52 protein-coding genes and 2 tRNA genes (1 of these 54 running past the window's edge) are annotated in these 57,671 nt (G+C 55.3%); 19 read left to right on the top strand and 35 right to left on the bottom strand.

What is annotated here, in order from left to right; genetic code table 11:
• Positions 1-452, top strand: the 3' end of a protein-coding gene (gene trpD, locus ACN08V_RS03055; RefSeq protein ID WP_419104501.1) for an anthranilate phosphoribosyltransferase. The gene continues 589 nt to the left of window position 1, outside the view; the window shows 452 of its 1,041 coding nt (coding positions 590-1,041); its start codon lies off the left edge, out of view; the stop codon is at positions 450-452.
• 75 nt (positions 453-527) lie between these two features.
• Here trpD and ACN08V_RS03050 read toward each other — a convergent pair whose 3' ends face one another.
• A complete protein-coding gene (locus ACN08V_RS03050; RefSeq protein WP_419104500.1) occupies positions 528-911 on the bottom strand; it encodes a DUF3054 domain-containing protein in 384 nt (127 codons plus the stop codon).
• 242 nt (positions 912-1,153) lie between these two features.
• Between ACN08V_RS03050 and ACN08V_RS03045 the strand changes: the two genes are divergently transcribed.
• The 3 genes from ACN08V_RS03045 (at position 1,154) to ACN08V_RS03035 (ending at position 3,223) form a co-directional block, all read left to right on the top strand.
• Positions 1,154-1,597, top strand: a complete 444-nt coding sequence (locus tag ACN08V_RS03045) for an NfeD family protein (RefSeq protein WP_419104499.1) — start codon at positions 1,154-1,156, stop codon at positions 1,595-1,597.
• Positions 1,598-1,651: 54 nt separating this feature from the next.
• On the top strand, positions 1,652-2,782 hold the full coding sequence (locus ACN08V_RS03040) for an SPFH domain-containing protein (RefSeq protein WP_419099704.1): 1,131 nt from the start codon (positions 1,652-1,654) through the stop codon (positions 2,780-2,782).
• Positions 2,783-2,884: 102 nt separating this feature from the next.
• Positions 2,885-3,223: an RNA polymerase-binding protein RbpA gene (locus ACN08V_RS03035; RefSeq protein WP_419099705.1), complete on the top strand. Its 339-nt coding sequence runs from the start codon at positions 2,885-2,887 to the stop codon at positions 3,221-3,223.
• An 86-nt stretch (positions 3,224-3,309) separates the two neighbouring features.
• Here ACN08V_RS03035 and ACN08V_RS03030 read toward each other — a convergent pair whose 3' ends face one another.
• The 15 genes from ACN08V_RS03030 to ACN08V_RS02960 form a co-directional block, all read right to left on the bottom strand.
• Positions 3,310-4,044, bottom strand: a complete 735-nt coding sequence (locus ACN08V_RS03030) for a polyprenol monophosphomannose synthase (RefSeq protein WP_419104498.1) — start codon at positions 4,042-4,044, stop codon at positions 3,310-3,312.
• A gap of 82 nt (positions 4,045-4,126) precedes the next feature.
• Positions 4,127-5,200 (bottom strand): hypothetical protein, encoded by a 1,074-nt coding sequence (locus tag ACN08V_RS03025; protein WP_419104497.1) that lies wholly within the window; start codon positions 5,198-5,200, stop codon positions 4,127-4,129.
• Positions 5,201-5,227: 27 nt separating this feature from the next.
• On the bottom strand, positions 5,228-8,041 hold the full coding sequence (locus tag ACN08V_RS03020; RefSeq protein ID WP_419104496.1) for a DEAD/DEAH box helicase: 2,814 nt from the start codon (positions 8,039-8,041) through the stop codon (positions 5,228-5,230).
• A 110-nt stretch (positions 8,042-8,151) separates the two neighbouring features.
• Positions 8,152-9,009 (bottom strand): twin-arginine translocase subunit TatC, encoded by an 858-nt coding sequence (gene tatC / locus ACN08V_RS03015; RefSeq protein WP_419104495.1) that lies wholly within the window; start codon positions 9,007-9,009, stop codon positions 8,152-8,154.
• Between the two features lie 107 nt (positions 9,010-9,116).
• Positions 9,117-9,377, bottom strand: coding sequence for a Sec-independent protein translocase subunit TatA (tatA, locus tag ACN08V_RS03010; protein ID WP_419099710.1), 261 nt, complete (start codon positions 9,375-9,377; stop codon positions 9,117-9,119).
• Between the two features lie 5 nt (positions 9,378-9,382).
• Positions 9,383-9,634 carry a hypothetical protein gene (locus ACN08V_RS03005; protein ID WP_419099711.1) on the bottom strand — a complete coding sequence of 84 codons (252 nt, stop codon included), beginning with the start codon at positions 9,632-9,634 and terminating at the stop codon, positions 9,383-9,385.
• Between the two features lie 189 nt (positions 9,635-9,823).
• Positions 9,824-11,770: a helix-turn-helix transcriptional regulator gene (locus ACN08V_RS03000; RefSeq protein ID WP_419104494.1), complete on the bottom strand. Its 1,947-nt coding sequence runs from the start codon at positions 11,768-11,770 to the stop codon at positions 9,824-9,826.
• A gap of 86 nt (positions 11,771-11,856) precedes the next feature.
• Complete coding sequence (locus ACN08V_RS02995) at positions 11,857-12,258, bottom strand: FKBP-type peptidyl-prolyl cis-trans isomerase (protein ID WP_419099713.1); 402 nt, start codon at positions 12,256-12,258, stop codon at positions 11,857-11,859.
• A gap of 23 nt (positions 12,259-12,281) precedes the next feature.
• A complete protein-coding gene (locus ACN08V_RS02990; protein WP_419104493.1) occupies positions 12,282-13,325 on the bottom strand; it encodes an FKBP-type peptidyl-prolyl cis-trans isomerase in 1,044 nt (347 codons plus the stop codon).
• A gap of 101 nt (positions 13,326-13,426) precedes the next feature.
• Entirely contained in the window at positions 13,427-14,860 is a 1,434-nt protein-coding gene (gene pafA, locus ACN08V_RS02985; protein WP_419104492.1) for a Pup--protein ligase, read from the bottom strand.
• Between the two features lie 47 nt (positions 14,861-14,907).
• On the bottom strand, positions 14,908-15,111 hold the full coding sequence (locus ACN08V_RS02980) for a ubiquitin-like protein Pup (protein WP_419104491.1): 204 nt from the start codon (positions 15,109-15,111) through the stop codon (positions 14,908-14,910).
• A gap of 24 nt (positions 15,112-15,135) precedes the next feature.
• A complete protein-coding gene (gene dop / locus ACN08V_RS02975) occupies positions 15,136-16,716 on the bottom strand; it encodes a depupylase/deamidase Dop (protein ID WP_419104555.1) in 1,581 nt (526 codons plus the stop codon).
• Positions 16,717-16,746: 30 nt separating this feature from the next.
• Positions 16,747-18,426 (bottom strand): proteasome ATPase, encoded by a 1,680-nt coding sequence (gene arc, locus ACN08V_RS02970; protein ID WP_419104490.1) that lies wholly within the window; start codon positions 18,424-18,426, stop codon positions 16,747-16,749.
• Between the two features lie 79 nt (positions 18,427-18,505).
• Positions 18,506-19,519: a tRNA (adenine-N1)-methyltransferase gene (locus ACN08V_RS02965; RefSeq protein WP_419099718.1), complete on the bottom strand. Its 1,014-nt coding sequence runs from the start codon at positions 19,517-19,519 to the stop codon at positions 18,506-18,508.
• Positions 19,520-19,594: 75 nt separating this feature from the next.
• The gene (locus ACN08V_RS02960) at positions 19,595-20,728 is read right to left on the bottom strand and encodes a site-2 protease family protein (protein ID WP_419104489.1); all 1,134 of its coding nucleotides are present in this window, start codon (positions 20,726-20,728) and stop codon (positions 19,595-19,597) included.
• A gap of 101 nt (positions 20,729-20,829) precedes the next feature.
• Here ACN08V_RS02960 and ACN08V_RS02955 point away from each other — a divergent pair, with 101 nt between their 5' ends.
• Entirely contained in the window at positions 20,830-21,735 is a 906-nt protein-coding gene (locus ACN08V_RS02955; RefSeq protein ID WP_419104488.1) for a PAC2 family protein, read from the top strand.
• Between the two features lie 112 nt (positions 21,736-21,847).
• Here the strand turns inward: ACN08V_RS02955 and mshC are convergent, their stop codons facing one another.
• From mshC to ACN08V_RS02935, 4 genes are all read right to left on the bottom strand, one after another.
• Positions 21,848-23,146 carry a cysteine--1-D-myo-inosityl 2-amino-2-deoxy-alpha-D-glucopyranoside ligase gene (gene mshC / locus ACN08V_RS02950; protein WP_419099721.1) on the bottom strand — a complete coding sequence of 433 codons (1,299 nt, stop codon included), beginning with the start codon at positions 23,144-23,146 and terminating at the stop codon, positions 21,848-21,850.
• Positions 23,147-23,281: 135 nt separating this feature from the next.
• Positions 23,282-24,112, bottom strand: coding sequence for an undecaprenyl-diphosphate phosphatase (locus tag ACN08V_RS02945; RefSeq protein WP_419104487.1), 831 nt, complete (start codon positions 24,110-24,112; stop codon positions 23,282-23,284).
• 96 nt (positions 24,113-24,208) lie between these two features.
• The gene (locus ACN08V_RS02940) at positions 24,209-24,484 is read right to left on the bottom strand and encodes a hypothetical protein (protein ID WP_419104486.1); all 276 of its coding nucleotides are present in this window, start codon (positions 24,482-24,484) and stop codon (positions 24,209-24,211) included.
• 196 nt (positions 24,485-24,680) lie between these two features.
• Positions 24,681-25,643 carry an L-lactate dehydrogenase gene (locus ACN08V_RS02935; RefSeq protein ID WP_419099724.1) on the bottom strand — a complete coding sequence of 321 codons (963 nt, stop codon included), beginning with the start codon at positions 25,641-25,643 and terminating at the stop codon, positions 24,681-24,683.
• A 346-nt stretch (positions 25,644-25,989) separates the two neighbouring features.
• Between ACN08V_RS02935 and ACN08V_RS02930 the strand changes: the two genes are divergently transcribed.
• A complete protein-coding gene (locus ACN08V_RS02930) occupies positions 25,990-28,020 on the top strand; it encodes a DHA2 family efflux MFS transporter permease subunit (RefSeq protein WP_419104554.1) in 2,031 nt (676 codons plus the stop codon).
• 114 nt (positions 28,021-28,134) lie between these two features.
• Here ACN08V_RS02930 and ACN08V_RS02925 read toward each other — a convergent pair whose 3' ends face one another.
• From ACN08V_RS02925 to ACN08V_RS02900, 6 genes are all read right to left on the bottom strand, one after another.
• Positions 28,135-29,655 (bottom strand): protein adenylyltransferase SelO family protein, encoded by a 1,521-nt coding sequence (locus ACN08V_RS02925; RefSeq protein ID WP_419104485.1) that lies wholly within the window; start codon positions 29,653-29,655, stop codon positions 28,135-28,137.
• Between the two features lie 116 nt (positions 29,656-29,771).
• Positions 29,772-29,857, bottom strand: a tRNA-Leu gene (locus ACN08V_RS02920).
• A 131-nt stretch (positions 29,858-29,988) separates the two neighbouring features.
• Positions 29,989-30,552: a hypothetical protein gene (locus ACN08V_RS02915; RefSeq protein ID WP_419104484.1), complete on the bottom strand. Its 564-nt coding sequence runs from the start codon at positions 30,550-30,552 to the stop codon at positions 29,989-29,991.
• Between the two features lie 122 nt (positions 30,553-30,674).
• Positions 30,675-31,124, bottom strand: a complete 450-nt coding sequence (locus ACN08V_RS02910; RefSeq protein ID WP_419099727.1) for a hypothetical protein — start codon at positions 31,122-31,124, stop codon at positions 30,675-30,677.
• 69 nt (positions 31,125-31,193) lie between these two features.
• Positions 31,194-32,297, bottom strand: a complete 1,104-nt coding sequence (locus ACN08V_RS02905; RefSeq protein WP_419104483.1) for a hypothetical protein — start codon at positions 32,295-32,297, stop codon at positions 31,194-31,196.
• 258 nt (positions 32,298-32,555) lie between these two features.
• A tRNA-Leu gene (locus ACN08V_RS02900) sits at positions 32,556-32,641 on the bottom strand.
• 180 nt (positions 32,642-32,821) lie between these two features.
• On the opposite strand from ACN08V_RS02900, the gene pepN reads away from it, so the two are divergent.
• Complete coding sequence (gene pepN, locus ACN08V_RS02895; RefSeq protein ID WP_419104482.1) at positions 32,822-35,467, top strand: aminopeptidase N; 2,646 nt, start codon at positions 32,822-32,824, stop codon at positions 35,465-35,467.
• Positions 35,468-35,618: 151 nt separating this feature from the next.
• Positions 35,619-36,797, top strand: coding sequence for a hypothetical protein (locus ACN08V_RS02890; protein WP_419104481.1), 1,179 nt, complete (start codon positions 35,619-35,621; stop codon positions 36,795-36,797).
• A gap of 81 nt (positions 36,798-36,878) precedes the next feature.
• Here ACN08V_RS02890 and ACN08V_RS02885 read toward each other — a convergent pair whose 3' ends face one another.
• From ACN08V_RS02885 to ACN08V_RS02870, 4 genes are all read right to left on the bottom strand, one after another.
• Complete coding sequence (locus tag ACN08V_RS02885; protein WP_419104480.1) at positions 36,879-38,039, bottom strand: LCP family protein; 1,161 nt, start codon at positions 38,037-38,039, stop codon at positions 36,879-36,881.
• A gap of 160 nt (positions 38,040-38,199) precedes the next feature.
• On the bottom strand, positions 38,200-38,457 hold the full coding sequence (locus ACN08V_RS02880) for a type B 50S ribosomal protein L31 (RefSeq protein WP_083091002.1): 258 nt from the start codon (positions 38,455-38,457) through the stop codon (positions 38,200-38,202).
• A gap of 155 nt (positions 38,458-38,612) precedes the next feature.
• Positions 38,613-39,497: a TrmH family RNA methyltransferase gene (locus ACN08V_RS02875; RefSeq protein WP_419104479.1), complete on the bottom strand. Its 885-nt coding sequence runs from the start codon at positions 39,495-39,497 to the stop codon at positions 38,613-38,615.
• A gap of 3 nt (positions 39,498-39,500) precedes the next feature.
• On the bottom strand, positions 39,501-40,286 hold the full coding sequence (locus tag ACN08V_RS02870; RefSeq protein ID WP_419104478.1) for an ABC transporter ATP-binding protein: 786 nt from the start codon (positions 40,284-40,286) through the stop codon (positions 39,501-39,503).
• Between the two features lie 133 nt (positions 40,287-40,419).
• Here ACN08V_RS02870 and serB point away from each other — a divergent pair, with 133 nt between their 5' ends.
• On the top strand, positions 40,420-41,358 hold the full coding sequence (serB, locus tag ACN08V_RS02865) for a phosphoserine phosphatase SerB (RefSeq protein ID WP_419104477.1): 939 nt from the start codon (positions 40,420-40,422) through the stop codon (positions 41,356-41,358).
• A gap of 86 nt (positions 41,359-41,444) precedes the next feature.
• Here the strand turns inward: serB and ACN08V_RS02860 are convergent, their stop codons facing one another.
• Positions 41,445-42,185 carry an SDR family oxidoreductase gene (locus ACN08V_RS02860; protein ID WP_419104476.1) on the bottom strand — a complete coding sequence of 247 codons (741 nt, stop codon included), beginning with the start codon at positions 42,183-42,185 and terminating at the stop codon, positions 41,445-41,447.
• 187 nt (positions 42,186-42,372) lie between these two features.
• On the bottom strand, positions 42,373-43,080 hold the full coding sequence (gene fabG / locus ACN08V_RS02855; protein WP_419099740.1) for a 3-oxoacyl-[acyl-carrier-protein] reductase: 708 nt from the start codon (positions 43,078-43,080) through the stop codon (positions 42,373-42,375).
• A gap of 169 nt (positions 43,081-43,249) precedes the next feature.
• On the opposite strand from fabG, the gene ACN08V_RS02850 reads away from it, so the two are divergent.
• From ACN08V_RS02850 to ACN08V_RS02840, 3 genes are all read left to right on the top strand, one after another.
• The gene (locus ACN08V_RS02850) at positions 43,250-43,738 is read left to right on the top strand and encodes a DUF3099 domain-containing protein (protein ID WP_419104475.1); all 489 of its coding nucleotides are present in this window, start codon (positions 43,250-43,252) and stop codon (positions 43,736-43,738) included.
• Between the two features lie 2 nt (positions 43,739-43,740).
• The gene (locus tag ACN08V_RS02845) at positions 43,741-43,989 is read left to right on the top strand and encodes an acetone carboxylase (protein WP_419104474.1); all 249 of its coding nucleotides are present in this window, start codon (positions 43,741-43,743) and stop codon (positions 43,987-43,989) included.
• Positions 43,990-44,061: 72 nt separating this feature from the next.
• Positions 44,062-45,024, top strand: coding sequence for an SURF1 family protein (locus ACN08V_RS02840; RefSeq protein WP_419099743.1), 963 nt, complete (start codon positions 44,062-44,064; stop codon positions 45,022-45,024).
• Positions 45,025-45,072: 48 nt separating this feature from the next.
• Here ACN08V_RS02840 and ACN08V_RS02835 read toward each other — a convergent pair whose 3' ends face one another.
• Both ACN08V_RS02835 and ACN08V_RS02830 read right to left on the bottom strand, forming a co-directional pair.
• Entirely contained in the window at positions 45,073-45,663 is a 591-nt protein-coding gene (locus tag ACN08V_RS02835) for a xanthine phosphoribosyltransferase (protein ID WP_419099744.1), read from the bottom strand.
• The gene (locus ACN08V_RS02830; RefSeq protein ID WP_419099745.1) at positions 45,660-47,006 is read right to left on the bottom strand and encodes a uracil-xanthine permease family protein; all 1,347 of its coding nucleotides are present in this window, start codon (positions 47,004-47,006) and stop codon (positions 45,660-45,662) included. The genes ACN08V_RS02835 and ACN08V_RS02830 overlap by 4 nt, the downstream gene beginning before the upstream one ends.
• A gap of 276 nt (positions 47,007-47,282) precedes the next feature.
• Here ACN08V_RS02830 and ACN08V_RS02825 point away from each other — a divergent pair, with 276 nt between their 5' ends.
• Positions 47,283-48,014 carry a metal-dependent hydrolase gene (locus ACN08V_RS02825; protein WP_419104473.1) on the top strand — a complete coding sequence of 244 codons (732 nt, stop codon included), beginning with the start codon at positions 47,283-47,285 and terminating at the stop codon, positions 48,012-48,014.
• Positions 48,015-48,593: 579 nt separating this feature from the next.
• Here the strand turns inward: ACN08V_RS02825 and abc-f are convergent.
• Complete coding sequence (gene abc-f, locus ACN08V_RS02820) at positions 48,594-50,144, bottom strand: ribosomal protection-like ABC-F family protein (protein WP_419099808.1); 1,551 nt, start codon at positions 50,142-50,144, stop codon at positions 48,594-48,596.
• 336 nt (positions 50,145-50,480) lie between these two features.
• On the opposite strand from abc-f, the gene ACN08V_RS02815 reads away from it, so the two are divergent.
• The 6 genes from ACN08V_RS02815 (at position 50,481) to ACN08V_RS02790 (ending at position 57,391) form a co-directional block, all read left to right on the top strand.
• Positions 50,481-51,074, top strand: a complete 594-nt coding sequence (locus tag ACN08V_RS02815; protein WP_419104472.1) for a biotin transporter BioY — start codon at positions 50,481-50,483, stop codon at positions 51,072-51,074.
• Between the two features lie 72 nt (positions 51,075-51,146).
• Positions 51,147-51,911, top strand: a complete 765-nt coding sequence (locus tag ACN08V_RS02810; RefSeq protein ID WP_419104471.1) for an energy-coupling factor ABC transporter ATP-binding protein — start codon at positions 51,147-51,149, stop codon at positions 51,909-51,911.
• On the top strand, positions 51,908-52,525 hold the full coding sequence (locus ACN08V_RS02805) for a CbiQ family ECF transporter T component (protein WP_419104470.1): 618 nt from the start codon (positions 51,908-51,910) through the stop codon (positions 52,523-52,525). The genes ACN08V_RS02810 and ACN08V_RS02805 overlap by 4 nt, the downstream gene beginning before the upstream one ends.
• A 107-nt stretch (positions 52,526-52,632) precedes the next feature.
• On the top strand, positions 52,633-53,568 hold the full coding sequence (locus ACN08V_RS02800; protein ID WP_419104469.1) for a neutral zinc metallopeptidase: 936 nt from the start codon (positions 52,633-52,635) through the stop codon (positions 53,566-53,568).
• Positions 53,569-53,705: 137 nt separating this feature from the next.
• Positions 53,706-55,460, top strand: a complete 1,755-nt coding sequence (locus ACN08V_RS02795; RefSeq protein ID WP_419104468.1) for an ABC transporter ATP-binding protein — start codon at positions 53,706-53,708, stop codon at positions 55,458-55,460.
• Positions 55,457-57,391: an ABC transporter ATP-binding protein gene (locus ACN08V_RS02790; RefSeq protein ID WP_419104467.1), complete on the top strand. Its 1,935-nt coding sequence runs from the start codon at positions 55,457-55,459 to the stop codon at positions 57,389-57,391. Before ACN08V_RS02795 ends, ACN08V_RS02790 begins: the two co-directional genes overlap by 4 nt.
• Positions 57,392-57,671 lie beyond the last annotated feature (280 nt).

The raw sequence follows: 57,671 nt of genomic DNA, 5'->3' as shown, positions 1-57,671 counted from the left end.
GTGTTTCCAACCAGGCTATGGCCCAGAAGATGGCCCAGGTCTTTGCCAATCGCGGCAATCATGCGCTTATTTTTAGGGGCGGAGACGGCCTCGATGAAATTACTATTACAGGTAAGTCCTACGGTTTTGAAGCCGTCGATGGGGGAGTGAAGCCCCTAGAAATCGATCCCACTGAATTTGGTTTCAAGCTTGGCAGACTGGAAGATCTACGAGGTGGTAACGCAAAATATAACGCTCAGGTAGTACGTGAGACACTGGGCGGACACCCCGGGCCAATCCTGGATGCCGTTATTCTCAATGCAGCAGCGGGAATCGTTGCCTTCCATAAAGTAGACGATCAACCCTTCAGCCAGCGATTCGAAGCTGCACTAGAGCAAGCCAGGGAGTCTATTGGATCAGGCAAAGCCACTGATACTCTCGATCGCTGGATTTCTTATAGCCAGGCCCAGTAGAGCAAGAGCCAGGCCCAGTAGAGCAAGAGCAAGGCCCCGAGTGTAACTCGGGGCCTTGCTGCTGTGCGCCTGAGTCTATTGCTTGCGGCGCAGAGCCAGCAAAACACAGCGCCAACCAACTAAAAATAGGAGAAGTGTAACCGCTGAAACGATGATAAAGGGTGTTGCGGCGGTGTCTCCAAACGAGAGGCGCAATCCAAGGCCCAAGACCAAGGTGGTTACCCAGAGCATGAAGCCTTCTAAAATAAGGGGCAGTTGCCTGCGGGTTTTGACAGCCCAAACACCAACATGACCAGCAAGCACGGCCAGCACAAAAGGCAGGGCGGTTACCGGGAGTTTACTCAGGGTTTCCTGATGGCTGGTCAAACCAATCGCAACGAAAATAAGAACCAAGACAAAATCAATTCCGAGCCGAGTTAGCTGAGAAAAATATTTACCTGAATTGACAGAACTTAACATGGTTACCACTGTAACCTATCAAGCTATCTCAAAGCTGAGGAAGTCGGTGCAGGGCAGGGTCTAGGTCACCCAGGGGAGCTTTTCAAGCTTTACTTTACATAATGTATATTATCGGCTCTATGAAAACATCAATTTGAACCCTAACTTCAGTCAATTTTCGGCGTCATGTTACGCACGACTGTTGGTATCCTTCCAGGTTTTGAGGAGAATAGAAGGACTATAGGTAACGCAGGAGAAAATACATGATCGAGTGGTTTGCTGAGCATCTATGGGCCTTCTGGCTCTTGGTTGCAATCCTTCTGGCTATCATTGAAATCCTCATGCTGGATTTCGTTTTTCTCATGATGGCTATTTCTGCACTTACTGCTGCAGGTCTTTCGCCTTTCCTTGATTCATTTGTAGGCCAAGTTGTCCTATTTGCCCTCGTGAGTATTGGCTTACTCCTTGGGCTTCGGCCTCCGCTGATTCGGAAGTTCCACCAGAGCTCACCAGATACGCCGATGAACACAGCAGGCTTGGTTGGCGCCCAGGCCCTAATAACCCAGACAGTCACTACCGACAGCGGGCTTGCAATGATTTATGGCGATATTTGGACCGCGCGCCCGGCTTCAGCAGAAAAGATTCTACCTGAGGGCTCTAAAGCAACTGTTACAGAAATTCGGGGCGCCACAGCATATTTATCTTAAGAAAGTTTCATTAAACACTAGCTAACAATTAAACCTTTACTGGAAGGTAAGAAATTGACTGCACCACTACTCACAACGGGCTTCATCCTGACGGCCCTCGTTGTCCTCGTACTCATTATTCTTCTTAAAGCTGTCCGCATTATTCCGCAGGCACGCGCTGGGATTGTTGAAAGGCTGGGCAAATATCACACGACCCTTACCCCCGGTTTCCATGTCACCGTCCCTTTTATCGATCGTGTCTTACCCCTGATCGACCTGCGTGAACAGGTTGTCTCTTTCCCCTCGCAGTCAGTCATTACCGAAGATAATCTGGTTGTAGGTATCGACACCGTTGTCTACTTCCAGGTAACCGACCCCAAGGCAGCAACCTACGAAATCACCAACTACATCCACGCTGTCGATGAGCTCACCAGCGCCACCCTCCGTAACGTCGTTGGCGGGCTCAACCTTGAACAAACACTGACTTCGCGAGACAAAATCAACGCTGAGCTCCGTGGAGTACTTGATAACACCACCGGACGCTGGGGCATCCGCGTCTCCCGTGTTGACATCAAAGAGATTCAGCCCCCTCACTCCATTCAGGACTCCATGGAAAAGCAGATGCGCGCTGAGCGTGATCGCCGCGCTGCAATTCTGACCGCTGAAGGTCAGAAGCAGTCACAGATTCTGACTGCTGAAGGTGATTCCCGCGCTGCAATTCTACGAGCCGAAGGCGCCAAGCAGTCACAGATTCTGACCGCCGAGGGCGATGCCAAGGCAGCTATTCTGCGTGCAGACGGTGAAGCCCAGGCTATTCAGAAGGTCTTCCGTGCAATTCATGCTTCAAACCCCAGCCAGAAACTCCTGACTTACCAGTACCTCCAGACCCTGCCCAAGCTAGCCGAGGGCGATGCAAACAAGCTGTGGTTTATCCCCACTGAGCTGGGGGATGCACTCCGTGGAATCGGTAAGGCATTCAACCCTGATGCCGGGAACGATCAAGACACTGCGACAGCTGAAGAAGAGGGAGCTACTCCCCCATCTTCACCATTGATTGACACCCCGGTTATTAAGGTCACCCCGGAGGATCTTAACCCCAATCTGGATAAGCTCGACAGCGGCCTGGACGATGTTATCGATGAGATTTCACAGGATGGAGCAGAATCATCTCTTGGCGCAACCGATATACCTAACGCTTCACACTAAACGGAAGCTATAATGGATACTCGGTCTGTTGGTTTCTAGCCGGTCTATAGGGGCGGTTAGAAACCAACAAACAATTAAGATCACCGTTCTTGGAGGAAAAAAATGAGCGATCGCAGCCTGCGCGGTATGCGCCTGGGTTCACAATCCATGGAAACCGAATCAGGTGTGGAGCCCGCTCCTCGCCAGCGCGTTGAGTACCGCACTGAAAACGGTGAGCGTGTTTTCGTTACTTTTTCACAGGAAGCCGAGATTCCCGCGACCTGGACTGCTAAGTCAGGCAAAGAAGCGCACCTAGTTTCTGGTGACGGCAAAGTTGAAGAAAGTGCTGATAAGCCCATTAGGACTCACTGGGATATGCTCCTTGAGCGTCGCAGCGTAGAAGAGTTAGAAGAAACTCTGCAACGGCGTCTTGACGTCTACAGAGAGCGTCACTCCCTATAAATAGATTTCTTCTCAAGATGAGGAAGGGCCCCACCGGGTAAGTTCGGTGGGGCCCTTCTCATCTTTATTCCGTGAAAAGCTCTTCCTTATTTCTTGATAAGTTTGCGGATACGCTCAGCCCTGGCAGTCAGACCCCAGCGGGTTACCTTAGTCATTGAGTCAAGGATGATGTTACCGTCCATCTTAGAGCTACCGATTTCTCGTTCCACGAAGGTGATAGGAACCTCAACAATTTTAAGCCCGGCTTGCTCGGAGCGCCAGGCCAGGTCAACCTGGAAAACATAACCTTTAGAGTCAATCCCCTCAAGGTTAAGACCTTTCAGAGCCCCGCTCTTATAGGCGCGATAACCTGCTGTGATGTCTTTGATTTTGGTACCCAGAATCAAACGGGTGTACATGTTTGCACCCCGTGAGAGAATCTGCCGGTGCGCCGGCCAGTTCTTGGTCTTTCCGCCGGGAACGTAGCGGGACCCAATAGCTAAATCTGCGCCCTGCTCAATGGCTCGCAGAAGGAGAGGAAGCTGTTCAGGCTGGTGGGAGCAATCAGCGTCCATTTCGATTAGGACGTCATACCCTGCTTCAAGGCCCCAGGCAAAACCGGCTAGGTATGCCCCACCCAGCCCGTCCTTTACTGTGCGGTGCAGGACCTTGATCTGGTGATCTTTCTCGGCCATGGAGTCAGCTAGGTCACCGGTGCCATCGGGGCTACTATCATCGACGACGAGGACATCGCAGGCAGGTACAGCAGCGCGAAGGCGCTCCACCACCATGGGAAGGTTTTCCTTCTCATTGTAGGTTGGGATAATAGTCAAAACTCGCATGCGGTCTCCTTATGCTGGCCTGCGGAACAGGTCGGTTACTTGAACCAGTCTCTCATTGTATCCTTTATTGAGTTCCACCGGGTTACAAAATACCTCTCATCGATTTGTTACCCTTATCCAATTTTTGTCCGGAGTTATACAGTGCTACGAGTTCAGGGCGAGAGACATCATCAGCTAATACAGGTAGCAGGGGTGTTCGCGCGCGGGGATCTGTGCTCCAGGCAGAAATTCTTGAGTCCGGGGTCTGCACCATCAGTTCAGTAACTTTCCACAGCGCACAGTGTGCGGGTGCCCCCGGCACTAACTGCCCACACCAAGGATTATTCTCTCCCTGCGCCCGATAGACCGCGCGAGTCATAGACTGAAAAGCCGCACGCGCAGACACAGCCGTGTCATCTTGCTCAGGGTTAACCGCACGGTTCATTAATTCCCAGCCCAGGGCAAAAGGTGGTCTTAGCGGGTCAGAGCCCAGCACAGCCGATGCTCCAGCCGACAGAGCATGGCTATAGGAATTATGGGATTGGTCAAAGTCTGATGAGAACCCAAGGCTGACATTGAGGTCTTTTGCACGCTCAATCAGGGACATATCCAATGACTGGAGCCCACCCAGGCAGGGGCTAATCCTCATACGGGCCAGCGAATCCATGCCAGCGAGCTTATCCAGAAATTCTTCGGCAACCGAGTCATCTGCGGGTACGGCAACCAGGTTGAGTCGGTGAGACGTAGCAAATTCGAGGGCCTGAGCCGTAGCTTCAGCTGAATCCAGGCAGTAGATACCCTTGACTGCAGGGTCTGGGTGCTGCCCGGTGTTGAGCTTACTAGCTGGTAGGTAATACCTCACCCTTGTTGCTGGGCTCTGTTCAAACCTGCCTGTTGAATCAGTTAGCATCACATTTGCTGAAATGTACCCGGCTTGAGTCAAGGTATCGAGCAAGTCAGCAACCTGATCAGGTTCTGCGCTCAAGGCCGCAAGGGCAAAAGCCGGGGCCAGCAGGTTACCGCTCAAATCAGTGCACCGCATGGAGGGGTCCAAAATAGAGCGAGCACCAGCATCTTGCCCAACCCATTCCACATTCCCTTGGGCCACAACCATGGCAGTAGCAAAAGGATCTGCCGGGCTGTAGACCGAACCGTTCAGAAATACCTGTGTGCTCATTGTGAGCGTTCCTTTCTGTTCGATGTCCTAGAACTGGGTTGCAACGACGCCTCGCCGCAAAAGGTTAATTGCAGCCTCGCATTGGGTGCGAAGCTGTGGATCTGTACTCGATACGTGGGCAATCTGGTCAAGACTATCAATAACCTGTTTAGTCCACCTGACAAAGTCACCCGCAGCGAGGTCCGACTGTGACAGGGTTCGATCCAGGTTGCGGCCGCGTGCCCACTGATAAATTGGCCAGACCATACCGAAATCGGGTGATGAGGTCTGTGGTAGTTGATGAAGTTTTTCTGCATCGTTGAGAGTGCTCCAATGTTTCAGGACCTTCATGAGGGCCTCTTCAACTCCCGAGGATGGATAGCGAGACAGTAGCCCGAATTCTTCTCGTTTAGCTTCGTAGACTAAGGATGACACAACAGCGGCAGTTGCTGCTGGGTCTAGCCCCTGCAAGAAACCGTCTTCAAGGCACAGAGAGGTCAGAAGGTCTTTCTCACCGTAGATGCGACGCAGTGATGCGCCACGAGAGGTCAGTGTATGCTCACCAGTATTGAAATCGACATAACCAAAGTCGGCAAGAAGCAGCGTGATGCGCTCAAAGACCTGGGCAATTGTATTGGTACGTCTTTGAATTTGGCGGCGGAGCCCATCTGTCTCCCGCGATAGCTTGTACCATCGTTCGGCCCACCGGGCGTGGTTTTCTCGCTCTGAACAACCGTGGCAGGGGTGATTACGCAATGAGCTACGCAAGCTATCGATTGCCTGTGACTCTCCGGTATCGCGTTCACTAAAGTATTTTTTCTGTGAGCCTTTACGCGCGGGTAATTCATGGTAGAGAGCCTCGCGAACTCTTGAGGCCATATCACGGCGTTCCTTGGGGGTCTTGCCCGTAAACTTCTTGGATACCTTGATCTTGGAGATAGGTAGGATAGGGCCATCGAGATCACGCGGATCAAGGCGCCTTAGCTGAGCTTTGAGGGTCAGGATTGAAGGCCTGGGGTTCTCCAAAGATTCTGCCCGCGAGAGTACCACAGCTGGTCCTGCGTTCCGGCCCTCGGGAATCTCGATGATATCGCCAGGAAGCAAATCAAGAATCGAGGCGATGGCCTGTGACTGCTGCAGGCGTGAGCGGCCCTTGGCAGCTTTCTTTTCACGCTCAGAAAGCTCCCGCCTCAACGATGCGTATTCGGTAAAATCACCCAGGTGGCATGTCATGGCTTCCTCAAAACCTGCAAGAGCTTTCTCGTTCTTGCGCACCCGCTGGGCAATACCTACAACTGACTTATCTGCCTGGTATTGGGCAAACGAACTTTCAAGAATCTTCTTTGTACGTTCCGCACCAAACTGGGCAAGCAGGTTAGCACTCATATTGTAGGTCGGTTTGAAGGACGAATTGAGAGGATAGGTGCGCTTTGAGGCCAGGCCAGCTACCTGTTGAGGTTCCAGACCAGGACGCCACAGGACAACAGCGTGACCCTCAATATCGATCCCTCGACGGCCTGCCCTTCCTGTCAGCTGGGTGTACTCCCCCGGCGTAATATCGACATGGGTTTCACCATTAAATTTGGTGAGCTTTTCTAAGACCACAGAGCGGGCAGGCATATTGATCCCCAAAGCCAAAGTCTCAGTTGCGAACACCATGCGGATGAGCCCCTGAGAAAAGAGCGTTTCCACGACTTCCTTGAAGACAGGTAGCAGGCCAGCATGGTGTGCAGCCACCCCTCGGGTAAGTCCCTCTCGCCACTCGTAGAAGCCAAGAACAGCAAGATCCGATGTATCAAGAGATGACGTTGCCTCTGCGATGTATGCGCGAATTGTTTGAGCTTCAGAATCGGTCGTCAGCCTAACATCGGCGTCAATGCACTGAGATACGGCCGCATCGCAACCGGCCCTTGAAAAAATAAAACAGATACCGGGTAGCAGACCGTCACGGTCCAAAGCCCGAATCATCTGCGGGCGAGAAACTCTCTGAGGCCTTATATCCTCAGCGCTGTGTCGTGTTTTTTCCCACCCTTCTTCATATTTACCCCGCCGTCCCCTGCCCAAGCGGGAAAAAGACTTTTCTTGCCGCCCGCTCCTAGAACGCGGCCTACGGCTCAGCTTCACCAGCTCAGGATTAACAGCCGGAATTTCAGCAGAGTTGGCAGCATCCTCAACTGTAGTCTCTCCGATGAACAAGTCCAGGAGCTGTTTGCCCACCATCACATGCTGCCACAGCGGCACTGGGCGGTGTTCGGACACAACGATATCGGTGCTCCCGCGCACCATGTCGAGCCAGGCCCCAAACTCTTCTGCGTTAGAGATAGTTGCCGAGAGAGCGATGACAGAGATGTGTTCCGGTAGGTGGATAATAACTTCTTCCCAGACAGCGCCCCGCGAGCGGTCAGCTAGGTAGTGAACCTCGTCCATAACGACATACCCGAGATTCTGAAGGGTCGCCGACCCAGCATAGAGCATGTTACGGAGAACCTCGGTGGTCATCACAAGGATGTCCGCCTCAGAATTGATGGAGGTGTCACCTGTCAGCAGGCCCACAGCCTCATGACCATAAAGGTCAACAAGGTCATGGTACTTCTGATTACTCAGTGCCTTAATGGGGGTTGTGTAAAAAGCCTTTTTGCCCTGTTTCAAGGCTAAATAGATAGCAAATTCGCCAACAATAGTCTTGCCGGCACCTGTTGGGGCTGCAACCAGCACTCCCCTACCATTTTCAACCGAGGTGCAGGCCTCACGCTGAAAACTATCGAGGGGGAATTCTAAGGTCTGTTCGAATCTGTGCAGGACCGTACGTGATTGAGCAGCGCGCTCCTGTGAGCGAAGATATTGTTCAGCATAGCTAGCCATACAGTCCATCTTAGAGGGACCGGAGGCCACTCAGGGTTCCTACGGCCAGTTTCGGCCTAAGGCGGATAAGCAAAAACCCCGGTAAACAAACTACCGGGGTCTACTTAAAACTAGAGATTTTCTCGACCAAGCCGCTCAAGTTCTTCAGCGCTAGTTGCTCGGCTAAGTTGATCGTGTGCCAGGCCCTCTGCAAGCTTGGCGTTCCTCCGATCCCTGCGCTTGTCATTGAGCATGGAAATGCCAATGGCCACAAAGAAGAAAAAGAGTAGAGGAAGCATTAGGTAGAGCATAGACATGATGTCGTTACCGGGAGCCGCAATAGCTGCCAGCAAGCCAACAACCACAACAACCCAACGCCAAGACTTGAGAATAGTTTTGCCCCGAATCAAGCCAATAAAGTTTAGACCAACCAAGACAACTGGAAGGACAAATGATAAACCGAAAACAAGCAGGAACTTAACCACAAAACCGACATAGACATCGGCTGTAAAAAAATTAGTAGCCCCATCTGGGCTGAACATGGTCAAGGTTTCAACCGCTGTAGGCAAAACCCACCAGGCCAGCGCCGTGCCTAGCAGAAACATCGGAATGGCTGTAAAGACAAAACTCAGGGTGTAGAGTTTTTCCTTGCGGTAGAGGGCCGGTGTGATGAAAGCCCACAGCTGATAAATCCAGACGGGGCTGGCAATAACTAGACCAATGTACAGCGATACCCTCACTAGCTGATCAAAAGGTGAGGTAGCAGTCGCGTAGTTGAGCGCAGCTGTCCGACCGCTTTCAATATTGATTGCATAGACAGGAGCACTAATAGCTTCCATGAAAGGCTGATAGAGGAAAAAACCTGCCACAGCACAGATAATGGTCGCGATGCCCGCTTTAATGAGCCGGGAACGGAACTCACGGAAGTGCTCACTCAGGGCCATGGTTGCCTGAGGGTTGTTCTTCCGGTTATGTTTTTTCGCCATCATAGCCTTCTGCTATTTCAGTGGAACCCCACAAACCCGCACCCACTAATCCTGGGTACGGGCTGTGATATTTACTCAAAAACGCTCAAAAGAACCAAGGAGTCTCTAACTTAGAGGCCCTTGTTCTGATCAGTGTTGGTGGGGTTATTGATAACTTCGCCCGAAACTACGTCATCAGTAGTAGATCCGGCAACTGTGGTGTTATCTTTCTTAGAATCCTTCTTGAGACCATCGACCTCTGACTTGAAGATGCGCATCGACTGACCCAGGCTACGAGCCATGCCGGGGAGCTTGGGAGCACCGAAAAGCAGAATAATGATGATAGCGAGAATAAGGAGGTGGCCAGGATGAGAAGCGAGATTACCAAACACGTTCGTCACCTTTCTTGGAGACGTTTAAGGTCTCCCATGAGTTGGGGCTGACCGAGTTCGCTGCGGCGTTGAGTGCGACGCTGGGCGCGGTCGAGCGTTCGAGTATTTTTGCCCTGGACATAATCCGAATATGCCGCTCTGACAGGTGTGAAGAAAGCCGGCGAAGTAGTTTTATCCACCGAACCGACAACCCTTGCCTGCCCTAGCTGGCTATTGATATCGTTCTCCCATTCCTGGGCCGCATCAATAGCCTGCATTGCCTTCTTGAAGACACGGTACAAAAGCCAGGCTAGTACACCAAGGGAGCACACAACCAGTGCACTCCATAGGACTATCCAAAACCACCAAGGCATACCCCTCATTATATATGCCAATCACCAAGAGAGAGCAGGACATTTAGCTCTAGGCTTGCAGTGATTCTTTGTACACTCATCTATGGCAGATACTCAGCTTTTACCCATACCCGTGGTTTCTATATGACTTACCAGTTCCTTTTGTATTTTCACTGGTGAGAGCACAAATACGGTTGGCCCAAGCTCAACCAGAAAATCAAAGAACCACGACATATAAACCACTGATAGGCGATAAAAAAGCCCTTGGGATGTTTCAGCGACTTCCCGCGAATATCTATTGAGCAAGGCAACAGATTTCTCCCGGTGGCCACCTGAGATATCTGAGGGAAGAACAAGTTCAATCTCTTGCCCAGCACCCTTACTACCCACGAGCTCTCTGAGCCACTCGCGTGGAGAGCTGCTATCACTTTCAGGCTGGTGTTCGTAGACTTGCCCCAAAGCTAAACGACTTTCAAGAATCGAGCCAAGAGAGAAATTTCTATATTCCCTGGCAGTTCGGCACCAGGCCTTAACATATTTTGGCCCGTTATCGATAACCAGGCTCACCGGCTCAATCGTTCTGCTACTTGTGCCCTTACGCGAGCGATAAGTGATATTTAAAGGAACACGGTGCTCCAGAGCATACGCCAGCTCAGCATCGATATCCGCCTGATAAACAGCAACACGATTCTGAAGGGACTTACTCCCCCTCTGATCATCATTGCCCAGCGCTGACCAGAGCTTAAACTTCAGGAGCGAATACACTTTGCTGGCTTCTGAACTCGCAATCAGCTCAAGCGCCAGGACTAGAACCAGAGATTCAGCTTCCGTGAGCCTTACACCTGAGGTAATCAACGGCCGCCCAGAAGCTGTAACAAACCCGTCGCTCCTGATCTCCACCTCCAGAGAATCATAGTTCAAACTGTAGGAGAGATTCTCAAGCTCTGTACGGATCTTTCGCTCCGGCATATCAAAGAAATCTGCGATCTCTGCAAGGTACATACCCTCTTTCTCAGACACCAGGTTCACCATCAGAAGCAATCTGACCAACTGCTCTGAAGCGCTTTCACGAGAACGCTGTGGCGCAATGGGCTTCCACTCTTTTGGGTTGGACGGCGAAGTAAGCTGCGGAGTCTGCCGGTGCCAAGCCAACAGCTCTGAACGCAACTGCTCTTCTGCTCGAGCTACCTCAGCCTGGTACCCGGTATCTATTGTTGCCCCAACAGAGTAGCTAGCTATCTCACCCACCATGTGGGTCCTGCCTTGTGCAAGAGCGCTACGTGCAGATTCAAGGACCCCAAACGACGGTGAGACAAGAACCTGCTGAACCTCTGAATCTGCGCCATCATCGCTGAGGGGCACCGTCAGGACATGTGGAGTTTCTGCCGAACTTAGCTGCTCCAGCACCTCTATCATGCTAAATCCTGCCGGTGGCAGCGGCCCTTCAAGAGCAAGAACCTTGACATCGCTCATACGATCAAGCCTAAAGAGGCGCCGCTCCCTACGATCAGCATCCCAACCTGTCACATACCAGTGCCCGAAACGCAAACCCAAGCCCCAGCAGAATAATTTTCGGCTCTCGGACGACGCCCCGTAGGAAAAACTAACGCCCTTGCCTTCTGCCAAGGACGTAAGGCACTCTGATAAACCAGGCCCCGCCGTAAAGCGTGCCACTTCCCCAGAATCCTCCTGGATACCATAGCCAGTTAAAGTCCCAAGTTTAAGCAAAGCTGAACGCACCTGACGTTCAAGGTCGGTTCCCTCCCAGGCACGAGCACAGCGATTCAAAACAGCACAATCAATCAAAGAGAAACTAACCGGCGCAGCAGGAACCCTCCGCTCAACACGGTAGATAAAACCCGACTCAACCGATGGATCACGCTCAGCGACCAAGCTGATACCCAAAGCACGTAAAACCTGTTTATCTCTCTCAAAAGTTCTTTCAAAAGCCGCGAGCGTTCCTAAACTACGATAGCCCGGTACACGCCACCTAATTTCTTCACGTTCAACACCCCGGGGCATAGCAGAAAGCACTTCTAAGAGCGCTAATGAACGTTCCACAGCTTTTGAAGTCACATATACAAAGATAGCCCCCGGACTGAGCTGTCCGGGGGCTAAACACAGATTTTTACTGAACCTGTTAGGCCTTACCGCTTGGTGACATCGACCAGATCAACAACAAAAATCAGTGACTCATTGGGGCCAATTGCAGCACCGGCACCGCGCTCGCCATAGGCCATATCGCTAGGAATCTCCAGACGACGGCGTCCACCAACCTTCATGCCAAGCAGGCCCTGGTCCCAACCGCGAATAACCATACCAACACCTACCTGAAAGCGGAGCGGTTCCCCTCGACCCCACGAGGCATCAAATTCTTCACCGGTGGAAAAGGCAACACCAACATAATGCGCAGAAACTGTGTCACCGGGTTCGACGATATCGCCGGCACCCTCAATTTCATCGATGATAACGAGCTCTTCGGGCACGCCACCTTCCGGAAAATCAATTTCTGGCTTAGTGCGATCAAGTTTGCGCTGACCAAAAGACATAAGATTATTACCCTTCTAAAGTATTATTCGCTCGCTGAGGCTGAAGCTTCAGCAGATTCGGATTCAGTGCTTGTTGCTTCAGCGGACGCGGGAGCAGATTCAGCGGTAGCGGAGGGAGAAGCTTCTGCACGAGAAGGAGCGCTACCGACAATATCAACGACAAAGACCAGGGCACCTTCAGGGGCACCCGAGCTAGCGGCATCTTCACCGTATGCCAGCTCGCTCGGAATAATGAGAAGCACACGGGAGCCAACGGTCTTGCCAGCTAGACCCTTCTTCCAGCCCTCAATAACCTGTGAAAGAGAGAGACCAGCGGGAGTCTTGCCGTAGTTTCCATCAAACTCAGCGCCGTCAGACCAGGTCGCACCGACATAGTTGACGTAAACAGTATCGGTTTCGGTAATAGCCGGGCCGTTACCGGTGATTAAGTCCTCGGTATAGAGCTCGGTGGGTGCATCCCCGCGATCCTCAGCAAGCTTGAGGGTAGCAGTACCGTCATCGGTGAGCGAGAAAGATTCAAGCGCGGTTGACTTCTTCTCCTTAGCCTGACCTTCAGCGCTCTTCAGTAGCTTGCCTGAAACCGTGTAGACCTCAACGTTGGTTGCTGTACCGGGTGAGACAGTCGGTGTAGCCGAAGCTGTTGCGGTGGATGTAGCGTCGATGTTAGTGGTGTATGAGAAAGATACACCCACTTTGGAGTCAACCAGAATCTCGTAGAGCTCGGGAGCCGCTGTTTTCAGGCTTTCGCCGACAGGGATAATCATGGGATTGCTAGCGTAAGTGCTATCAAGGGCACTCGTATCTGCACCGTTAAAGACAGTGGCATCAACGAGCAGGGTGTCGCCGTCCTTAATGGTTTCACCCTCACCATCAGAAATCTTGTAGGCTTCAGCATCAGAAGCCGCAAAGGGGGTAGCAAAAGAGACTGATGGCTGAGCTGTTGCACCGTTCATGGAGTAGTTGACATCTGAGAGCTTCGAGCTGTTGCTTGAGCCAGTGCCGCAGGCCGACAGCGCCAAAGCGAGCGCGGCTGCACTTGAAAGGATGAGGGTTGACTTTTTCTTCACGGGGGTTCACTTTCTAGGGTCTGCCAAATATGACGGGATTCTTAACCGGGTTCATACTATCTGATAGACCTGGTTGAGTTCTGAAAAATTGCTAATATCCACTAAATAAACGGGGTCTGCCAGGTCTGTTTTTCCTTGTGCCCTAGAGAACTGAGCAGTTCATCTAGCTGGCTATTTTGAGTTTCAAACGGGTCTTTGCACATGATGGTGTGCTGGGGTCTGTTGTTGAGCTTCAGGTGAACCCAGTCAACGGTAAAGGGCTCCCCCGCGGCTCTGGCGGCGCTAATAAAGCGGCCACGAAGTGCAGCGCGTGTTGCTGGTGGGTTGACTGCCGCATGGGCTATGTCGGTTTGCTCGACCAAGTTCTTGATAAGGCCCTTACGGCTGAGCAACCCAAAGATGCCGCGCTCCGGGTCAATATCATGATAGGCAAGATCAAGCTGTTGAATCTTGGGGTCGTCATACCCCTGAGCGCCCCGCGCAATATAGGTGTCCAGAAGTTTTTTCTTGATGGCCCAGTCGATTTCAGTGTCGATGAGGGATGTGTCGCCTGTTTCAACCGCGTCAAGGGCCCGCCCCCAGAGGTCGAGTACATAGGGGACATCGGGGTGGTGGGGGCCTTTGTGCTCAATGTATTGGGTGGCCGCTTGGTGGTAGTGGCGTTGTAGGGTGAGTGCGTTGGCCTGGGTGCCGTTGGACAGATCGAAGATGGCGGTGCCGGTGAGGTCGTGGGAGATGACGCGCAGGGCGGTTGCGGTGTCTTTGATGTCGTAGGTATTCAGGGGGTAGTAGTCTTCGAGCATGCGCAGGACAAGCTCGGTGGCTCCGAGTTTGAGCAGGGTTGTTGCCTGTGACATGTTGGAGTCGCCGTTGATGACGTGCATGCGGCGGTAGAGAGAGGCATCGGCGTGGGGTTCATCGCGGGTGTTGATGATAGGGCGGGCTCGGGTGGTGGCGGTTGATGAGCCTTCCCAGATGTAGTCGGCCCGTTGGGAGAAGGAGTAGCTGGGGTGCCCTGGGGTTCCGAGGGTGCATCCGCCCCATTGGGGTGGGCCTTGGGGGTGGGTTTTGCCAGCGCCTACGATGATTTGGCGTGTGATGAGGAAGGGTATGAGCGATCGCATGAGCCGGGAGAATTCTACTTTGCGTTCGAGCATGTAGTTTTCGTGGGAGCCAAAGGAGTTGCCGGCCGAATCTACGTTGTTCTTGAAGAGAAAGATTTGGCCCTTGTAGCCCTCTGCTTCGAGATGGTCTTGTGCTTGGTTGACCAGGTCATTGAGCAGGTACTCCCCCGCTTTGTCTTGGGTAAGGGCGTCGCGGATTGAGGCGGTTTCTGCGGTGGCGTATTCGGGGTGGGAGCCTACGTCGAGGTAGAGTCGTCCCCCGTTGGGAAGAAAGACATTCGATGAGCGCCAGGTGTCGACCACGGGTTTGAAGAGCTTTCGGGCTGCTTCTTCGGGTGAGAGGGGGCCGAGCCCACGGGGTATGTAGCGGATACCGAATTCTGTTTCGATTCCGAATATTCTGCGTTCCATCTGTGTCCTTGCCGCTGGTTGAGGGGTGTGGGTGGGGCCTGGGGCTCTTATTGGCCGCCCTTTTGGACGAATCCTTTGACGAAGTCTTCTGCGTTTTCCTCGAGGACACCATCGATTTCGGCTAGGAGGTCATCGATTTCGGAGACAGCCTGGTGGTTGATGTCGGTTGTGGTGGTTGCCAGTTGGATTTCGTCGGTTCCCTGGCTGGTGGCCTGCTTCTGGTTCTGTGCTTGGCTTTGGATGCGTTCCATGGTGTTTTCCTTTGCTGGGGTTGGTTAGTTTTCGGTCTTGTTCAATAGAGCGAAGAGTTGGTCAGCGTGGGCAAGACCGAGGTGGGGTTCTACTGTTTCTGCGGTGAAGCCGGTGGGGTCGTCCATGTGCAGACGGTGCAGGTCAATTGAGAGCGGGTTGCGGGCTGAGAGGGTATCCCAGTTAGCTCCTAGGACTTCATCGGGCCAGGTGGTGATGAATTTGCCGCGAAGGTAGGCGCGAGTGTCACGAGGCGGTTCGTGGGCGGCGCGGGCAATCTCTTGTGGGGTGAAGAGGGTCTTCATGCGCCCCAGGGCTACCAGCTTGTGGTAGAGGCCTTTGGTGGTTCTGACATCGGAGTATTGCAGATCGATGGCTGCCAGTTTGGGGTCGGCCCAGGTATGTCCCTTGGCAATGTAGGAGCTCATGAGGGCGTATTTGGCAACCCAGTCCAGTCGGTCTGCCAGGGAGAGCAGATCATGTTCTAGTGCCTGGAGTGTGTCTGCCCAAAGATCCAGAATCTCTTGGGTTTCGGGATCGGGGTTGGCTTCGAGGTTTCGGGCGGCTTGGAGGTAGGCATCTTGAATCTCCAGGGCGGTCATTTCGCCGCCGCTAGCCAGTGCTAGGGGCTGTTTGAGGCTAAGATCATGGCTGACAGCGTGCATGGCTTGCACCGGGTCAGCCAGCTTAATGGCTGGGATCTGCTGAGCCTCTACCAGGTTGAGTACCAAGGACATGGTGCCAAACTTCAGCAGGTTTGAGTAGTGTGAGAGGTTAGCATCGCCGGTGATCACGTGGAGCCTGCGGTATTTACTGCTCTCCGCGTGCGGTTCGTCCCGAGTATTAACCAGAGGCCTGCGAACTGTGGTTTCTAAGCCAACGGTGCGTTCAAAGAAATCGGCGCGCTGTGAGATTTGGAAGCCGGCTCTCTCCGCTGCTATTCCCAGCCCTACGCGTCCAGCACCCACCATAATCTGGCGAGTGGCGAAGAAGGGCAGTAGGGCCGCTGTCAGGTACTCAAAATCTACTGAGCGCGGGAGCAGGTAGTTCTCGTGAGACCCGTAGGACTGCCCCTTGCCGTCAGTGTTGTTCTTATAGAGGTTAACAGCAGGCATGGCGCTCTGCTCCCCCTGAACCATACGCTCAATGGTTGCTACGCTCTGGGCTGCTATATGGTCCCCGGCGGCATCCCACAGAACCGCATGGCGCGGGTTGGTGACTTCGGGAGATGAGTACTCGGGGTGGGCATGATCTACGTAGAGGCGAGCGCCGTTGGGCAGTATGGAGTTCATGGTGACCGCGTCCCAGTCGATGCGTTCGGCAAAGTGACCCGCTTCGCTGAGTGCTTCGGCGGCGATGTCTTCGCTGGTCAGGATTTGAGCTGTGTCGGTGAGTTGGCTGGGGTGGGCCTTTTCGCGCGTAACGGTGAAGCCTCGGGCATCGGTGAGCGGGGTTTCTGAGCTGTATTCCCAGGTGCTGTTGAGCTCGGCCGTGAGCTTCTCTTTAAAGAGGGTGTCATAGGTGTTGACGACAAAGGCCGAGAGAACGGTGGGGTTAGCATGGGGCTTAGCTGGGGCATGGACCCCGTATTCGGTTTCGGCTCCCATGATGCGGCGAACGGTCACGGTATCCTCCTCTTATTCAGCTTCGACCGAGCGTGCTGGTGCTACTCGGAGGACGCGTAAACGGATGTTCAGGGTGGAGAGGACGTCTTCAATTTCTGCGGCCTGGGGTACTTCGACCTGGTCTTCGAACTCTGCGCGGACCGCTTCAAGCAGGTGCTCTGTGGTGATGCCGTCTGCGCCGGTGGAAAGGTAGGACTTAATGGCCAGTTTTTTGGCCTGGTCTACGATGTTGCGGATAACGGCACCGGAGAGGAAGTCGCCGCGGAAAAGCCAGCGGCTGACCCCGTTCTCTAGGTCGATGAGGATGTAGCGGTTGGCCGGATCGGTGGAGAAGAGCTGGCTAACCACGGTTTCAATCATGGTGCTAACGGCGGCTTCTTTTGAGCCGGCCCGGTCGATTTCGCTCTGACTAATGGGGAGTTGACCGGTGAGGTAGAGGCCAAAGATTTCGGCGGCTCCTGCCCGGTTGGGGCGGTTGACGCGGATTTTGACGTCCAGACGGCCAGGTCGTAGCACAGCCGGGTCGATCATGTCTTCACGGTTGGTTGCGCCGATGACAATGACGTTATCTAGGCGCTCAACGCCATCAATTTCGGAAAGCAGCTGGGGAACGATCGTGGTTTCTACATCCGAGGATCGTCCGGAGCCGCGAGTGCGGAAAAGGGATTCCATCTCGTCAAAGAAAACGACTACAGGGTGACCGGCGCGGGCCTTGTCGCGGGCGGCGGTGAAGATCTCGCGAATCTGGCGCTCGGTCTCCCCCACATACTTATCGAGAAGCTCTGGGCCCTTGATGTTGAGGAAGTAACCGGTCTTGCGGATGCCGTCGTCTGCTTTCTCTGCTGCGCGGGCTGCCAGTGAGTTGGCTACGGCCTTGGCTATGAGCGTCTTGCCGTTACCCGGAGGGCCGTAGAGCAGGATTCCCTTGGGCGGGGTCAGCTCGTACTGGCGATAGATTTCGGGGTGTAGGAAGGGCAGCTCAACGGCATCACGAATGAGGTCAATCTGTGAACTGAGGCCACCGATCTGGTCATAGGTGATATCGGGGACTTCTTCAAGGACTAATTCTTGGGCATCGGTATGCGGAACCAGGGAGGTAATCATCTGGATCCGCGAATCGTAGGTGACGGTATCGCCCAGCCTCAGGTCAGCGGGGTTCAGTGCGCCCGAGATTCGGGCGACAGCCTTTGACTGGTTGGGCATATCAATGACCGCATGAGTGTCATCGAGGAGCTCTCGAACCACGACCAGCTCCCCGTAGCCTTCAAAGCCCAGGCAGAGGACAGCTTGACTGTGCTCATTGAGCAAGACCGTCATGCCGGGTTTAAGTGTAGAGAGGGGAAGAAGCGGAGAACAGGTAATGCGCACCAGACGCCCACCTAAGAATACGTCCAGGTGCTCTTCTATCTCAGCGGGGGTCTTACCCTTAGCCAAGTCCTGGTAGGTCGTGCTGGCACCGTGTACTGCTAGAACAATAGCCGAGTTCAGCGGCGGCGCTACCTCCTGAGAAAGCGCTAAGCGCAAGTGCTCAATCTCGTTTTTAGTTTTAGTGAGTGCGGTGACCAGCTTTTGGTTTCTCTCACCAGCAGCACGGAGCTGGCGGTCAAGGTTCCGGCGGTTATCGTTGGCTATATTGAGTTGCCTCAAAATACGTTCGTAGTCGGTTGCCGAAACATTCATCTGTTCACTCATCACTGATCATCTCTTCTGTTGCCCGTCCCCTGGTGCCCTCAGTAGATGCCCGCGGGCACCGGGGAGATTCACGGCTTTTCTACTCTGTTTCTTGAGCGTGCTGGCTAGCTGATGTTGCCTTTTCGGCCAGACTCAAGGCGTCACGGCCCGCCCGGCGGAGCTTACGGTCCGATACCTTGCGCTCACCCAGGGCAGCCGGGGTCCAGGCATTCATATCCTCTTCGGAAAAGTCGGTCTTAGAGGCGCGGCGCTTGGGTGCCAGACGCTCTGCACCGTCTGCCAGACGGCGGGCGGTAATCAGGAAGCCGGTGTGAGCTACCATGCGGTGATCGGGGCGTACAGCTAGGCCCTCAACATGCCAGCCGCGCACCATGGTCTCGTGTGACTCGGGTTCGGTGAACCGGCCATCAGCGCGCAGGGCTTCTGCCACGCGGGAGAGCTGGGTAACGGTTGCTACATAGCAGATAATAACGCCGCCGGGTGCCAGTGCCTGGGCAACAGCGTCCAGGCATTCCCAGGGTGCCAGCATATCCAAAACAGCCCGGTCAACGCTGCCGGGTTCTTCGACATCGCCCAGGGCCTCAGCCAGGTCGCCCAGGGTTAGGGTCCAGGCAGGGTGGGCACCGCCAAAGAAGGTCTCGATGTTACCGCGAGCGATATCAGCGAACTCTTCACGCCGCTCAAAGGAACGCAGGTGCCCCTGATCGCCCACAGCACGCAAGAGGGCAATTGAGAGTGCCCCAGAACCCACACCCGCTTCAATGACGCGAGCGCCGGGGAAGATATCGGCCATTGCAACGATTTGCCCTGCATCCTTGGGGTATACAACAGCTGCCCCGCGCGGCATGGAGAGAACAAAGTCCTTGTAGAGGGGGCGCAGGGCCTGGAACTTAAAGCCTTCGGAGTTCTCAATCACGGTACCCTCAGGGTGGCCAATCAGTTCACTGTGTTGGAAGAAGCCACGGTGGGAGTGGTACTGGCCCCCTTCGGTGAGGGTAATGGTGGTCATGCGTCCGCGTTCGTCGGTGAGTTGTACGCGCTCGCCAGGTCGGAAGGGACCGCGACGGTTAATGCTACCGGTGGGGGTGCTCATAAGGTCAGAAATCTCTTTCGTTAAAGTGTTTTTTCCATTGTCTCAGATAAAGCACCGGTGAGCACACCTGCCGTCTCAGGGTGAGGGCGGTGTGATGCTGCTGAGCGCTCCGGCTATGTCCTGGGCGGTTACGGTTCCGGCGGGGCCAGCGGTGCCTGTCACTAGCCAGATTCTGTCGAGGGCGTTCTCGGCGGGCGGTTCTGTGTAGCTGGCAAAGCCCTGGTACTCGTCTATGATATCGGTGGGCCCTGAGCTTAGGGTGAGATGCCGTCTTTGCAGGGGCTGGGCAATAGCGGCTAGGGGCTGGTAGGCCAGGCTCTGGTAGGAGGCTCTTAGGGTACTTGCTGGTACCACTGCGCGAAATTCGGGTTTTCCTTGGCCCTGGCTGATAAGAACGATGTCGCTCCGGCCGTCCCAGCCTTGTGCGGCAAGACCGATAAGTTCACTGTCAAATTCACAGCTAGCAGGTCCTATGAGTTGCTGAACGTGCAGAGGGTGGCCTGTATCGGAGTTCATTCCAAGTTTCTGAACAGCTGGTAGGAGCCCGGCCCCGATATATACGATAAGGAGCGCCCCAACGATTAAGGTGATGGGGCTCTGCCAAAAACCGGTCATCAGGAGAAAACCAATCAACAGTGCTAGGAGCAGAAAGCCGGTGTAGGTGACCAAGGCGTGAGCCTTTGAGCGGCTCCGCAGCACCAGGAAGATCAAAGCTTCAACCGCATACCCGCCGTCTAAAGGAAAGGTAGGTAAGAGGTTGAAAAGCCCTATGGCTAGGTTGACCTGCACAGCCAGGTGGAAGCCGTAAAACTCAGCGGTGCCAGTAAGTGCCCAGATGATCTGGCAGGCTAAAGCGACCACAAAATTCATTAGCGGCCCAGCTAAGGCCACCCACAGAGCGGTTGAAGCAGACATAGTGTGCAGGAGGGTCTGCCCGCCCCACATATTGAGCGTGATAGAAGAGACTCGGGCCTTGCGTGCTCTGCCGACCGTCGCGTGTGCAAGTTCATGTAAGAAGACACCCAGTGCAAGAGTGATAGCGACAACGGCCGCTGCCAAATACCCCTGAAAGGTGCTCAAGCTCTGCCAAGAGGCAAGCCGCATACCGTAGCCGGCAATAACGAGCCCCATCAGTGGAAACCATGACCTTTGCAGGTATATGGGCGCACCGGCGAAGCGGCCAATCATGAGCCCGGGTGTTTTCCTCATGCTTTCGCTCCTGCTTCCTAGGGTCACATCAAGACAGGGTTATCCTCAAGCTAGTGTATTACCCAACCAGCGCCCGGCACATATCGGGTAGAATACGGGGAGTGTTTACTCAGCCGCTACCTCACCATCTCTTGACCCACTACGCCCAGAAAGCCGGCAAACAAGGCCAGGTGCCACCTACCCTCCTGCTGGTGGCCTTTGAGGGCTGGAACGATGCCGGTGAAGCCGCCAGTCAGGCAGTCCAGCTGGTGGCAAAACACTACCAGGCCAAGCCTTTTGCTGGTTTTGAAAGCGAGTCTTTCTACTCCTACACAGAGAGCAGACCCCACCTGGTACCCGAAGCTCAGGGCCAAGCCACGGGGATTAGCTGGCCCCAAACGCGTTTTGTCGAAGCGTGGAGCACCAAGGGCACACGGATTCTAATCATCACCGGTCAAGAACCCTCCCTCTCCTGGAAGAACTACTGCCAGTACCTACTGGAACTCATAGACCGGGAAAAAGTTGATCTGGTCATCTTCTGCGGTGCCCTGCTCGATGAGGTTCCGCACACCCAACCAGCACCTGTAGGCATCACAAGTTTTAGCCCCACCATGCTGGTGCACCCGGGCGTTGCCCCCAGCACCTATACCGGGCCTACCGGCATCATAGGGGTTCTGGCGCATGCCGCTGGTGCACGCGACATTCCGGCGCTCTCGCTCTGGGCATCTCTGCCCCACTATCTGGCGCATCCGCCCCACCCCAAGGCAACCTTTTCCCTGCTCAGCGTCATCGAAGCCATCACGGGCCTGCCCATGCCGCTTGAAAAACTAGCAGATGAAATTATGGCCTGGGAACGGGGTGCCAAAGAGCTACTTGAAGACGAACCTGAGCTCCTAGCCTATGTCCAGCAACTGGAATCAACTTACGAAAGAGCAGACAGCATCGGGGATATCAGCAAGGTCGATATCGCCGCTGAATTTGAGCAGTACCTCAAAGAGCAGGATAGTGAGGGCGGCTCTCCCTCCTAGTTACTCATGGCTAGGGGCCCGCTCCAGGGGACTTCTGGTAAAAGAGACCGGTGGCGGCTCCCGCTCAGTAGCAGAACCGCCACCTGTCTAAGGGGTGCAGGGAATACTGGCCTTAGGCTCCCAGGAGCACACCCAACCGAGCAGACAAAAGATCGGCTACCAGCTGGCCACCCCTACCACCGTGTTCCACAACTGACAGTGCCCACTGGTCAATCGCAACCAAAGCGGCTGGAGCATTCAGATCATCGGCAAGCGCATCACGAACAGACGCTAAGAGAGCTAAGGCCGCTTCATCAGCCTCTCCTTCGGCGCTCGCAAGAGCTGAACGGTAGAGCTCCAAACGTCCCTTAGCCTTATCTAGCAGGTCATCGTGCCAGAACCAGTCGGTACGGTAGTGGTTATCCATGATGGCAAGACGGATTGCAGCCGGCTCAACCCCAGCCTGGCGCAGCTTAGATACCAAAACAAGATTACCCAGGGACTTACTCATTTTTTCGCCGTCTAGGCCCACCATTCCAGTGTGCATGTAGTGCCGGGCCATAGGCTGGCCGGTCAGGGCGTACGAATGGCTGGCACCCAAATCATGATGCGGGAAGATGAGGTCAGACCCACCGCCCTGCACCGAGAAGGGCGCCCCCAGATGGCTACCCGAAATAACGCTACATTCAATGTGCCAACCTGGGCGGCCAGCGCCCAGTCCCTCAGCAGGCCAGGACGGTTCACCAGCTCGCGCTACCCGCCACAGAAGCGGATCTAAGGCCTTGCGCTTACCGGGGCGGAGCGGGTCGCCACCACGCTGACTAAAAATAGTTAGCATCTCTTCGGGAGTGTAGTGGGCTATCTGGCCCAGTTTCCAGCCATGCTTACTCCCCTCACCCAGCTTCTGGGCCGCATCAAGGTCAAAGTAGATATCGCCCTCAGGCTGCTGGTTACCCTGCTCATCGGTAAAACCGGGCAGGCGATAGGCCAGGCCGCTTTCTAATAGCTCTAGCACCGCCTGAGCAACAGCAGGAATAGAGTCCACTACGCTCACATAGTTATCGGGCGCGATAACATTCAGGGCAACCATATCGGTGCGGAACAACTCGATCTGTTCCTCAGCGAGTTCCTGCCAGTCAACACCCGTTGCCGCGGCACGCTCTAAGAGAGGGTCATCTACATCGGTAACATTCTGCGCAAACTTTACCGGCACCCCGGCATCGCGCCAGGCCCGATTCAGCAAGTCAAAAGCTACATAGGTAGCCGCATGCCCCATGTGCGTAGCATCGTAGGGTGTGATACCGCAGACATAAAGTCCGGCCTGCTCTTGGCGCTCCAGGGTTGCGCGCGCCCCCAGAGCCGTATCAAAAATGGTAGGAAGGGGTGCCTGCCCCGGCAGGGACGGGATAGGGGGTTGTTCCCAAGCTCGCATGAATACCTCACGTTTGGTGGACTTTCTTGGCTCAGCCCCAGCCTATTTGGCCAGGTGCCCGAGTCTAAAACTCTCTAGATAAAACAATACCCGCCCGGTTTATATTTCCGGGCGGGCTGTGCAGTCCAACTAAGTTTAGGCGACGAGGATGCCTGTCCCCAGAAGGATGTAAAGTACTATGCCCAGCGCAATGCGGTACCAGATAAAGATGCTGTAGCTCTTATGCGAAACGTACTTGAGGAACCAGCCGATGATCAGGTAACCCACTACAAAAGCAACCAGAGTCGCCACGACGGTTGAGCCTAGACCGTAGTAGCCGTTGAAGCCCTCAGAGAGGCTACCGGCGAGCTTGTACAAGCCCGATGCGAATACTGCGGGAACCGCCAATAAGAATGAGTAACGAGCGGCGGCTTCGCGGGTATAACCCATCAGCAAACCTGCCATGATAGTGCCACCTGAGCGGGATACGCCGGGGACTAAGGCCAGTGCCTGCGCGAAGCCGTAAATCACGCCGTGCTTGATATTCAGGTCGGTCAGATCGCGCTGTTCCTTACCAATTCGGTCAGCAATTGCCAGGAAAAGGGCAAAGACAATCAGCATGGTTGCTGTAATCCAAAGACTACGGAAGGTTGAATCGATGGCATCTTCAAGAAGCAGGCCAAGGATGCTGATCGGCAGCGAGCCAATAATAATGAACCAGCCCATACGAGCATCGGGGTCCTTCTTATCAACTCGACCGATCAGAGAACCAAACCAATTTTTGATGATCCGAACAATGTCCTTCCAAAAGAACACCAGAACTGCTGTTTCGGTACCCAGCTGGGTAATAGCCGTAAAAGCGGCTCCAGGGTCCTCACCGTTGGGCAGGAACTGCCCAATGATGCGAATGTGCCCCGAAGACGAAATTGGCAAAAACTCTGTTAGACCCTGGACTAGACCCAGGATGACTGCTTGTATCCATTCCACAGCTAGAACTTTACGCGAGTCAAAACAAAAGCACAGCACCGCTCGCGGTGCTGTGCTTGGAATAACAGGCTACAAAATCTTCTCTAGCCCCTAAGGTTACTCGGCCTGATCAGAATCTTCTGCGTCGTCAGCCTCAAATTCGTAATCGAATTCATCGGTGTCATCGTCTTCATCCAGGAAAACTTCCAGAGGAGTGACCTCTTCATAAGCGTCAAAAAGAGCCTCTTCGTAACGCTCAAAGGCATTGGCAATGGCAACGTAGGCGTTGTCTACAGCCGCATCGTGTTCACCTCGGCTGTTAACGATTGCGTTGAGGTGCTCTTCAAGAGCGGATATCAGATAAGCCAGTTCGGCACGAGGATTTGTACTCATACAGTAGACGTTACAGCCTTTCTCCCAAAGTGGGAAATACCCGTCAGGAAAATTTTGGCTAAACCACCTTTCCGCTTCCCCCAGAAGTCCACCCCGTCTTAGGGGGTATAGGTTGGGGCCCGGTTCTGTCTACCGGGCCCCTATCGGCGCTCCTTAGGCCTCTTCCCTTGCGAGAGTGGCGATGACTCGGCCTTGATTAGAAACCTAGAGTAGCCAATGATGCGTTGATTGCGTTGGCTGAAGCGCGCAGACGCTCAATCTCCTCATCGGTCATAGGGACATCGAGTACACGCTTGACACCATCGCGAGAAACGACTGAAGGCAGCGAGAGGGCAGCTTCGCCTTCGATGCCGTAGCGGCCACGGATCTGGGTAGCAACGTTCAGAACGGCGTCCTGGCCCTGCAGGATAGCCTCTGCGATACGGGTTGCTGAGATGCCGATAGCATAGTTGGTGGAACCTTTGCCTTCAATGACCTTGTAGGCTGCGCGCATAGCCTCTTCAGCAAGTTCAGCCTTAACCTGGTCGGTAAAGACCTTTTCGCCGGCTTCGTTGGTCCATTCGTTGAGAGGAACCATACCAATGTTGGCAGCTGACCATACGGGGAACTCGGAGTCGCCGTGCTCGCCCACGATGTTTGCGTGGACGGAGCGGATGGAAACGCCAGCCTTCTGGGCAATGAGCCAGCGCAGGCGGGAAGAGTCAAGAACGGTACCCGATGCGAAGCAACGCTCGCTGGGCAGGCCGGTAATCTTCTGGGCGACAACGGCCAGAACGTCACAGGGGTTGGTGACGATCATGAGGATTGCGTTGGGTGCTACTGCCATAACCTGGGGCAGCATTGCCTTGAAGATGTTGACGTTTGCTTCTGCCAGTTCCAGGCGAGGCTGGCCGGGCTTCTGGCGAGCGCCTGCGGTGACGATAATCAGGTCAGCATCGCGCAGGATTTCAATATCGCCGCTACCTGCAACCTCAGCTTCGTGGGCGAACATGGTGCCGTGAGCAATATCCAGGCCTTCAGCAACAGCACGGTCGGCGGCAATATCGTAGATCACGATTTCATCGGCTGCGCCGCGGAGGGTTGCTGCGTATGCGGTTGCTGAGCCAACGCCGCCTGCGCCGATAACGCCGAGCTTGGTGTGCTTCTTTTCCAGGGCCATGGTATTAGGTTCCTTTCACAGAATCCGTGGTGGATGTTTTCTGGTGGCAGTTCAATTATGCCACGATTCGATGTGTTTTAGTGTGGTTTTACCTGTAGTTTGTGTGGGGTTTACCCGGCCCAGCCCCCTAAAAAACCAACAAAAACAAATATGTGCATCCTGACCTTTTGTTGAAGCTCACATGCTCTAGTGAGCTAGGGAATGTGTGGGAAAGAACATGAACTTTTAGAAGTTTTTGCAGAACTGCAAACTAGAATAAATCTGAGCAAATATCCCATGCACCGAAAGACCAACAGTGACATCACCAGATAAGAAAGTGTCGCCCAGCACGGGTGAAAAACCTATCATGACCCACCGGCAAATCATGCTGGTTATTCTCGGGCTCATGGCGGGCATGTTCCTCTCATCACTCGATCAGACCATCGTCTCAACAGCGATCCGCACCATCGGCGATGACCTACACGGGCTAGAACAGCAGGCCTGGGTAACCACCGCCTACATGATTACCTCCACCATCACCACCCCTATCTACGGCAAGCTCTCCGATGTCTTCGGCCGCCGCCCCCTCTACCTCTTGGGCATCCTGGTCTTCATTCTGGGCTCCTTACTCTCTAGCTTCTCGACCAGCATGATGATGCTTGCCCTCTTCCGTGCCTTCCAGGGTATTGGTGCGGGCGCGCTGATGTCCCTACCCATGGCGATTATGGGCGACATGCTAGCTCCCCGCGAACGGGCAAAGTATCAGGGCTACTTTTTGGCGGTCTTCGGTATCTCATCGGTACTCGGGCCCCTCATCGGTGGGATGTTCGCCGGTGCCCCCGAAATTTTCTGGGTTACTGGCTGGCGCTGGGTCTTCCTCATCAACGTACCTGTCGGCCTTGTTGCTCTAGCCATGGTCTGGAAGTTCCTGCATCTGCCCGCTATCGCTGATAAGAGCAAAGCTCCCCGCGTTGACTGGTGGGGCGCAACCAGCGTCATTGTTGCCCTACTGCCCCTGCTCCTGGTGGCTGAGCAGGGCCGTGAGTGGGGCTGGACCTCAGCCTCTGCAATTACCTGCTACCTTATTTCTGCTGTGGGTCTAGTAGCCTTCCTTAGCATTGAAGCTAAGATGGGCCAGGATGCCATTATCCCGCTAGCGCTCTTTAAGTCCGGTGCTTTCTCGATGTCTGCGATTCTGGGCTTCCTCGTAGGCTTTGGCATGTTCGGTGCCATGATGACCATCCCCCTCTACCTACAGATTGTTGTGGGCCTCACTCCCACTGAGTCCGGTTTTGCAACCCTGCCTATGATGGGTGGCATCATGATAGCCTCCATTGTTTCTGGCCGTATGGTTGCCCGTACCGGGAAATACCGCATCTTCCCGATTCTGGGTACAGCGCTCATGACCCTTGCCTACTTCTATCTGACCTTTATGACGGTTGACCGCCCCCTCTGGTTCCTGATGATCGGTATGTTCATCATGGGTCTTGGCTTGGGCCAGCTCATGCAGTCACTCACCCTCGCCGCCCAGAACGCTGTGGCACCGACCTACATGGGGGTTGCCTCATCAGGGTCCACCTTCTTCCGCCAGATTGGTGGCACAATGGGCACCGCCGTTCTGCTCTCTGTTCTCTTCTCTGCGATGTCCGCCAACATTGTTAAAGCTATGGGTAACGACGATGACCTGCGCGCAGGGCTCGATGCCGCGCTGACACCGGCAGTTGCTCAGGCACTTGAAAATCAGGGCGTCATGGATCAGATCTGGAACAAGATTCTTACTCCTGCGCAAGCGGGTATCGCCACGCAACTCCAGCAGGCAGCCGAGAGCGCCAAATCAACCGCAGATACTCAGGTCAAGGAGCAGGTCACCCAGGCTGTTCAGAAGCAGGTAGAGGCTGGCCTTCTTGCGGCAGACCAGGCTCAGACAGTCATCGATGCCCAGATTGAGCAGGCTAGCCCGCAGGCAGAGACTGCCGCACTGGAACAGGTTGCCAGCCAACTCCATGCCACCGCCGATAAGGGAACTCTAACCGTTAACTGGTCCGACCAGGCCCAGCGCACCTACTGGGTAGATCAGCTAGTGCCGCAGATAGCTCAGAAAATCGAAGAAAACTCCGGGGAAACTCAGGGCGCTGAAGTGTCAACCTCCGATACCTCGTATCTGAACGGCGCAGATGCCCGCCTGACCCGCCCCTTCATGGAGGGTTTCACCGCCTCAGCGGTCTCGGTCTACTGGGTGGGCTTCTTCGTTACGGTATTGGCTTTTATTCTTGCTCTCTTCTTTAGGGTGCCCCCGCTACGCACTAGCTCCGGTCTACAGGAAAGCGCGCGCGTGAAGCAGGCTGATAAGCAGTTAGCCACTGCCCAAGAAACTGAGCAGAGTAAAGAATCTGTCTAGCGCGCTTGTGGTGTGGGTATATTCCCGCCGCAACCGCTAGTCCCAGCAAGGGGCTGATGACCTGTGTAGGGTCATCGGCCCTTTCTCTTACCCTCACTACCCGGTGTAGGGGTTCTAGGTCCCGCAGAAGCTGACAAAGAAACGTGACTGGGCGGGTGCTGTCTGTAAAAATTTGGCCCCCTCTTGAGGGGTGAAAGGCCTGCTGATGATGTCAATGAGGCCCAGTACCGGCTCTAGGTTTCCTCGCTCCACCTGACGCAGGGCAGTCTCCAGGGCAAGGTTGCGAGGAATGTAGAGGGGATTTGCCCGCTTCATCAACTGCTCTGCGCGCTCAGGGGTGGTCTGCGTCAGCTCTTGCAGGTGCTGTTGTTCTGCCAGCCAGTCGGCCTGTTCCTGCCCTTTGAGCAGGCAGCTGCCTCCGGTGAGAGAACTGAAAAAGCCGGTGAAATCGAGGGACTGTTCTTCGAGTAAGTTCAGCGTCCGGTCAATAAAGGCAGCCACCTGTGCCCGGTGTTCTACGGGTGTTGATGAAAGGTCACAGCCGATTTTCTGCGCAAACAAACTAACCTGCCGGTCGCGGATAGTCTCTTCAAACTCGGCCAGGACCTCTGTTGCCAGGTGAATAGCCCGGTTGGGGTTCTCACCGTCGATGAGGTCAAGCAGGGTTTCAGCAAAGCGCGCAAGGTTCCACAGGGTGACAGCGGGTTGCTGGTCGTAGGCGTAGCGCCCGTTCTGGTCAATTGAGCTGTACACGGCACCGCGTCTAAAGGTGTCAATGAGGGCGCAGGGCCCGAAGTCTATGGCCTGACCGGAGATAGTCACGTTATCGGTGTTCAGTACCCCGTGCACGAAGCCCAGTGCCTGCCATTGAGCCACCAGCTCGGCCTGTCTCTGTGCTACCGCGCGCAGGAGGGCCAGGGCCTCTTGACCGCTGGTTGCTGGGAGTTCTACCTCCGGGTAGTGGCGGTGTAGGGCGTAGCTGACTAGCTCCCGGCGGGTGTCCGTATCTGCCCGGTACTGGGCGTACTGGAAGGTCCCCACCCGTATGTGGCTGTTAGCCACACGCACCCCGATGCCGGCAGGCTCAGGTTGGGGCGAACGCCGTCTGATGCGTTGCCCGGTTTCGATAATGGCCAGGACCCTGCTGGTCGGCACGTTCATTGCGTGCAGGAATTCCCCGATGACCGCTTCGCGCCAGATTGCTGACAGCGGTGCCTTGCCGTCTGAGCCGGGGCGCGAAAAGGGCGTCCTGCCGCTGCCCTTGAGGTGCAGGTCTAGGCGGTGAGCTCTGGCCCCAGGAGTATCACCAGCTTTTGGGCTGGGGGTTAGTTCCCCGGTCAGGTGGGCCCGGCCGTCCCCTAAGACGGGTGAGAGCTGGCCGAACTGGTAGCCGGAGTAGGCAAGGGCGTAGGGGCTTTTGCTTGCCCCGCCGGTGAGCCGGGTGAGTCCTTGGGCGCTGGCGAGGCGCTCGCTGTCTAGTCCGAGTTCGCGGGCCAGGCTGTGGTTGACCCAGGCTACTTTTGACCCTGCGGGTATCTCTGGCTGCGCGGGGTGGGCCAGGGATGGGAAGGCCTGGACGTAGGTGTGTTCGAGCTTGGGTAGATGGGATGACGGGGTGGGGCTGGTGGCTGTCATGTTCCCAGTCTATCGGCCCTCTACGGTTGGGGGTTGGTGCCGGGTTCGGCCTTGGTCTGGGTGGTTGGGTGGGCATAGAAAAATCCCCGGCTCTCAAAGAACCGGGGATTGCTCTGTGCGCGAGGGGGGACTTGAACCCCCACCCTCTAATACGAGGACTAGCACCTCAAGCTAGCGCGTCTGCCTATTCCGCCACCCGCGCAAGGTGTCTTTGCTGAGCCTTTGGGCTGAGCTGGCAACGAGTAATAACTATACGCAGAAGAATCAAGGTCTGCAAGTTTTCAGCCCCGAAAAGCGGGTGACGTGCCACACCCTAGAAATGTATTCGTGCACCTAAACTGCCCCAAGGCCCTGTACACACAAACCCCACACATAGTGAATCAACATATTCAATGACAAAGAATCCTCAGCTTGCAACACCAATCTATTCCGCGCCCCCTCAGCCTCAGCGACCCCCTTGAGCCGCCATAATGCACCGTGGCGATAGAAAATATTCACGTCCCCAGGCAGGGCACTACTGCTAACTCTCCACCCTCGGGAGTCAATAGAAAACACCGGAGCAGCCAAATCTTCTGCATCAGCACTCACAAGAGCATCATCAGGCACAGCAACCACCGGCATGTCCACCCACGCCAACACATGTTGCAAGGCATTCTCAGCAGTAGTACGCGAGAGAATACACTCACCACTAGCAACACCCTGAGCATTAATAATTCGCGCCCACACGACACATTCTGCTCTGCCAAAGAACACATGAATCGCATTCTCTTCAAGAGCATGAACCTGTCTAACTACCAGCTGTTGGACAGGATCACTGACAATACCGACAAGGCGCTGCCCAGCTACAGTTAGTCCACCCTCGGGAGCCATAATCCCAGCGTCCTTTAAAGACCCCATGACGCTTGCCGCCAGAGGAGCTTGAGGCTCTCTACCAGAACCGCTCTGCCTCAAATAGCTTATTGTCTGAGCAGGAAGTTTCAATGTCTGTTCAAAATCAGTATTAGCTAACAACATAGTTCTTATTTCTCATAGAACGAGTATTGGTAAAGACGCGCTGCAGGCGAAAAAGATTCGATCAGGTGGTGGCTCAGGGCAAGCCCAGTGTCAAGTAAAGCAAGAGGCGCTGTCACCGTGATCACGGTGGCTACCCCTTGGTTGATGGTGTATAACTGAAAACTAGCAACCACAGAATCTTTACCACTCATAGTGTGTACGGCCAACACCACTGTTTCAGACTCAGTTGCGTAAGTGCGTTGCCCCAAAAATACTACAGTGTGCGGCGCATAGGCTTGCTCAAGAGCCTCGATTTGACATGAAACGTACGTTTCTAGTTCTTGTAGCTGATCCGGTGGGCTTTCCACCGTCACCACAATGTTCAGGCCCTTGAGGTGTTCTTCGGTGGCGTGCGCAATCATTACCGCATATTCATGCGGGGCAAAATCGACCTCCCAGTTCCCGGGCAGATTCATGCTCACCCCGCTAGTGGGTTCTATATATAGATTCATCCTATTTTTTGCTCCTACTCGACATCAGAAACCTCATCTAGTCCCCACCGACGAAAAATACTCCCCCTGCCCCCGCACCGACACCACAGAACCCTCCACCACAGACCCCTCACCCACAAAACTCCTACGAACCACCTGCAACGACGACAAAGGCAACAACCTCCTCCGATCCAAAGCCCTCACCAAACCACCAGAACGCACCTTCACCCGAGTCCACCACCCCACCTCAGAAACAAACACAAAACACTCACCACCCACCGGCTCACCAATCACCACCTCCAAAGCACCAGAATCCAACACCCGCAACCGCACATCACCAGAACACACATTCGCAAAAGACGCCACCCACGAATGCCTACGCACATAATCCTCCCCCGGCACCTGCACCGCAGTCAGACGATGATAATCCACAAAAAGCTCCACCACACGCGAACGCGTCTGCTCCAAATTCGGCTCCTGCGGAAAATACATCGACTTACGATAAACCAAATCCTCCTGACCCAAATACTGGGCAGGAACCTCACCAGTAAAGGTAAAAGGACCCCTTATCGTCCCCCGCAACACAAAACGATGAGTCGGATTCGAAGGAATCTGCTGCTGATACAACCTGAAACTAGTATGCGTATTCGTAAAAGCAGCAATCTCTGTAACATAAGGCTGATTCGTAGTACGCAGGTTAGTAATGGGCTCCTCAGCAGGGGCCGTCTTGGTCGGGATACGGTAGCTACGAGCAGCATGAATATGATGCTTATCTTTCTGCCGGTACCAGGCATAAAGAGTGTGCTGGGTTTCTCGCCACCAGCGGGGACGGTAGCCGATGAAAGGAGCCGGAGAAAAGAAAGTTCCCGCCCAGGTAAGGGTTAACCACGCCATAGAGCCGATTCCTAGCAAACCAATTGCCAAAGCAATCACATTTTTATTCCCCCAGTGCTCTATCATGAGGGAGGAAATTAATGTCCCAAGAAAAAAGAGCCCAGAACCCCCTAAAATAAAAAGGTAGAGGTCCATCCAGAAAGGGTCTTGTGTGAGGGCGTAGGAGCGGTTTTTACCTGCTCCCAGTAAAGCCCACCCTCCAAGGCCGATAACGGTTAAAACTATCCACAAGAGATAGGCAGGAGTTACGTCAAAAAGATTCATCTGATATGTTCACCCTTTTAGTCCGTTATAGATATTCCCGAATAAATTGGCCATTCCATCATCAAATCCAACTTTCTTAGCGGCTTCCTCACCGGCCCAACCGCCAACAACACCACCAACGGCCGTGCCCAACCCAGGCACCACAGAACACACCATACCCACCCCCAGAGCATCTCCTCTTCACAGCCGCACAAAAAACCCGGGCTCAAGAGAAAACTCTCGAACCCGGGCTCATAGTCTTAGAACAAAGACTCTTTGTGCGCGAGGGGGGACTTGAACCCCCACCCTCTAATACGAGGACTAGCACCTCAAGCTAGCGCGTCTGCCTATTCCGCCACCCGCGCAAGGTGACTTCCTGGCCTGCTGGGGCCAGAAAAGCAACAAAAAACAAGATACACCGTTTGGTCGGCGAACTGCAAATCGGCTCCCCAAAAACAGTGACCCCGCACGGCTACCGCTTCACTCTAAGGACAGCCTGCCCTAGGTATTAGACCTCCGGTAGCCCGCGACCTACCATAGGTGATGTGAAGAACGAAAACTTAAGCCAGCAAGAAGCCGCCACCCGCGCCGACCTGATCACTGTTGATACCTACGACATCCACATCGACCTGACCCACGCAGCGGCAGGTTTTGAGACCTTCCCGGTTGCTACCACCGTCCGTTTCACCGCTGCTGCCGGCCAATCAACCTTCATCGACTACATTCACCAGGCGGTAGATTCCGTCAAGCTCAACGGTAAAACCCTCCCCCTGGACGACGTAGTCCAAGGTTCCCGCATTACACTACCCAACCTTGAAAAAGAGAACACCCTCACCATCAAGGGCCGCTCCTACTACAGCCGCTCGGGTGAAGGCCTCCACCGCTACACCGACCCGGCCGATAACCGCACCTATCTCTACACCCAGTACGAACCGGCAGACTGTCGCAGAGTCTTCCCCTGCTTTGAACAGCCCGACCTCAAAGCAGTCTTCAACTTCCGTGTAACAGCACCCAAAACCTGGGTTGTCTCCTCCAACGCAGAACTAGATAGGGAACTAGAAGACCCCTCAGACTCAACCATCAGCAAACGAGTGTTCAAGCCGACTGCCAGGATTTCCACCTACATCACCGCAATCCTTGCCGGCGAGTATTTTGTCGCCCGTGATACCTACTCCCCCAAGTCCTCGGTCAACTCTGGCAAGATCCCTCTGGTCGCCTACTGCCGCCAGTCCCTGGCAGAACACTTTGACCACGACAACATCTTCGCGGTCACCAAGCAGGGCCTTAACTTCTTCCAAGAGCTCTTCGATTACCCCTACCCCTACCCCAAGTACGAGCAGGCCTTTGTGCCCGAATACAACCTGGGTGCCATGGAAAACCCCGGGCTGGTGACCTTTACCGAAAACTACATTTTTGTCTCCGGTGCCGACCAGTCCCAGCTAGAGAGCAGGGCCAACGTCATCTGCCACGAGATGAGCCACATGTGGTTTGGTGACCTGGTCACCATGAAGTGGTGGAAGGACCTCTGGCTCAAAGAATCATTCGCTGACTTTATGGGCCACCTGGGCGCGGCAGAAGCCAACGGCTACAAAGAATCATGGGTCACCTTCGCCAATTCACGCAAGGCCTGGGCCTACCGGCAGGACCAGCTACCAACCACCCACCCCATCGTGGCAGAGATACCCCACCTCGAAGCGGCCCGCCAAAACTTTGACGGTATCACCTACGCCAAGGGCGCATCGGCTCTCAAACAGCTCGTAGCCTACGTCGGCTTTGATGAGTTTATTGCCGCCGCCCGTCTCTACTTCAAGCGTCATGCGTGGGGTAACACCACCCTGGACGACTTCCTGGCGGCACTCGATGAGGTCTCCGACCGCGATGTACGATCCTGGGCCGATGCCTGGCTGCTGACCAGCGGGCTATCCGAGCTTTCCTGCCGTCTGGTACGCGATGAACAGGGCAACCCAGCTACGCTTACAGTTCAGCAGGCTCTACCGCCCCAGGTGCCCGCATCTATCGGTCGCCCCCACAGGCTCCAGCTTGCAACACTGGCTCTCGCCCATGGGCGGCTTACCCAGACTGCCAGCATCCCCCTTGAGATGCCCGCAGGAACAGAAGAAGCACAGGTAAAACTTTCAGCCGACGAGCTTGCCCAGGTAGCCGATGCCGCCGTGCTGCTTCTCAACGCGGAAGACCTCACCTACGCCAAGGTCGCTCTGACCGAGCAGACCGGACTGTCCACTGCTCTTAGACACGTTTCTACCCTTGAGGACCCACTTAGCCGTGGCCTGCTCTGGGGCAGCTTCTGGAACATGACCAGAGACAGCAAGCTCGAGGCCAACCGCTTCGTCACCGCTGTCTGCCAGGCTCTCCCCCAGGAAAAGTCTGCAACGCTCCTCTCCAATATTGTGGCTCAGGCTCAATCAGCTATCTCCCTTTACACACCGCAGGATCAGCGGAGCCTACTATGGGACGCCCTCTTCCGGGCCCTGCTCTCAGCCCTTGAAACAGCGACCCCCGGGAGCGATGAACAGCTCATCATGGTTCGTACCGCTCTCAGTCTTACAAGCCACACGAGGCTGGGCTCCGACTTTGCACGCGATGTTGCCCGGGGTGCCTACGGCCCGGTAGATGGACATATCCCCCAGGCCCCCGGTGTGCGCTACAACCAGACTCTGGGCTGGAAGGCACTAAACGCGCTTGCTGTGAACCAGCAGGTGACGGAGCAGGAGCTGGACCAGGCCCGTAGCTACTGCCCCTCAGCCACCGCCGAACGTGGTTACGCTTTTGCCCTGGCAGCGTTGCCCACTGCAGAAGCCAAGGCAAAGGCTTGGCAAGCTGTCACCGGCAACCCCGATCTTTCTAACGACCTTCTCTCTGCTACAGCCGCAGGTTTCCAGCAGGGCCCAGAAAGCCTGCGCACAGAATACCGTTCCCCTTATTTTGAGCTTCTGGCTCAGACCTGGAGTGAACGTTCTGGCGGAATGGCAACCCGGATTATTCGTGGGCTTTACCCCGCGGTGGAACTTGCTGAGGGAAGGTTAGATAACCACCCGGTTATCACCGCCACCAAGGACTGGCTATCTCAGAACCAAGACGCGCCAACAGCACTGGTGCGCCTCATCCGAGAACTACTCGATGATGCCCAACGCATTTTAGCGGCCCAGGAATTCAACACAGCGAGCAGCTAAAAAGTCTTGCGAGAGTTGCCTCACTCCAGCCGCGTTCAAGGCTGAGAATATCGAAAGAAAGCCGGTTTTGGTGGGCGAGATTGCGAACCAAAACCGGCGCTTTCGTGAGAAGCTATAGAGAGTAAGTTTTGCAGGGAAATAGGAGCTGGCAGTGACGGAATATACGCTGGGAGATCGTGGCACCGTACATATCATCACCGATGACTATTACGACGCCGAAATTCTTCATATTTTTGAAGAATTATTGATTGACCGGGAGCAGGTTTGGAACGGCGATGTTCGCCTGGTCCCTGAGCCGGATAACCCCTACCAGCCTTACGCTATCGCGGTCTACGTCGACGATCTCAAAGTAGGTCGCATGAGCCCAGAAGACTCCGAAGCCTACTGGAACCCCATCTGCCGCGTTGTTGCCTCAGGCTACGATGCCACTGCGCGGCTTCAGCTCACCGCTGTTCTGCGTGGAGTCACCGGCGACACCTATATCGAAAGTGCCGGTCTGCTTTCGCTGAGCGCACCGGGCTCGCTCTTCCCCCTCAACCAGGCGCCCACCCAGGCAGCGCTCCTGCCCCAGGGAGCCTCCATGAAGGTTCTCGACGAAAAAGACTACTCCGAGTACCTCCATGAGATCCTCCCTCCCTCCGGCGAGGGCCGCGTCATTCTCTCCCTTGAGAACAACCAGATCAAACTTGCCGACGGCCGTACCGTTGACTCAGTTGATGTGCTCCATGACCGTAAGGTTGTTGGTCGGCTCTCAACACAGATTTCGGAGCAGCTAGCACCCGTTATCCGCCATGCCTATGAACACAACAAGCTCACCAGCGCCTGGGGAACTATTCGCGGTAACGCTTTTGAACTCTCGCTCACCGTTCAGGCTGTGCGCCCCTCCGAGATTACTCAGGAGTGGTTCAATGAGCTACCCAACTTCCTGCCCGAGCTTCTTCCCGAGGCTGACGAGTACGATGTACCCGATGCTTTCGTGCCCTCCGAGGGCGAATCCAACCGTGAAAGTGCACCCAAGAAAAAGCGCTCCCTGATTCCCGGTCGTTCAGCCTCAGTTGCCGACACGGCCAACCACGAATCGGTTATCTGGAAGGATCAGGACGAATCCGACTACCCGGCACCCCCATTGGGCCTCCAGAGGATTTCAGTGCTCATGGGAATCCTGGGCGGCCTGATTCTGACTGCCGGCCTGGTCATGATTTTCTTCAAGCCCATGCTTGGTATCCTGGGCCTTGTTCTGGGGGCCTCTATCGCATTCCTTGCGCTCTTCTACGGTCGCGACAATAGCTACGACGAAGAAGAAGTCTCCGAGGACCCGCTCGAACACTAAGCTTTTTTGTTGAGACAAAAATATTGAGGGCCCCAGTAAGGGGCCCTCAATATTTTTTAATCAGTTGCCGCGCCCTACTGTTTAGTCTGCACCGTAGGTAGCGATGTAGTTTGGCATAGTATCGGTCTGTAGTGCGTGGGATAGAGCGCTGGTAGCTGCCGCATCAAGCACAACAATTGACTGTCCGTCCCATGACCAGCCGGTGCCAGCGTTGGGAAGAGTCAATGAGACAAGCTGGGTGTTGCCGTTGGACAGAACCGGCTGAGCAATTCCAACAATAGCTGCGGGTGAAAGCCCCGAGTCAACCTTCATGTAGGGCGAAACGGACTCGATAACCGGAAGTAGCTTGGCAGCAGAGCTCAAAGCGCCCTCAGAACGCAGCTGATTGTAGACACCTCGCAGGAAGGCGCGCTGGTTACGAACACGCTGGTAGTCACCGTCGCTGAAGTTGTAACGTTCCCTGACATAAACAAGGGCTTGTCCGCCAGTCATGGTCTGGGGTCCAGCAGCGAAGGAGTAGCCTGGAGCGCTAGCCTTAAAAGCCAGGGGAACATCAACGGTGACGCCACCTAAAGTGTCGACAAGCGCCTTGAAACCCTCGAAATCAATCTCTGCTACGTGGTCCATCTGCATGCCCAGGAGCTGTTCGATGGTTGCTACCTGTAGGTCAACGCCACCGTAGTTCAGGCCAGCATTCACCTTGTGGGAACCATAGCCGGGGATGTTAACCCAGGTATCGCGCATGATTGAGATCAGGTAGGCGGCTGAGCCGTCTTCGGGGATGTGGAGCACCATGATGCTGTCTGCACGGGCACCGGTCACGTACTGAGCTTCCGCTCCGCTTCTCTGATCGGAGCCCAGTAGGAGGATGTCGGTGGAGTTGGTGTTGGCGGGACGGCTGGTAACAGCACCGCCCTCCACCTTATCGAGAATGCCATCGCCATCGGAGTCGCCCTCAGAGATATTATCTTTCAGGCTAGCCCCTGACTCATTAGTAATTTCTTCTGGGGCTTTGGTTGCTTTATCAACCATCTCTTGAAGCTGGTCGTTGTGCACGGTGTTCACCGAGCCATCTTCATTGGGCATAGCGTTCTCAATAGTTTCGGCTTTATTCCAAGCCTTGTTAATCATGAGTAAATACCCACCGGCAGCCAAGGCCGGAACCAGAATAAGGCACAGCAGAATAATCCACAGTGCTTTTTTACGTTTTTTCTGAGGTTGACCCTCAACCGCCTTGGACACGGTACCTCCCTATAGTTATTTCACAGTTAGCGCCTTTGGGGGTTGGCGCAAAGCGAATCGACCCTAATTCTACGCAGTGAACCTACAAAAACACCCCGCAAGGAGTGAAAAATCGCCGTTGCGGGGTGTGATGTTAAGCGAGAAAGCCTGTGGCCTGCGCTTAGGCCTTCTTGCCGAAGTTTGCGAAGCGAGCGTTGAAGCGCTCAACACGACCAGCGGCGTCCATGATGCGCTGCTTACCGGTGTAGAAGGGGTGTGAAGCCGATGAGATTTCAACTTCTACGAGGGGGTATTCGTTGCCGTCTTCCCACTTTTCTGTCTTCTGAGAAGTCATGGTGGACTTGGTCAGGAAGGTCTCGCCAGAAGCGAGGTCGCGGAACAGAACGTAGTTGTATTCAGGGTGGATGCCAGCCTGCATGATATATACCTTCTTCGTGCCCTGGATTTTGCCAGTGCATATCTTGTAGCTACCGGGGCGGGTGCCTACCGGTGGTTGCGGTTTACAACCGAGGCACCACTCTACCACTCTTTGGGCAAACTAGAGCCCCAGGAGGGCCGGTTGTTCATCACTCTTTAGGAGTTCAGGTGAGACTGGGGCCGGGTTTCCCAGAAAGCCACCGCACTAGCTGCGGCGACATTGAGTGAATCAACGCCGTGGCTCATGGGAATAATGACGGTGTGCTGGGTCTTAGCCAGCGTTGAGGCGGCAAGGCCGTGCCCTTCTGATCCCAGAATCAGGGCAAGTTTCTCTGGCCGTTTTTCCGCCAGTTGGGTAAGGGTCAGGGAGTCTTCTTTGAGAGCCAGCGCGGCTGTCACGAACCCGGCCTTGTGTAAGGTTTCTAGCGCATGGGGCCAGGACTCAAGTCGAGCCCAGGGAACCTGGAATACAGTTCCCATAGAGACCCTGATAGACCGCCGGTAAAGAGGATCAGCGCAGCGGGGCGTTACCAGCACAAGGTCGACGTTGAGGGCGGCGGCAGAGCGGAAAATAGCCCCCACATTGGTGTGATCAACGATGTCTTCAAGAACAGCGACCCGCTGGACGTTCTCAAGCAGGTCTGCCAAGGCGGTCGGTTTGGGGCGTGCCATAGCTGCCAGAGCGCCCCGGTGTAGAGCGAAGCCAGTCACCGCTTCCAGTTCAGCTTCTGTTCCAAGATAAGCAGGTACCTCGGGGTGGGCGCTGAGAACATCATAGAGGTCAGCAGCCCACTTCTCACTCAGTATGAGCGAAAGAGGGCGGTGCCCAGCGGCTAGGGCACGGCGAATTACCTTAGACGATTCAGCAATATAGATACCCCACTCAGGTTCTTTCTGGGAGCGCAGCTTCACGTCGGTGAGCGAGGTGTAGTAGCGTGTCTCAGCTTCAGGGGCCTCAGCCAGCGCGCGAGCGTTAGGCAGAGCCCATACTCGCTCGGCGCGCTCAGCAAGCTGCTCCGGGCTCAGTTGCTTGGGTTTCATGCTTTAGCGAGCAAAGGCTGAGTAGCGACCACCGGGGTGAACTGTGAGGTCAAGATCCATTCCGTAGGTAGCTGAGACGTTCTCCTGCGTCAGAGTGCTCTCGATAGGCCCAGCGGCAACAACTTGGCCGTCGCGGAGCAGGAGGGCGTGCGTGAAGCCCGCAGGGATTTCTTCAAGATGGTGAGTTACCAGAATAGTTGCGGGGGCATAAGGGTTCTGAGCGAGATGGGTCAGACGCTTAACGAGGTCCTCCCGCCCAGCAATATCCATGCCCGCACCGGGTTCATCGAGAATCAGCATTTCGGGGTCGGTCATCAGCGCACGAGCAATCAGAACGCGCTTCTTCTCACCCTCAGAAAGTGACCCGAAAGTTCGGTCAGCCAGGTGAGCCACTCCCCAGTCCTCAAGCAGAGCAAGCCCCTGATTATCGTCAAAGGAATCGTACTCTTCATTCCAACGGCCTGATACACCGTAAGCTGCAGTAATAACGACGTTTAGGGCTGTTTCGTTGCCGGGAATCTGAGCAGCTACCGGAGCAGATGAAAGCCCAATCCGTGGGCGCAGTTCAAAGACATCAACCGCACCAAGAATTTCGTCCAAAATATCTACCTCACCATGCGTGGGGTGCAGACGCGCTGCTGCAATGGAGAGCAAGGTAGTTTTGCCAGCGCCGTTAGGGCCGAGGACGACCCAGCGCTCGCCCTCATCTACCTGCCAGGTGATTTTGTCAATAAGGTTTTTGCCGTTTCGAGTGACGGTGACGTGCTTGAGATCCAGAACTGATGCCATAGCACCCAACTTTAGTACCTTTTGGGTTCACCTGCCTAGTTTGTTGCAAGGGGAGCCAAAGGGTTATATCCGTATCGCGTGTCAGAGCACTAGCTGGCAACATGGCTTAGCTGAAACTTTTAGAATGGGAGCCATGAGTGTTTCTATGCGCCTTGTAGCCTTTGCCCCCGCCACTAGTAGCACGCCACCTTTTGATCAGGGTTGGTTCTTACAGGTTCTCGGTGAGGTTGAAGGCCTACAGCTGACCAACGGCAAGTCTGACTATATGCAGGAATGCGCGGTTGCAGGTGAGCTCTCCGGGCCTGCGTATTGGGTCTACACCGCCGATGCGGAATATTCTGCCGGTGAGATTGACGGGCTCAGGCAAGAGGTCGCAGCTTTAGATACGCTCTGCGAGCGGGGGTATCATGTGAACTTTGTTCCATGTTCCCTGACCGGTTCCGAGAAGAAACTCCTCGTTATGGACGTTGATTCGACTCTCATTGGCCAGGAGGTTATTGACGAGTTGGCGGTAGCGGCGGGCCGTGGTGCTGAGGTTGCTGCGGTGACCGAGCGGGCTATGCGCGGTGAGCTTGATTTTGAGCAGTCCCTGCGCGAGCGTGTCTGCGCGCTTGCCGGTCTTAGCGAGGATGTTATTGCGCAAGTTGCTGGGAGTGTGAAATTCTCTGCGGGGGCTCATGAGCTAGTTAGCCTGTTTTTGGAGGCAGGGCATGCCGTGTGTGTTGTTTCTGGTGGGTTTATGCAGGTCTTGGCTCCCCTGGCCGGTGAGCTCAGCCTCACCAGGTACCGGGCAAATAGGCTGGAGGTTGACGATGGGGCACTAACGGGGAAGGTTACCGGGCAGGTTGTTACCGCTGAGGTCAAGCGTGAGTCCTTGCTGGAATGGGCTCAGGAGTTTGGGGTTGATCTCTCGCAGGTGCTTGCGGTGGGTGATGGAGCCAACGATATTTTGATGCTAGGTCAGGCTGAGTTGGGTGTTGCCTACTGCGCGAAAGAAGCCCTGCGCGAGGTTGCCGATGCACAGGTCCCTTTCCCCCGCCTGGATGCTGTGCGCCATTTCGTGGGATTCTAGGGTTGCAATACTTTTTCTGAGGATACAAGGGAGTCACCTGTGGAAGTTCCGCAGGCGCCCCCTTGTATCTGCTGGGGTCATGCTTCCTATTTGATGAAGCCGCCTGCTCCGCCGACCAGCTCGATATGGCCGGTTTCAACGTCGGCGGTAACCATCTTTGAGATTTCTTGAGCGAACTCATTGACGGTGTAGAGCTTGCCGGCTTCTTCGCGGCGGGCTTCGATAGCGCCGGGGTGCAGGCGGTTGAGCAGGGCCGCCGTGACGGTGCCTTCAATCATGTCGGCAGAGACAACGACCAGCGATAGACCGCGCTCAGTCAGGGCAGGAACCTCAGCCAGCAGAGCGTCTTCACCGGCCCGCTTGGACTCTGCTACCGGCTGGTACTCGGGCATGGTTTCTACCTCACGAATGAAGTGCGCCTGGTGGCTGGTCACGAAGACGATGCGGCCGCCTTGGGTCATTTTTTCGGCGGCTAGTCGTGCCAGACGGAGCTGTGAGTCGCGGTTGAGGGTCATGGCATAGTCCTCGGGCATACCGGATTCCATACCGCCGGAGGCGTTGAGAATCAGGTAGTCCAAGGAACCGTAGGCTTCAAGGGCGGCGTCGATGAGGGCCTGAGCGTCTTCGGCCTTGGTGACATCGCCCTGAACGGCGATGGCGGAGCCACCGGCCTCTTCAATGGTTGCCACTACTTTCTGGGCTCGGGGTGCCTTGGAGCGGTAGTTGACGACGATGTTTGCGCCCTGGGCGGCAAGAATTTGGGCGGTATCTGCGCCTACGCCGCGTGAGGAGCCGGTAATGATGATGGTTTTGTTCTGAAGTGACATGTAATTTTCTTTCTTCAATAGCTTTGGTCTGGCTGCTGCCTTGGCTTAGGGCCGGTATGCCGGAAGCCCACGGGCTGGGTCTGGCGTGAATCGCGTGAGGGCGTTAGCGAACCGGTGAGGAGGTGAGTGGGCTGAGGCCTATCAGGTTTAATCAGCCAGCAAACGGAATGTGATTCCCGTTAACACCCTAATGCCCCATGCCTAAACCGCCGTCAACGGGAATCACGGCCCCGCTGATGTAGCTTGCGGCATCTGATGCCAGGAAGAGAGCCACGTCAGCAATTTCCTGTGGTGTGGCGAAGCGGCGGGCGGGGATTGAGTCGGTGTACTGCTTCTTGATCTCGTCGGAGAGTGCATCGGTCATGTCGGTTTGGATGAAGCCGGGTGCAATCACGTTGGCAGTGATGTTGCGGGAGCCTAGTTCGCGGGTGATGGATCTGGCCATGCCGACCAGGCCGGCTTTTGAGGCTGAGTAGTTGACCTGGCCGGGGTTGCCGTAGAGGCCTACGACCGAGGAGATGAAGATGATGCGGCCGCGCTTGTTTTTGAGCAGGCCCTTGGTGGCGCGCTGGGCGACGCGGAAGGCACCGGTGAGGTTGGTGTCGATGACTGAGGTGAAGTCCTCTTCGCTCATGCGCATGAGTAGGGTATCTTTGGTGATGCCTGCGTTAGCGATAAGGACTCCGATGGGACCGAATTCGGCTTCTACGGCGCTGAATGCGGCGTCGATGGAGGCGGCGTCGGTGACATCGGCTTTGACGGCGAAGAACTCGGTGGGGGCTTGACCGGAGCGGTAGGTGACAGCTACCTGGTAGCCGGCCTGTTTGAAGGCTTGGGCCATGGCGTAGCCGATGCCTCGGTTGCCACCGGTGATGAGTACGGTTTGGTTGCTCATGGGTTTCCCTTGGGGTGGGGGTTGTTTTTCTGCCCCTATTTTACGCGTTTGGCGTGGGCAGGGGCAGGTTTACCGGGTAAACGCGTGTTATTTAGTCTGCCGGGTTCTGTTAGTTTGACTGGGGTTACACTAGTGGAAGTAGCTTTAACTGCGCCCGGGAGGTGAAAATATGGCTGCTAAATATTGGACTGCGGAGGACTTGAAAGCGGCCGGTTACGCTTCTGGTGATTCTGAGGTATTTGAGATTACTGGTGCGGCAGAACGCCAGTCGACAGGTGTGAGTGCACGCGCTAAAAGCTATGCCTTCAAGATGTTTTTACGCATTATCTTTATCATTGCGGCTGTGATGGTTGAGGGTGTCTGGCAGTGGATTTTCTTAGCTGGGGCAGCAATTATCCCTTGGCTAGCGGTTGTGGTGGCCAATGGCGAGCATCAGCAGGGTGGGTCAAGTTTTACAGCCTACCTACCGGCGGAGCAGCAGGCCGCTATTGCAGCGGCGCAGGAGGAGCGGATCAGCCGGCAGGACCAGGCGGAGCATGATTGGCAATCGGGGGAAGAAGCTGTATCTACCGATGGACCTATTGTTATTGACGGTGAGCTGGTCGAGGACGAGCACGATGACGGGGGTTCTTCCTCCGGCAGGCAGGGAGGGCTGTAAGCATGGATATACTCGGTAATTTGACTTCGGCACAGCACAGTGGATCATCGGCTCTTCCTCAGCCGGATTTCATTAAGTGTTCACGTAAGGGGTGCCAGGCGGCGGCTACCTCTGAGATTCTGTGGAATAACCCCAAAATCCATACACCCGATCGGCGCAAGACTTGGACGGCCTGTACCGAGCACACGGCCTATCTGCAAGATTTTTTGGTGGCACGCGGTTTTTGGAAGCAGACCCGCCCGCTCTCCTAGGGTGTGTTGCCAGCTGAGTCCGTACAATAGGCTCTTGGTTCTCTCTTTAGTGCATATTCAGCAAGGTACGTGATGAAAAAATACGGGTTTCTTTTCTCTGGTAAATGGATTGGTATTTTTGCACTCACTGTGGTTGCTTCGCTAATTTGCCTCTACCTGGCCCAGTGGCAGATGAGCCGCAAAGAGGCTCTGGATTTCAGTAACGAGCGAATATCTCTCAACTATGATGCTGACCCGATACTCCTTGCAGACTCCCCCGAGCTTTTCTCTTCCCCGCACCCTGATTTGCGGTGGCAACAGGTTGAGATGGCTGGCACCTATCTCGCCGATCAACAGCTACTGGTTCGCAATAGGCCCTATAACGGGCTGAACGGCTACGAGGTTCTGGTCCCCTTCCGCACAAATACCGGTCAGATGATCGTTATCAACCGGGGATGGGTCGAAGCGGCTTTTGGTGATGCGGCGGCAACCGCTACCCCTATTCCCCAGCCTCCCAGCGGTGAGATTACCCTAACCGCACGAATTGTTGAGGGCGAAATTGATACGGGGGCCTCGCCCGTCAAGGGGCAGATAACCTCCATCGATTTACCAGAAATCGCTGAGCTCACAGGCTTAGACCTTGCTACCGCCAACTATGGTGTCATGGCCAGCGAAAGCCCGGCTCCCGCAAGCGCACCGGTTCAGAGGGATAAGCCGGAGCAGGATTACGGCCCTAACCTGTCCTACTCTGTGCAGTGGTACTGCTTCGCTCTTATGTTCTATGTTGCTTTCTTCTGGTCTGCCCGCCAAAAGGTGCGCAATGATGAGCTTGACGCCCAGCTTGCCGCTGAACTCGATGCTTACTACAGCCAGTTCTATGACGCTGAGGGCAACTATATTGGCGAGGTAGACGAAGAAATTATTCGCCGCCGTATGGAGTTTGTGGACGATATGCCTGCACATATGAAGTCCATTGTGCGGCCAAAGCCTCCCAAGAAGCGCTCACGCCCCACTGATGAGGAAGAAGAGGACGCACTGGTCGATAAGCTCCTCTAGTTACAGTTCGGGCCCCGCACCGTGTGATGGTGTGGGGCCCGAGTGTTTCTAGGAGCTTGACTCTAGTTCGTGGCTGAAGACGACACCGTCTTCGGTGAAGTGGTCAATCATGGCCAGAGAATAAACATCGTAGCCACGGTCGCGGAAATCTTTACCGCCACCCTGGAATACCTTTTCAATCGCAATACCGATACCTGCTACGGTAGCACCGCCCTGCTCACACAGGTGGGTCAGACCGTGGAGGGCCTGTCCGTTGGCCAGGAAGTCATCGATGATCAGGATTCTGTCTTCGGGGGTGACAAAGCGCTTGTCCACCCGGATGTCGTATTCGATCTTCTTGGTGTAGGAGAAGACCTTGGAATTGTAGGTGTCGGTAGACAGTGTCTTTGAAGAAATCTTTTTGGCAAAAACCATGGGAACGCCCAGGTGTAGGGCGGCCGTCATAGCCATTGAAATGCCAGATACTTCAAGGGTAAGAACCCGCGTAATCCCCGCGTCCTTGAAGTGCTCAGCGAAGTCGCGTCCCATTTCCACCATGAGCTGGGGGTCCACCTGGTGGTTGATGAACTGGTCAACTTTGAGGATATTTCCGGGCAGGATTCTTCCGTCCCTGCGGATGCGTTCTTCCAGGAGTTTCATGCGCTCACCTTTTTCTTACGGTCGAATAGAACCACGTTTAGAAGCAGAGCAACCAGCGTACCTGTTGAGATACCCGAGGAGAAAATCATCTGGAGGGCGCCGGGGAGGTTTGCCAGCATACCGGGGCGTACGGTCACGCCAATACCTAGGGCAAAGGCCACCGAAACGATGAGTAGCTCACGGTCCCCCAATTCAATGGAGGCTAGGGTCTTAATCCCCTGAGCCGCAACCAGACCGAACATGATAACACCAGCACCACCAAGGACGGGTTGAGGCATCACAGAAATTAGGGCTGAGAGCTTGGGGAAGACACCCAGCACAGCCAGAATCAGGCCGGCAATAATCATGACACGGCGGGAGGCCACCTTGGTCAGAGCAATCAGGCCGACGTTCTGGGAGAAAGAAGTGTTCGGTCCTGCGCCGAAAATACCGGCCATAGCTGAGCCAACGCCGTCCGCTAGAACACCGTTCGATACGCGTTTGCTCTCCAAGGTGTGGCCGGAAGCCTGACCGATAGCCATCATGATACCCACGGTACCGATGGTGGACACAATGTAGGCGGGGACAAAGGCCAGGGTAGAGGCCCAGTCAAAGTGGAAGCCGTAAGCAAAGATGTTCGGCAGCGCGAACCAGGGGGCATCCCCCACAACGGAGAGATCGACCAGACCCAGAGGGATGCAGACTAGGTAGCCTGCAACCATGCCAATAAAGACGGCAGCTGCGCGGAGGATACCTCGACCAAAATGAGCAATCGCCAGGGTGAGGGTCATAACGCCGAAGGCGATAGTGAGGTTCTGGAGCGAGCCGTAATCCTCGGAGCCCACACCACCTGCCGCCCAGTCCATGCTGACAGGGAGCAGAGTGATACCGATCAGGGCAACCACGGTACCGGTTATCAGTGGCGGGAAGAACCGCATCAGTGGCTTGATGAAGCGGCTGAGGATAACCTCAACCAGCGAAGCAGAAAGGGTCGCCGCCACAATACCAGCCATGCCGAACTGGCTACCCACCGCTATGGTGGGGTTAACGAAGGTGAAGTCGGTGCCCATCATGCCGGGGACGCGAGCACCCACGGGCCCGATGCCCTTGGACTGGATAAAAGTGGCGATACCTGCCACAAAAATCGAGGCAGAAACCATCAATGAGGTTTGTGCAAGGGAGAAATTCAAGGCTGTGCAGACAACGAGGGGTACGGCGATGATACCGGCAAAAGCGGCCAGAATATGTTGCAGGGCCAGTAAAATCGAGACGCCCAGGGGCGGGACGTCGTCTAGCTGGTAGAGCATGTCGGTTGAAGTTTCAGCAGGGGCCGTGTGGGCCGACCCTTGGGTATGTTGGTTCAACGGAGGACTTTCGATGTGAAGTTAACAGAAAAATCGCCTTGAGCTACCAGGCGGTGGAGGACAGGGTTAATCCTACCGGTCGAACTCCTCTACCGGGCAAACTGACAAGGTTTATGTCAGGTCTTTTCGGCTTGTCCTCTCTGCCTGCTTAGGCGAGAAACTCTAGTGCATAACCGCCCAAGGAGGATCTTGCCCGCCCCTCCGATCCTATTAGAACATACTTTCGAATATGTGCTAGGGTGGTGTTTTGCTTTTCATGAGGAGGTTCAGCCCGCCATGATGGGGTATTCACACTCAATCAGCGCAGCAGCTGCCTGGCTTGCTCTGAATGAATCCGGGATTATCAGAATTGATGATCCCGCCACGCTCGCCGTTACCACTTTGGCTGCCGCTGGTGCAGGCATGCTACCCGATATCGATCACCACAACGGGTCAATTGCACATTCCATACCCCCTGTCAGCCGGTGGGTTGTACGGCTGGTTGCCAAAATCTCAGGCGGCCATCGCAAAGGCACCCATTCTCTGATAGGCCTGGCTTTCTTTTGGGTGCTAGCTCTTAGCGCCAACCGCTTAACCTACGCAGGGGTACCACTCCTTGCTTTGGCGCTGGCTGGCTTTGCGGGTGGGCTTGCTCTGCGCACCTTTAGAGCGCCTGGGGGTTGGGCTGGTGCGCTGGTGGTCATGGCGGGTACTATCTACACCAATTCTTTTGCTACGATGCCCTGGGCAATCTTGGCCGGGGCCACAGCCCATATTGTGGGTGATGCACTTACCACCCGCGGAGTAAACCCCTTCTGGCCTGCAACATTTAGGCCTCTGGTTCCCAGCCCTCTGTGGCGCAGGAGCGGGTATATGGCGCTACCTGTGCTAGGGGATGCTGGCAGTAACCGTGAGAATATTTTCTCAGGACTGTTGGCCTCTTATGTCGGGCTTTATGCGCTGACGATCCTGGGCATCACCCATTTGCCCCCTGGCGAGCTCATCAGCCAATTCATCTCTGATAGGTAGGTACCGGGCGTGCCCTCAGATGCTAGCCCATGACAGAGGCAAAGAAAGGGGGCCGGAGTAAGAACTCCGGCCCCCTTCACGCAAATTACCTATGAGCCTAGAAGCACACATGGAATGTACTGAAGCAAAACAAAAGACGACGTGCGGTGATTGACCTAGTCTTCAGTCCAAAAAACGTCTACCTCGGTGCCCTCTTCGGCGATTTCAGGGTAACGTACGTCGTGTGATTCGAGCATAGAATCTTCCTTTCAAGGTTCTTAGCTAACGCCTGCGTTAGCCGGTGGTTCCACCACATCGGCGGGGTGGTTTTTCTTGATAAGCACTCGGGGTTATTAGCCTCGAGGGCTGGTATTTACTCTACGCTCATTGCTCTGGGGCTTACTAGGCAAGAGATGACGTTACCGTTTCGTGATATTTGGTTTTTTGGCCCCAAACCCAACAATCACACATTATTGATCCCATGCCACGTGACCTGCATAACGACTAAGACTCGTAAGAAAGAGACACACAGGCAAATTGGTAGGGACCATTTATAGTTCCCCGCGTAAGGCCACAGAACCTAACCGGTGATTGCACCCCTTATGCCAGTGAGATCAGATCCTGGTATTCCTTGCTCCACAGATCCTCTACCGCATCAGGTAGCAGCAGTACACGTTCTGGGTCCAGCGCCTCAACCGCACCCTCATCGTGAGAAACCATGACAATTGCCCCCTGGTAATTCTTCAAGGCGTTCAGGATTTCCTCACGCGATGCGGGGTCAAGGTTGTTGGTAGGCTCATCGAGCAAAAGCACATTAGCTGACGATGCAACCAAGGTCGCCAAAGACAGGCGGGTTTTCTCCCCACCCGAGAGCACACCGGCGGGCTTATCGACATCGTCGCCCGAGAAGAGGAAAGACCCCAGAATGGTGCGGACCTTAGTATCGTCCAAATCAGGGGCCGCAGACTTCATATTCTCAAAAACAGTGCGCTCACCGTCCAGGATTTCGTGTTCCTGAGCAAAATAGCCGACCTTAGCGCCGTGACCATAAATGACTTCACCGGTGTCAGGCTGGGTGGCCTGAGCCAGCATACGCAAAAGCGTTGTCTTACCGGCACCGTTAAAGCCCAGCACCACCACACGGGAACCACGGTCAATCGCCAGATCCACGTCGGTGAAAATCTCAAGCGAACCATAGCTCTTGGAAAGGCCCTCGGCGGAAAGCGGGGTCTTGCCGCAGGGAGCAGGGTCCGGGAAGCGGATAGCGGCAACCTTATCGACACGACGCTCATCTTCCAGGCCGCGCATGAGCTTTTCGGCACGCTTAATCATCTGCTGGGCCGCAACCGCCTTGGTTGCCTTAGCGCGCATTTTGTTAGCCTGCTCCATGAGAGCGCCAGCCTTCTTCTGTGCATTGGCGCGCTCGCGCTTACGGCGGGCCTCATCTTGTTCCCGCTGCAGCAGATAGTTCTTCCAGCCCATATTGTAGATATCAATGACACAGCGGTTAGCATCCAGGTAAAAAACCTTGTTGACGACAAGCTCCATGAGCTCAACATCGTGGCTAATGACCAGGATCCCGCCCTGGTAGTTCTTGAGGAAGTCACGCAACCAGACCACAGAATCGGCGTCCAGGTGGTTGGTGGGCTCATCGAGCAACATGGTGTCGGCGTTAGCGAAGAGAATACGGGCTAGCTCAACGCGGCGGCGTTGACCGCCGGAGAGGGTGGAAAGCGGCTGGTTAAGCACACGCTCTGGCAGGTCAAGGTTAGCAGTGATGGTTGCGGCCTCAGACTCGGCAGCATACCCGCCGCCGGCAATAAATTCTGCCTCAAGCCGGTCGTAGCGGCGCATGCCTTTGGCGTGCTCAGCGGGGTCTTCGCTGGCCATCATCTCCTGGGCCTGACGCATCTTACGGGCAACACCGTCCAGCCCGCGAGCGGAGAAGATACGGTCCTTAGCGAGCTGGGTCATATCATCGACCTTGGGGTCCTGAGGCAGATAGCCGATAGTCCCACCCCTGCTAACGGTACCGTCAGCAGGCAGAGTCAGCCCGGCCAGCACCTTGGTCATAGTGGTTTTACCCGCACCGTTACGGCCAACCAGCCCAACCTTGTCACCCTTATCAATACGGAAGTTAACATCCTCCATGAGCAGGCGGGCACCTGCTCGCAGTTCAAGGTTAGAAACAGATAGCACGGGGTAAAACTCCCTAGGGTATGACAGTGAAAAGAGAGGCACAGGAAAGACAACGATAGCTCCCTGAATGCCAGCTCACCATTCTACAGCCAGAAGACTCGATACTTGGAGGATCTAGCTCATGCGCGGAATAAGAGATTTTTTGGGTTTAAGATACCCGCAGGATCCACTAACTCGGCTTCTTCCTGGTATCCGCTCTGCATTCCGCATTTCTCGGTGAGGTTTTCCTATATGAGATAGTGCAGTCTCCATTTTTAAAGGGTGTTCAGCCTCCCCTATAGTGAGGACATGATGACTTTACCCCATACCACCGCCGCTCAACCGGGCCGCAACCTCGCTCTCATAGCTATCTTTGCCGCCTTTATTGCCGCCTGCTCGCTTCTACCCGCTATTCCGGTTGGACCGGTTGCCGTGCCCATTACCCTACAAACCCTGGCGGTCTACACCGTTGCCCTCATCTTGGGTGCTAGGCGTGCCGGTCTTTCGGTAGCTCTCTACCTGCTAGCGGGCCTGCTGGGTCTGCCCGTATTTGCCGGTGGTAGCGGTGGCTTCGGTGTGGTAGCTTCCCCCTCCTTCGGTTATCTTCTCGGTTTTGTTCCCGGCGCTTTTATAGCAGGCTTTCTGGCCTACCGCTTCTTGGGGCCTAGCCGCTCAAAAGCGGTTACTGCTCTGGGCCTAGCAGTCTCCGCGTTAGCGGGCTTCGCAGTTATTCAGGTCTTCGGTGTAGCAGGCATGATGGTCAATGCCCACCTGGACCTGGGCACCGCCCTTGCAGCTGCCATGATTTACGTTCCCGGCGACCTCATCAAATGCGCTGTAGCCGTAGCCATTGCCCTCTCGGTGCACCGTGCCTTCCCCGCGCTAGCAGGCTCAGGCCGCTAAGGCTTGGGTACTATATACACCGTGATTTTCTCCCGATCTTCCCGAAGAAGCTCCCCCAGAGAGTCAGGCCCAGTGGTATTTTCTGAGCCGAACATTCTGAGCACCCGGCAAGCAACCGTCACCGCCCCCACAGGCACGGGCCAACGCACCCTCCTGCACGATGTCACAGTCACCCTGACTGCTAACAGGACCGCCGTCCTGGGGCTCAACGGTTCGGGCAAATCAACTTTTCTGAGGCTCTTCAACGGGCTTGCTCCCCTCAGTAGCGGGAAAGTAACCGTTCACGGGCTGAGCGTCTACGAAAATCTCAACCACGTTCGTTCGCACGTGGGTATGCTTTTCTCTGACCCGGGGGCCCAGTTGGTGATGCCCACCGGCGTTGAAGATGTTGAGCTGTCCTTTCAGCACATTAAAGACCGCAAGGAGCGGCGGGAGAAGGCACTGACACAACTGGCCCACCAGGGAGTTGAACAGCGGGCTTTTGACCCGATCTACAACCTCTCCGGTGGGGAGAAACAGCTCACCGCACTTTCGTCGGTTCTGGCAGTAGAGCCAAGCGTGCTCCTGCTCGATGAACCAACCACCCTGCTAGACCTCAGGAACAGGCTAAAGCTCATTGAGCTACTAGACACCCTGCCTCAGCAACTCCTGATTTCTACCCACGACCTTGAATTAGCGGCCACCTGCACCGAAGCACTGGTAATCCACGAAGGCAGGCTACTAGCCCAGGGACCTACGGCCAGCATCCTATCTGACTACCGGCGCTGGTGCGCCGAGGGCTTTCCTGCTGTAGATTCAGAGCCCACTGCAGAAAGCCCTGAAGAGAACCACCCGTGAACGCCGCCCACCACCTCTTTGGAACCTACCAGCCCTTAGAAACACCGATCCACAGAACACCGCTGAGCGTCAAGGCTCTTTCTCTGCTCACACTCACCGCCCTACTCACGCTCACCAGCCAGTGGAGCATCGCGGCGGCTGTGCTTGTGATCGTCATAGCTCTAGGCACCCTCGCCCAGATACCAGTTATGACCTGGGTGCAGGCACTAGGATCACTCGCCTGGCTTCTGGGCTTCCTCCTGCTCTACTACTGGTACACCGGCACCCTGGCCCGAGGGGCAGACACCCTGCTAGGTCTACTCAGCCTGCTCTTTGCCGCCAAGGTTCTGCTCTGGTCGACTCCCCTACCGGTCATCATTGACGGCTTCATCTGGCTCTGCTCGCCCCTCCGTCACCTTGGTATCTCCCCACAAGGCATCGGCCTTGCCCTGGCACTGATGATTCGCTCCATTCCAACGATCATCGATACCTGGTCCTTCCTTCAAGAATCAGTCACCGCTCGCGGCCTCAAAGTCTCGCGCTTTCGTCTCTTCATTCCGCTGGTCATCTCCACCGTCTCCTACGCCCAGGACACAGGTGACGCGCTCGCCGCCCGCGGGCTAGATTCTCGCTAATTGTTCTGTCTGCCGGTATAACACTTACCGGGGTGTAAGCAGGACAAGGCAAACCGCCGGGGTGCAGAAATGGTCTTCAGGGGAAGTTCACAGCTTATGCTGTATCCATGATGGCTTTTAAAGAAAACTCCCGGCTGAACACCGACCGGGTACGTAGCTCAGGTAGTTCCGGCAGCTCAGGCGGTGGCTCCGGACTCAAAATCGGTGGTGGCTTAGGCGGTATCGTGCTGGTACTTGCTGTTGGAATAATTTTTGGCCAGGACGGCATTAACATGCTCAACCAGGTCACCGGCGGTGGTGGCTTCAACTACCAGCAGGTTGAAGGTGATTCAGGAGAAAAGTTTGCCCATTGCAAGACCGGTGAAGATGCCAATACCTACACCGACTGCAACATGGTGGGAACCGCCAACTCGCTAGACTACTTCTGGCAGACAGCTCTGCCCGACCAAGCAGGTATAGCCTACACTGCACCAAAACTTGACCTCTTCAAACAAGAGACCGTCAGTACCGGTTGCGGTTCTGCCAGCCAGGCAGTAGGCCCCTTCTACTGCCCCGCCGACCAGGTTGCCTACGTCCAAACTGGCTTCTTTGACACCATGAAAACCCAGCTGGGGGCAACCGGCGGCCAGAGTGCCGAACAGTATGTACTGGCCCACGAATACGGCCACCATATTCAGAACCTACTCGGTAACCTCAAATACTCCCAGTATGACCCCCAGGGGGCAGACTCCGGGGCGGTGCGCGTTGAGCTGCAGGCTGACTGCTACGCAGGTGTCTGGGCCAGGGGCGCCCAAGAGGACACCAGCTCACCCGTTCAGATCAAACCCTTTAGCTCCGATGACTTAGAGAGAATCATCAACGCAACCGAGGTTATCGGAGATGATCACATACAGATGACAAGCCAGGGCCACACCGATTCATCCACCTACACCCACGGCACCAGTGCCCAGCGTACAGCCTGGTTCATGACCGGTTACAAGACAGCTGACATGAACCGTTGCAACACCTTCCAAGCCTCTGATCTCAACAACCCTAAGGCCTAGTCAAGAAAGTTCGCTACGCTGAACGATGAGAAGCAAGATCTGACCTAGCCAAAAGTCAGGCAGTAGTTCATAATTGGAAAGCACCGGTGCCGTCCGCAGCGGTGCTTTTCTTTTTTAAGATACCACCCAGGCAAAACATGAAAATTTATCATTTTATCCACCGAAGAGAATGGGCACTAGCCCTCCTTGCTCTCTTGACTATCCTGAGCCAGGTCTACCTAGACCTGCGCATACCCCAGTACATGGAGCAGATTACCCGCACCATTTCTCAGCCAACTAGTTCCCTGTCCGATATTGCACCGGATGGTGCCCTGATGCTGGCCGCAGCATTAGCCAGCATGGTCTGTGCCATTCTTACAGGTTTTTGTACCGCGATTATTGGTACTACCCTGGCTCGACGCCTTAGAGCCGCTGTCTACGATAAAACCTTTGAGCTATCCAGCGCCGAGGTCAACACCTTGGGTACAGATTCACTCATTACCCGAACTACCAACGATGTCACTCAGGTACAAATCTTCATGGTTATGGGCCTGCAGGTCAGTATCAAAGCACCCATTATGGCCTTTTGGGCAAGCTCAAAAATTGCCAGCCAGTCCTGGACATGGACGGTTCCCACCGGCATCGCAGTTTTATTGACCATTCTGGTGCTAGCTACCGCTATGTCCTTGGCCATTCCCCGTATGATTCGCATGCAGAAGATCACTGACCAGCTCAACCGGGTAACTCGTGAGCATCTGACCGGCCTGCGCGTGATTCGTGCCTACATCACCGGCGACTTTCACCGTAACCGCTTTGAGAGCGTCAACACAGACCTACGGGATAACACCCTCTTTATCTCCAGCACCATGGCCTTCATTATGCCCCTGCTGACAGCTATCATGACCGCGCTCTCGCTCTCTATCTATGTGCTGGGTGCCTCCCTCATTAACTCCACCGGTGAGCTGACTCAACGTATGGGAACTTTCGGGCAGATGATTGCCTTTTCCACCTATGCCCTGCTGGTGGTTACTAGTTTCATGATGATGACCATGGTCTTTGTCTTGGGCCCCAGGGCACTGGTATCCTGGCGGCGTATCCGCCAGGTTCTCCATACCCAAGCAGGTATCCAAGATGGCGGAGCCAGCACCGGCACCGCACCCGCTGGCAGCTTGGAGTTCCGGGACGTGAGCTTCCGCTACCCCGGTGCCGACGGTGATGCCCTGCACTCTGTCAGCTTCACAGCTGATCCCGGCCAAACCGTGGCCATTATTGGTTCTACCGGCTCCGGAAAATCCACTCTGGTCAACCTAATCCCCCGCTTTGCCGACGTGCGTTCCGGCACCGTACTGGTGGACGGGGTTGATGTGCGTAACTGGAACCAGAGAGACCTGCGTGACCGGGTGGCTTTTGTGGCCCAGAAAAATACCCTGTTTTCTGGCACTATTGCCTCCAACATTGCCTTTGGCCAGGGGCTAAAACCTGTCACTGCCGAGGACCTGGTGGCCGCCGCTGACCGCGCAGCCACCACCGGTTTTGTCTCTACCAAGGAGGGAGGCTTTGCGGCCCCCGTGGCCCAAAACGGCAAGAACTTCTCGGGCGGGCAGAAACAGCGTATCTCTCTAGCGCGGGCTTTCGCGCGCGGCGGGCACATCATGATCTTTGATGATTCTTTTTCTGCCCTGGATTACAAGACCGAGCGAGATATCCGCACCCGGCTCAAGGAGGCCTCTGGCGGGGCAACCCTGCTGATTGTGGCCCAGCGTATCGGTACGGTCCGCGATGCTGACCGCATCATCGTGCTCGATAAGGGCAGGGTCGTGGGAAGCGGAACCCACCAAGAACTGTTGGCAACCAATGAGGTCTACCAGGATATTGCCCTCTCCCAGCTGACCGAAGAGGAGCTTGCCCAATGAGCACCAACCCCGAACATAGCCAAACAACCGGTGACCTTGATCTGCTTGAATCTGCGCAGCAGGGGCTAGCACAGGCTGCCCAGCTTCGCGATCAACAGCTCAAAAGTGAAAAGCCCAGTGGCCGTGGCGGTCACCCCGGCCCCGGAGGCCCGCCCCGCCACCGGGTCCAGGGGCAGAGCACCGCGCCTTTCAAAGAAACCATGGGCAAGCTGCTGGGTTATCTGCGCCCTGTACTCCCCCGCATGGTGGTTGCCCTGGTAGCCGCGGTGCTAGGCGTTATTCTCAATATCATTTCTCCCCAGTTCCTTTCCGCTATTACCGATGAGATTCAAAAGGGTTTTACCGGCTCCGTCAATATGGACCAGGTCTGGAAGCTGGCCTGGATTTCTGTGGCCTTCCTGGTGACATCGCTGGTGCTCAGCCTGGTTGAGGGTTTGGTCATGGCCCGCTCGACCGTGTGGGTTTCCCGCACCATGCGCTCTGACCTTGACCGCAAGATTGATCGGCTCCCCCTGGCCTACCTGGATAAGGGCTCCACCGGTGACACCCTCTCGCGCGTGACCAACGACGTCGATACCCTCCAACAGACCCTCAACAACTCCCTGGCCACTACCGTCACCGGTGTCGTTACTCTGGCTGGTTCAGCGGTCATGATGTTCTACACCGACTGGCGTATGGCCCTGGCCGCTATTGCAGCTTCCCTGATCGGTGTGTTTGCCAGCGGTTTTGTGCTCTCACGCAGCCAGAAATACTTTGTGGCCCAGCAGCGGCTCTTGGGTAAGCTCAACGGTCATATTGAGGAAACCCTTTCAGGACACTCGCTCATTCGGGCCTATAACGGTGAGGCTGCCGCCCGTGCCGAGTTCGCCCGCCGCAACGAGGACCTCTACCAGGTGGCCTGGAAGTCCATGTTCTTCTCGGGGCTAATGTTCCCGCTCATGGGCTTTATCGGTAACCTGGGCTATGTAGTGGTCTGCGTGGTGGGTGCCGCGCTGGTGTTGCAGGGGCAGATTACCTTTGGTGTGATTGTTGCCTTTATTGTCTATGTTCGGCTCTTCACCAACCCCCTGGGGCAACTGGCCCAGTCAGCTACCGCTCTGCAGTCTGCGGCAGCCGCCGGTGCTCGTGTCTTTGAGTTCCTTGAAGCAGAGGAACTAGAGGACGAAAGCAGTAAGGCAACCGAGCTGGATCAGCCGGTAGGCGGTAACGTGGACTTTGAGCAGGTCCGCTTTAGCTACGAACCCGGCAAGGAGATCATTCACGGCTTTACCGCATCGGTCACAGCCGGCCAGAAGGTTGCAATTATTGGCCCCACCGGTGCCGGCAAAACCACCCTAGTCAATCTGCTCATGCGCTTCTACGAGCTGGACTCCGGGCAGATCCGCATTGACGGTGTACCCACCGACCAGCTCACCCGCGAGCAAGTTGATTCGCTCTTCGCCATGGTTCTACAAGATACCTGGCTTTTTGAGGGAACCCTGCGGGAGAACGTGGTCTACGGCCTGGAGCAGGTCAGTCAGGACAAGCTGGATGAGGTCATTGCAGCTGTGGGGCTGGATGAGCTAGTAGCCCAGCTGCCCGCCGGCTACGACACCGTGTTGACCGACCAGACCCAGCTTTCAGCCGGCCAGAAACAGCTAGTCACCATCGCCAGGGCCATGATTGCCGATAAGCCGCTACTGATTCTGGACGAAGCAACCAGTTCCGTTGATACCCGCACCGAACTGCTCATTGCCCGCGCCCTGGGCCAGCTGGCTGAGGGTAAAACCTCCTTTGTGATTGCCCACCGCCTCTCCACCATCCGGGACGCCGACCTTATCTTCGCTATGCGCGACGGCGACATCGTGGAGTCCGGATCCCACCAGGAGCTTCTGGCAGCAGGTGGCTTCTACGCTGAACTCTACAACTCCCAGTTCAGCCAAGGGGACTAGGGACCGGGCGGGTGCTTGGTGGCTGGTTCTGCACCGTTCGGGCCTGCTCTCAGGCTGCCCGCCCGGTTGGGGCGCAGGCACAGCAGTAGCAAGCTGACCCTCACGGCCCGGTTCGCTAAGGCGCACAGAGCGATTCACGCCAGACCCAGCCGGTTGATGCTCAATCTGTTGATGTGGCAAACGAGAAAGACTAAGCGTGATTATGAGAATTCCTCAATAAGGTTAATTTTTAAATTGTTTTTTGTACAAGAGTTCAACACATGCTTCAGTTTTTCACCCA

The organism is Rothia sp. P5766 (assembly GCF_048513555.1).
GTDB lineage: Bacteria > Actinomycetota > Actinomycetes > Actinomycetales > Micrococcaceae > Rothia.
Note: the sequence above shows the minus strand (reverse complement) of the source record. Positions and strands in the feature narration are given on the sequence as shown.

Bases quoted from the DNA above. Each gene is read 5' to 3' on its own strand.
- ACN08V_RS03025 (WP_419104497.1), bottom strand. From the start codon at position 5,200: ATGAGCACACAGGTATTTCTGAACGGTTCGGTCTACAGCCCGGCAGAT.
- ACN08V_RS02940 (WP_419104486.1), bottom strand. From the start codon at position 24,484: ATGAGTACAAATCCTCGTGCCGAACTGGCTTATCTGATATCCGCTCTT.
- ACN08V_RS02915 (WP_419104484.1), bottom strand. From the start codon at position 30,552: ATGGGGTCTTTAAAGGACGCTGGGATTATGGCTCCCGAGGGTGGACTA.
- ACN08V_RS02965 (WP_419099718.1), bottom strand. From the start codon at position 19,519: ATGAGCACCCCCACCGGTAGCATTAACCGTCGCGGTCCCTTCCGACCT.
- ACN08V_RS02930 (WP_419104554.1), top strand. From the start codon at position 25,990: ATGACCCACCGGCAAATCATGCTGGTTATTCTCGGGCTCATGGCGGGC.
- ACN08V_RS03035 (WP_419099705.1), top strand. From the start codon at position 2,885: ATGAGCGATCGCAGCCTGCGCGGTATGCGCCTGGGTTCACAATCCATG.
- ACN08V_RS03005 (WP_419099711.1), bottom strand. From the start codon at position 9,634: ATGCAGGCTATTGATGCGGCCCAGGAATGGGAGAACGATATCAATAGC.
- ACN08V_RS02795 (WP_419104468.1), top strand. From the start codon at position 53,706: ATGAAAATTTATCATTTTATCCACCGAAGAGAATGGGCACTAGCCCTC.
- arc (WP_419104490.1), bottom strand. From the start codon at position 18,426: ATGAGTGAACAGATGAATGTTTCGGCAACCGACTACGAACGTATTTTG.
- ACN08V_RS02825 (WP_419104473.1), top strand. From the start codon at position 47,283: ATGATGGGGTATTCACACTCAATCAGCGCAGCAGCTGCCTGGCTTGCT.
- ACN08V_RS02860 (WP_419104476.1), bottom strand. From the start codon at position 42,185: ATGTCACTTCAGAACAAAACCATCATCATTACCGGCTCCTCACGCGGC.
- ACN08V_RS03050 (WP_419104500.1), bottom strand. From the start codon at position 911: ATGTTAAGTTCTGTCAATTCAGGTAAATATTTTTCTCAGCTAACTCGG.
- ACN08V_RS02815 (WP_419104472.1), top strand. From the start codon at position 50,481: ATGATGACTTTACCCCATACCACCGCCGCTCAACCGGGCCGCAACCTC.
- ACN08V_RS03020 (WP_419104496.1), bottom strand. From the start codon at position 8,041: ATGGCTAGCTATGCTGAACAATATCTTCGCTCACAGGAGCGCGCTGCT.
- dop (WP_419104555.1), bottom strand. From the start codon at position 16,716: ATGGGAGCCGAAACCGAATACGGGGTCCATGCCCCAGCTAAGCCCCAT.
- ACN08V_RS02995 (WP_419099713.1), bottom strand. From the start codon at position 12,258: ATGTCTTTTGGTCAGCGCAAACTTGATCGCACTAAGCCAGAAATTGAT.
- pafA (WP_419104492.1), bottom strand. From the start codon at position 14,860: ATGGAACGCAGAATATTCGGAATCGAAACAGAATTCGGTATCCGCTAC.
- ACN08V_RS02800 (WP_419104469.1), top strand. From the start codon at position 52,633: ATGATGGCTTTTAAAGAAAACTCCCGGCTGAACACCGACCGGGTACGT.
- ACN08V_RS02850 (WP_419104475.1), top strand. From the start codon at position 43,250: ATGGCTGCTAAATATTGGACTGCGGAGGACTTGAAAGCGGCCGGTTAC.
- serB (WP_419104477.1), top strand. From the start codon at position 40,420: ATGAGTGTTTCTATGCGCCTTGTAGCCTTTGCCCCCGCCACTAGTAGC.
- ACN08V_RS02960 (WP_419104489.1), bottom strand. From the start codon at position 20,728: ATGAGGAAAACACCCGGGCTCATGATTGGCCGCTTCGCCGGTGCGCCC.
- ACN08V_RS03030 (WP_419104498.1), bottom strand. From the start codon at position 4,044: ATGCGAGTTTTGACTATTATCCCAACCTACAATGAGAAGGAAAACCTT.
- ACN08V_RS02845 (WP_419104474.1), top strand. From the start codon at position 43,741: ATGGATATACTCGGTAATTTGACTTCGGCACAGCACAGTGGATCATCG.
- ACN08V_RS02935 (WP_419099724.1), bottom strand. From the start codon at position 25,643: ATGGCCCTGGAAAAGAAGCACACCAAGCTCGGCGTTATCGGCGCAGGC.
- ACN08V_RS02880 (WP_083091002.1), bottom strand. From the start codon at position 38,457: ATGCAGGCTGGCATCCACCCTGAATACAACTACGTTCTGTTCCGCGAC.
- ACN08V_RS02875 (WP_419104479.1), bottom strand. From the start codon at position 39,497: ATGAAACCCAAGCAACTGAGCCCGGAGCAGCTTGCTGAGCGCGCCGAG.
- ACN08V_RS02835 (WP_419099744.1), bottom strand. From the start codon at position 45,663: ATGAAACTCCTGGAAGAACGCATCCGCAGGGACGGAAGAATCCTGCCC.
- ACN08V_RS02905 (WP_419104483.1), bottom strand. From the start codon at position 32,297: ATGAATCTTTTTGACGTAACTCCTGCCTATCTCTTGTGGATAGTTTTA.
- ACN08V_RS02870 (WP_419104478.1), bottom strand. From the start codon at position 40,286: ATGGCATCAGTTCTGGATCTCAAGCACGTCACCGTCACTCGAAACGGC.
- ACN08V_RS02980 (WP_419104491.1), bottom strand. From the start codon at position 15,111: ATGGAACGCATCCAAAGCCAAGCACAGAACCAGAAGCAGGCCACCAGC.
- ACN08V_RS02910 (WP_419099727.1), bottom strand. From the start codon at position 31,124: ATGAATCTGCCCGGGAACTGGGAGGTCGATTTTGCCCCGCATGAATAT.
- tatC (WP_419104495.1), bottom strand. From the start codon at position 9,009: ATGATGGCGAAAAAACATAACCGGAAGAACAACCCTCAGGCAACCATG.
- fabG (WP_419099740.1), bottom strand. From the start codon at position 43,080: ATGAGCAACCAAACCGTACTCATCACCGGTGGCAACCGAGGCATCGGC.
- mshC (WP_419099721.1), bottom strand. From the start codon at position 23,146: ATGCGAGCTTGGGAACAACCCCCTATCCCGTCCCTGCCGGGGCAGGCA.
- ACN08V_RS02790 (WP_419104467.1), top strand. From the start codon at position 55,457: ATGAGCACCAACCCCGAACATAGCCAAACAACCGGTGACCTTGATCTG.
- ACN08V_RS03045 (WP_419104499.1), top strand. From the start codon at position 1,154: ATGATCGAGTGGTTTGCTGAGCATCTATGGGCCTTCTGGCTCTTGGTT.
- abc-f (WP_419099808.1), bottom strand. From the start codon at position 50,144: ATGGAGGATGTTAACTTCCGTATTGATAAGGGTGACAAGGTTGGGCTG.
- ACN08V_RS02925 (WP_419104485.1), bottom strand. From the start codon at position 29,655: ATGACAGCCACCAGCCCCACCCCGTCATCCCATCTACCCAAGCTCGAA.
- ACN08V_RS02840 (WP_419099743.1), top strand. From the start codon at position 44,062: ATGAAAAAATACGGGTTTCTTTTCTCTGGTAAATGGATTGGTATTTTT.